The following is a 55859-nucleotide window of genomic DNA, read 5'->3' as shown; positions in this document are numbered from 1 at the left end:
TCATACAGCGCGCTTTCCACTTCGATGCTGTAGATGTTCTCGCCGCCGCGGATCAGCATGTCCTTCGCGCGGTCGACCAGATAGAGGAAGCCTTCCTCATCCAGGCGCGCAAGGTCACCCGTCACGACCCAGCCATCGCGGAATGTCTCAGCCGTGGCATCGGGGCGGTTCCAGTAACGCTTGCAGTTCGACGGGCTCTTGCACCACAGCTCACCGATCTCACCCACGGCCATTTCGTTGCCGTCCGGATCACAGATTTTGAGTTCAGCGGCAGCAGGTGGCGCGCCAGCACTGGTCGGTCGGTTCACATAGTCCTCACCGATGTTCAGCGTTACCGTCGCGCAGGTTTCCGTCATACCCCAGCCATTGCCGGGCGCCGCGTTCGGCAGGCGGCGCTTGATAGTAGACACGAGTTCCGGCGCAGACGGCGCGCCGCCATAGGAAACGACTTCAATCGAGGACAGGTCGAACTTGTCGCGATCCGGATGCTCCAGCACCTGCCAGGCAATCGTCGGCACGCCGCCAATGCTGGTAATGCGCTCACGCTCGATAATCGGCAGGGCTTCACCGGCATCCCATTTGTACATGGTCACGATCTTGTCGCCGCGCAGGGCCGTCGGGACGAGGATGGCGAAGGAACCGGTCGCGTGGAAGAACGGGATCGACATGAGGGTTGCGCGCGTCACCGTCGGATCGGGTTCCGGCACCGGTTCGCCCTTGCGCAGGTACATCCGGGCTGTGCAGGTCATGCCGTTGAACATGTTCGAGATCACGGCGCGGTGGGTCGCGAGTGCCCCCTTTGGTTTGCCGGTGGTGCCGGACGTATACATGATCGTCGCGTCGTCATCCGGACCGACTTCAACATCCGGCATGCCAATGTCGGGCAGGTCTGCCCAGGAGTTCGCCAGGCCAATCACATCTTCCATCGTGGAGACGCACGGATGGTTATGCTCGTCACCAGATTCGCGCGCGATGATGACATGCTTCAGGTCCGGCAGTTTTTCCATGTGCTCATGGATGCGCTCATAGATCTGCGGATCGACAACCGCGGCCTTAACCCCCGCGAAGGACAGGCCGTACTCCAGCTCCTCACCGGTCCACCACGAATTCATCGGTGTCGCAATCGCGCCGAGGCTGAGCGCGGCGTAGAAGGCGACCGGCCATTGTGGGTAGTTACGCATGATCACGGCCACGCGGTCGCCCTTGGTGATACCGTACTTGTCGCGCAGAGCAGCCGCGAAATGTTCCACGGCGCGCAGCATCGCCGTATAGGTTACCCGCTCATCCTGGTAGACGATGTAGTCCCGGTCCGGGTTGGTCATCGCGGCCAGGAACAGGATCGAGTGGATGGTCGGCGGAGCATTTGTATAGCCCTTGGACGGAATGCCATTGACGACCGTGTCTTCCACCTGAACCGGAGAACCGGGCGCCGCCAGTGCGGCGTTGGCCTCGGCGATGGACATGGCGGGCCAATTGGGGGGAAGCAGCTCTGATGACATGGGTTTCCTCGGGAAGGTTATGTGGTTCACGCCACACAACCACGCCGGGGCCCCGGTTTGAAGAGGCCGCCAGGCCGCGGATCAGGAAATCCACCACCTTCCCATACGGAAAGAGCTGCAGAAATATTCCTGAACCGCGATTGCGAACTACAATAAATACTGCAGTCTACGTTAGATTACTTCCCAAAATCGCAGAAGCGGAGCTCGTGGTAGGTGCCGTCCGGCTCGGTGACGTCATAGGGGCGGCCCGTCAAAGCATCGCCTTCGCACAGGTAACCGATCTGGTACATGGCCAGCAGGGCTTCATTGTCCGGTGTCAGGTCGTTGGCCAGCATCAGGTCGATGGCGTCGTCATGGCGGCCAAGTTCCATGAGAATGTTGAATTTCTGGGTCCGGGTCGTTTCCGGTTGGGCGAGAAGTGCGTTCAACGACGTCGCCTTGCCGCGGGCGCTGTCGAGCATCGAGGCTGCTGCCGTGCTCCACTCGGTGTCGCTGTAATCGGCGAGGATCTCCTCAAAGTCCTCAATCGCGCCCATCGTGTCATAGCCACGCTCGCCGAGGCGAAGCTCGCCGCGGCGGTAGAGCACTTCCGCCATCTGGTCACGGCTGAGCGACGGGTCACCGGACAGTTGGGTGAGCCGGTCGATCGCAGCCTGTGTGTTGCCGCCGGTCACAAGTTCCTCGACCGTCTGCATGGCCAGTTCGTAGGGCGACACGACAGTCGTCGTGGAAACGGCGGCCGCTGTTTCGGCTTCCGGTGCTGGCGTCGAACTACAGGCCGCCAGAACAAGAGCGGAAGCGGCGGCGGCAAGGCTGAGGCGAATCATGATCGGAAGCTCCGTACAGGCAGGTTAAGGCAATGACCCTGTTGATAGACGTGCAACACGTACGGCGGCAGGGCCGGATTGTGAATTTTGTGTGGTCTTTACGACCCGAGGTCTGCAGGTTCTGCCTCAGCTTCGACCTGATCGGGCAGCGGATTGCACCAGGCAAGATCGCTCAGCCAGTCACGCGGATCACCTGCGCCCTGAACCGGTCCGCCTGCCCCGTCCGGCCCGCAGATGAAACCCGCATCCTTCAGTTTCTGCGTTTGCGCTTCATTGGGACTGATCCCTGCCTTTTGGTACCGCCGCGCAGGCGCCTCACGCTCGCCCAGCGCCCATGAGACATCGAACCATTGGGGCAGGGTCAGCATGTAGGCGAGGCGCGGCTCCAGCGCCTCAAGATCGGAGCGGGCGAGGTCCAGTTCGATCTCTGCCTGCCCGGCACGGGGATGATCCGGCGCGAGCGCCAGCATGGCCTCGAAATCCGCAACTGCGCCGCGCCGGTCATCCCCTGCCAGACGGCGCAGGCTCGCGCGCTGGTAAAGCGCCTCAGCCCGCTCCTCCGTCTTCAGTTTTGGATCGGCCAGCAACTGCGTCAGCGCGGCATCTTCCTGATATGGGTTGCCGGTTGCCTTAGCCGCCGCGAGGCGCTCGGCAAAAGGAATGGCCGGCTCGGGCGCCGTGGCGCAAGCAGCCGCGGCGGCCAGCATCATGGCTGCCAGAAGGAAATGGTTAGCACGCATGACTGCACCTAATCGGGCTTCGCCCGGTCCCGCAAATTGCATTTCAGTTAGGCACAGAACCGGGCGAATTTCAGGCCATCGCTAGGCTGTGGCGAGGCGTTCGATTTCAGCCAGATCACCCCGGCCAAGGGCCTCGATCGCACGGGCCGCGATGTGCCGGGCGTTCAGGCCAGCAGCCTCATACATGTTGTAGGGTGTGTCCTGGTCCTGGAACTCGTCCGGCAGGGTCATCGGCCTGATCTTCAGTCCACTGTCGAGTCCGCCGCTGCGTGCCAGGTATTCCAGCACGAAGCTGCCGAAGCCGCCCGTGGCGCCTTCCTCAATGGTGATCAACACTTCATGCTCTTTGGCGAGGCGGTCCACCAGCCCGGTGTCCAGCGGTTTCGCGAACCGGGCATCCGCAACCGTTGCCGACAAGCCTTGCGCCGCAAGCATATCCGCGGCCTTCACGGCCTCGGCGAGACGCGTTCCGTAGGACAGGATCGCAACCGTCGTGCCTTCACGGATCACACGGCCCTTGCCTATTTCCAGCGGTTTGAGGATTTCCGGCATGTCGATGCCCACCCCTTCGCCGCGCGGATACCGGAAGGCGCTCGGCCGGTCGTCGATCTCCAGAGACGTCAACACCATACGGGCAAGCTCTGCCTCATCGCCTGCCGCCATGCAGACCATGCCCGGCAGCGCGCCGAGATAACCGATATCGAAACTGCCGGCATGGGTCGCCCCGTCGGCACCAACCAGGCCAGCCCGGTCGATAGCGAAGCGCACAGGCAGCTTCTGGATCGCGACGTCATGGACGACCTGGTCGTAACCACGCTGCAGGAAGGTCGAGTAGATCGCGCAGAACGGCTTCATGCCATCGGCCGCAAGGCCCGCTGCGAAGGTAACGGCGTGCTGTTCGGCGATACCGACGTCGAAATGCCGGTCCGGATATTTCGCTGCGAAGATATCGGTCGAGGTACCAGACGGCATGGCGGCGGTGATCGCGCAGATGCGGTCATCCTTCTCTGCCAGTTCGGTCAGCGTCTGGCCGAAAACTTTCTGGTAGGCAGGCGCCTTCGGTTTCGGCTTGGATTGTTCGCCCGTGACGACAGAAAATTTCGAGACGCCGTGATACTTGTCCGCAGAATTCTCCGCCGGGGCATAGCCTTTGCCCTTCTGCGTGACAGCGTGGATCAGGATCGGCCCGTCACGCATCGCCTTCACGTTTTCGAGGATCGGGATGAGCACATCGAGATCGTGCCCGTCGATCGGGCCGACATAATAGAAGCCGAGTTCCTCGAACAGCGTGCCTCCCATGGCAAAGCCGCGCAGGAATTCCTCGGCACGCCGGGCCGGGCTTTCGAGGCCCATCGGCGCAACCACTTTCTTGGCAATCCGGCGCAGGCCCCGGTACGGCCGCGAGGAGACGAGCTGCGAGAGGTGGTTGCTCATCGCACCGACCGGCGGGGCAATAGACATGTCGTTGTCGTTGAGGATGACGATCAGGCGCGACTTGTCCGCGCCCGCATTGTTCATCGCCTCATAGGCCATGCCCGCAGACATGGAGCCGTCGCCGATCACTGCGATGACGTTGGAGTTCTCGCCCTGAATGTCACGCGCCTTGGCAAAGCCGAGCCCGGCCGAGATGGAAGTCGAGGCGTGGGCGGCGCCGAACGGATCGTACTCGCTCTCGGAACGCTTTGTGAAACCGGAGAGCCCGCCCCCCTGGCGCAGCGTGCGCATGCGGTCACGGCGACCGGTCAGGATCTTGTGGGGATAGCACTGGTGGCCGACATCCCAGATCAGCTTGTCTTTCGGCGTATCGAAGATCGCATGGATTGCGACGGTCAGTTCGACCACGCCGAGGCCGGATCCGAGGTGTCCACCGGTTACCGAGACGACATCAATGACTTCCTCGCGCACCTCATTCGCGATCTGTTTCAACTCGGCACGCGAGCGACCTTTCAGGTCGTCGGGCGAGTTGATCGCGTCGAGCAGGCGGTTGGGTCGTGTGTCGGTCATCGTTCCATCGGACCTTCTGGGTGACGGCTTTCTGTCTGTCTAGTGTGTTCTATCAAGAACAAAATCGACTGATTGCAGCAGTATATTGGCCTTTTCGCGGAAAATAGCGAGGTGTTCCTTCGCCTGCTCCGCCAGAAGCTGCACGCGCTGACGTGCTCCATCGATACCAAGAATCGTAACAAAATTAGCCTTTCCGGCCTCTTCATCCTTGGCGAGCGCCTTGCCAACCGAGTCTTCATCCCCGGTGGCATCCAGCAGGTCGTCGGCAATCTGATAGGCGAGGCCCAGATCGTTCGAAAAGCCTGCAAGCGCACTACGTTCATGTTCGCGGGCGCCGCCAATGATACCTGCAGCTTCTGTTGCGTAGGAAATCAGCGCGCCGGTTTTCAGGCGTTGCATGCGGGTGATCGTGTTGAGGTCGCGTGGACTGTCGCTTTCCAGCATGTCGATCATCTGGCCACCGACCATTCCCCGCGCGCCGGAAGAATCGGCAAGCCGCTCGATCAGCAGCGCCCGCACTTCGGCATCCGGATGCGTTTCACGGGAGGCGAGGATCTTGAAGGCCAGTGTCAGCAAAGCGTCGCCGGCCAGTACGGCGGTCGCTTCGTTGAACGCCTTGTGCACGGTCGGCTGGCCACGGCGGAAATCATCATCGTCCATGCATGGCAGGTCGTCATGGACCAGCGAGTAGCAATGCACGCATTCCAGTGCCGCTGCCGTACGCAGGAGTGTTTTCTCCGGCGCTTCGAACATGGCGCCTGTTTCAAGCAGGAAGAAGGGCCGCATCCGCTTGCCATTGGCGAGCGCCGCATGGCGCATGGCACGCATCAGGTCCGCCTCCGGCCCGGAGGCTGGCGGGATCAGCTGGTCCAGCACCACGGTCACCTTGTCGGCAACTTCCTTCAGGCGTAGGTCGAAGTCGATCACCTCCCCCATGGCAGCGCTAGTCGAAGCTTGCGGGTTCGGTGGACGGGCCTCCGGCGCCTTGCACGATCTGCTCGACCTTCAGTTCCGCCGCCTTGAGGCGTGATTCGCAATGCGCCTTCAGCGCCGCGCCGCGTTCGTAGATGGCAATCGACTTTTCCAGCTCGACTTCACCGGCTTCCAGCTGGCGCACGATACCTTCCAGTTCCGCAAGCGCTTCTTCGAAGCTCATCTTGTCGACGGGTTTTTCCTTCGGGTCTGCCATGTCGCCTCACGTTTCGGATCGACCGGACACTAGAGCGGTGCCCGACCCATCACAACCTTTTCCAATTCGATTTCGAACCCGGATTTACCGGTATTCGTAGACGCGGAAACTCCAATAGGAATCTCCGCCGTCATGCACGCATTTCCAGCCGAGCTTCTTCAGCTCCGGTCTCAGCATGCGATTGAACCATCCATGCGCAGCCAGATAGACCTTCGTATCCACAGAGGCCTCGTGCAGCTTTTGTGCAGCTTCCATCGCCCGTAGACGGGCCTGCACCACGCTTTCGCCGTCCAGCGCATGGCCATTCATCCAGGCGGCGCGGGCGAGGATGTTCCATGTCTTCGGCAGGTAACGCACCCGCGGCAGCAAGGGCGGCGGCAGCGGCGCTTCATTGAAGACCGGGTCGTATTCCGCCTGCATGTGCGGCGCTGCGCGGGCAGCTGTCTCCTGCGCACGGATACGGCCGGAAGCGAAGACGCGGTCAGCATCCTTCACCGCTTCCATCAGGTCCGGCGGTGCAACCTGTCCATCGGCCAGCGGGCTCTCTTCGTACCGGGCCCACCAGTCCTTGTACTGGCGCCAGTCGAGCCGAGGCCCGGCCGTACGGTCCAGCGCCGGCTTGCCATGACGCGACACCACGATGGGTCCGCGCCGGTTTGCTGTCGATGTCGTTTCTGGCATCGCCATCCGGTCCGTTCAATCTAGTCCGATAGGGTCAAGATGCCCCGCGAACTTCCAGCCACTAGCGAGGTTGGCCGGAAGCGACAAGGCAGGAATCCCTGCTTTCGGTCGGCTAGAGCCCCTTCCACACCCGCTTCGGGCATTTCTCGCCGTCCATGAGCTTGCAGCGATAGAAGCTCATCAACACCGTATCTGCCCGTCCCATCAGGTGATCCATGGGAACGAAGCCAACTGAAGCCTCCTTCGGATCGACGGCCAGCGGGCAGCCGACGCGATCCACAACATTGCCCACTGGCGGGCAATGACCGGACAGGAAACGGCTATCGAGGGAGTTATCGCGGTTGTCCCCCATCATGAAGACATGGCCCTTGGGCACGATGAACAGCACCGTATTGTCGCCCCGGTCGCCTGCTTCCTGACGGTCGGTTATCCAGCTTTTTCCATCTTCTGCCGTCTCGCGCCATTCATAGGCAGTCGCCACCCAGTTGGTGCCGTGCGGGACGTAGCGGACAGAGCGGACATACTCGCTCGGCAGTGGTTCCCCGTTGATATAGACCTGCTCGTCGATCATCTGGACCTCGTCACCCGGCAGGCCTATGACGCGCTTGATCATGACTTTGCCGGCGTGCGGGTGCTCGAAAACGACGACATCGCCGCGCTTCGGATCGCGCGCAAAGATGCGCCCCTTCGGCAGCGGCAGGTAGCGCCCCATGCTGAACGGCAGCGAATAGCGGTCATAGCCATAGGCAAACTTGGCGACCGCCACACGGTCAGACACCTGCAGCGTCGGCACCATGCTTTCAGACGGGATGACGCGCTGTTCGTAGACAAGGCCAGAGAACAGCATGAACAGCGGAACGAACACCGCCAGCGTGGCGCCCCATTCCTTCAGTTCCTGCTTCACCTTGTCGGCAAGAGTGGTGGGCGTGTCGTCACTGCCCTGCGCGGCCTTTTCGCCATCTCGTGCCATCGAGGCCTCGCTATCGTCTTTCAACAGGGGCCTTTCTTAGACGAAAGCCCGGTCGATTGCGAAGCCGAAAACTGCCAAACGGCTGCAAATCAGCTCAATTGGCCAGACTGTAGAGCGTGACGCCGTCCGGGCCTGGTTGGGCTTTCACCTCACCGCGATAGATCAGGCAGTTCAGGTGGGCCAGCGCTTCGCCGGTCGCCATACCCTGCTCTTCCAGGTCTATTTTCCGCCCGAAAATGGCAACGAACGTGTCCAGCACCTTGCGCGGCTGCTCTGCCAGGCGCTGTTTCAGACGCGTCAGGGCAACCTCATGCCCGTCGATCAGGTGGCGCAGCCGCTTATGCGCCCCCCGGAACGGCTCGTTGTGCGCTGGCAGGGCCAGCACGTCTGCGGGCAGGCGCTCCAGAAGTTTCTCGCAGCTCGACATCCAGTCCAGCAGGGGGTTGGCCGCCGGTTCGGTCGGGTGCACCGACACATTGGAGGAAATGCGCGGCAGCAGCTGATCCCCGGAAATGACGATGTTTTCCGCCGGGCAGAACAGGCAGACATGTTCGGGAGAGTGACCGTTCCCGGTGATCACTTCCCAGGTCTCACCGCCCATTTCGAACGTGTCACCGTCGCTGAGACGGAAAAAGCTGTCTGGCATCTTCGAAACGCCGCGGCCGAAGCCGCCGAAGCGATCGCGGTAGTTTTGTAGCGCCGCCTCGTCCCAGCCGGCCTTGCGGTAGAAACTGATCCCCGCCTCAGGTGCTTCGCGGCCCGTGTCCGAGATCAGCATCCGGCAGGTCGTGTATTCCAACCGGCTCATCCACAGCTCCGCCCCGTACTTGTAACAGAGCCAGCCAGCGCAGCCGACATGATCCGGGTGCATGTGTGTGACGATCACGCGCTTCAGCGGTTTCTCCGCCGTGACGCGCGGTTCTAGGATCGCTTTCCAGGCGTCCCGCGTTTCATTCAGCGGCATACCCGTATCGACTATGGTCCAGCCATCGCCGTCATCGATCAGCCAGACATTGATGAAGTTCAGCGCAAATGGCAGCGCCATGCGAATCCACTGGATGCGCGGCGTGATCTCCATCATCTCGCCATGACCGGGCGCGGCTTCGCCGTGCAGATAGTCCAGTCCGGGGCGCTTGGGTGTCTTTGTTGTCAAACCGTCCATGACGCCAGAATAGGCCGGGCGCTCAATGCGCCAAGCCGTCACGCAAGGTCAGCTATTTGATCGGCGTGCGTTTGCGAGGCCCAAGCTTGGTGCGCTTGAACTTCGCGCCGCGCATTGGATTGACTGGCTTTTCTTCCCTGCTGTCCGGCTTGCGGTCGCCGCGCGGCGGTCCGCCTTTTCCGGCGGGTTTGCCGCCTGGCCTGCCAAAAGGCTTCTCACCCGGCTTGCCCGAACGCGGCGGGCGGTCGGGCCGCTCGCCCTGGGGCGGGCGTTCGCCACGCGGCGGCCTGTCCTGCGCAGCGCGCTGTGGACGCGCCCGTTCTTCCCGTGGCTTGCGAGGCCGGGGCGCCGCACCGCTTAGAAGCGCTTCCCGCTCCCTTGCGCTGATCGGGCGCCATTTGCCTTCCGGCAGGCCCGCCAGTTCCAGCGAGCCGATGCGCACGCGCATGAGGTCCACCACCCGCAGCTCCACCAGCTGGCACATGCGGCGGATCTGGCGGTTGCGGCCCTCATGCAGGATGAAGCGCAGCTCGTGCGCCTTCACCTGCTCCACCTCAGCCGGCTTCAGCTTGCGGCCGTCCAGCTCCAGCCCGTGCCGCAGCAGGGCCAGCTTCTCGGGCGTCACATCGCCCTTCACCTTGACCACGTATTCCTTGTCCACCGTGCTCTCAGGCCCGATCAGCGCCTTTGCCAGCACGCCGTCTTCCGACAGGACGAGCAGACCGCGGCTGTCCTTGTCGAGTCGGCCGAGCGGCGCGAGCTTGTTGTAACGGCCGGGGATCGCATGCGCCTTGCCGGAGAGCGTCTTCTCCGTGATCAGGCGTACCGCCGGGATCTCACCCGGTTCCGGCGTGCCGGAGACGATGCCTTCTGGCTTGTGGAAGATCAGCGACAGCTTGTTGTCGAGCTGGCGGGTCGCCTTCTGCAGCAGGGTCAGCGTCTGACCGGCTTCGATCTTCTGGCCGGCCACAGCAGCCTCGCCATCGACCTTGATCAGGCCCTTCAGGATCAGCGCATCGGCCTCGCGGCGCGAGCAGACGCCTTCCTCGGCCAGCCATTTATTGATGCGCAGCGGCTCGGCGCCTTCATAAGTCTTGGTCCAGGCCATGATGTGTCGGTTTCCTGCCGCTTCAGGCGCCCCTCTTATCGATCTCACCGCCTACCGGCAACCAGCGCACTCACTGTTGGATAAGTCCGCCTGCCGGACCATATAAAACACCATGTAAACACCGTGTATGGACCATATAAACGGCCAGATATGTGCCCCGTTCCGGCACCGGTGACCCAGTGTCTCAAATTCGCGGTCGACAGGAACCCGGCTTTCCCCGATAAGCCCGCCTCCATGAAAACCGCTGCCTCCCCCTCGCTTGCCTTTGCGCTGCTGCTTCTCGGCACGACCCTTGGCCTTGCGGGAACAGACCTTGTACTGCCCGCCGTGCCGGGCTTGCCAGAGGTGCTGGGCGGCAGCGCAGCGATGGCGCAGCTGGTGCTGGCGGCTTTCGTCGCGGGCGGCTGCGTGGGCCTGATCCTGTTCGGAGAACTGGGCGCCCGAGTGGACCAGCGCCGCCTCCTCATCGGCAGCCTGATCGCCTACGCACTTGTCTCGCTTGCCTGCGCGCTGGCGCCGTCCCTGCCCGCGCTGGTCGGCCTGCGCTTCCTGCACGGATTCTCGGGTGCAGCCGCCGCCGTGTTCGCGCCGGGCATGATCCGCGCCATGTTCAGCGAGGCTGGCGCCGTGCGCGCGCTGGGCGTGATGGGCAGCGTCGAGTCGCTCGTTCCGGCACTTGCCCCGGTGGCCGGAGTCTGGCTGCTGGCCGTGTGGGGTTGGACGAGTTCCTTCTTCATGATCGCCGCGCTCAGCCTGATCGTTGCGCTGCTTGTCCGGGCCCTCGGATCCAGCCTGCCCGTGCCGCCGCCGACCCGGGGCAAGGGCAGCTATATCCGCCTGCTGAGCAATGCCACCTACCTGCGCTACGCGCTCAGCCAGGCCTGCACGCTCGGCGGGCTGCTGATCTTCGTGTTCGGCGCCCCCGCAATGATGACCAAGGCGCTGGGCCTCAGCCTCAATGACTTCATTCTGATGCAGGTGACCGGCATTGCCTTCTTCATCCTGACGTCCAATCTGGCCGGACGCCTTGCAGACATGTTCGGGCCAGAGCGGATGATCCTGACCGGCTCCGCCACCTCGGCGTTCGGCCTGATCGGGCTGGCAATCTATGGTCTCAATGGCGGGATGAACGCGCTGGTCATTACCTTGCTGTTCGTGCCCGTGAACCTCGGCCTCGGCCTGCGCGGGCCGCCGGGCTTCTTCCGGGCCATCCTCGCTTCTGACGGGGATGACGCGCGCGGCGCCGCGCTGGTGATCCTGTTCATCCTCTCCACCACCGCGACCGGCACAGCCGCCGCTGCGCCCTTCGTGACGGCAGGGCTCGCCCCGCTGGCAAGTGTCGCGGCGGGCGCGTCCTGCCTGTCCGTGCTGCTGCTCCTGGTTTTGCCGAAGCTTCAAAGCAATCCTCAGATATTGAACGATAATTCATGAGCTGCGCGTCTTGCAGTAGCTGCTTCAGGTTTCACCACCCCACCACTTTTAGATGTCCGAACCTTCATCCTCGGGTTCATTGTTTCCGGAATGGAAGTGTGATTGCGTTTCGCCCGGTCGGGGACGCAGACCTCTGCGGCCGATGCCCCTGCATCCCGCAGGGCGATCTTTTGCTCCGACCAAGGAGGAAACAACATGAAGACGTGGAATCTCGCCGCCGGAATCTCCATTCTGGCAACCGCGGCCATGATGCTGCCCATGACAGCCTCGGCTGCACCGGACAAACCGATCAACGCGGCCACAACCGACAGCGGAACATCCTGTTGGGTTCACGAAGCCGACGGCGCCCCCTATGCCGTTGACGCCGAATGCAGCTGGCACTCGGTGTCCAAGCTGGACAAGGATGGAAATCCGGCATCCTTCACCTATCAGGACAAAGGCACTCTGCAGGACGGGCAGACGGCTCCGAGCGCCGCCGTAAAGATTGCCATTGAAGGCATGAGTGTATCCGGAATGCCCTGCACGGGCACCGAAGTCGTCACACCAAGTGGTCAGTACTCGTCTGACCTGAAGTGCAAATAGGCAATTCCTGCCACACAAGCATGCGCCGCCTCTGTCATGGAGGCGGCGCTGTTTTTTTGGGGGATGATTATCACCGATGGGTTGGCATGCCGGCTTCGAGCCAGGCGCGGGTGCCGCCGTCGATATAGCTGACCCGGGCAAAGCCCATTTTGGCGAACAGGTCCGCCGCCCGCGCCGCCGTCGGCCCGGCAAGGCAGGTCGTGATCACATGGATCGACCGGTCGTCAAAGGCAGGCGGCATCCTGCCGGCCTCAATATCTGCGAGCGAGATATTGCGGGCGCCGGGGATGATGCCCGTTGTTTCCGCGATCATCTCCGCCGGACGGAGGTCGACGAATTCCACACCGGCCCGGTTGTGGAAGTATGCAGCGTCCTTCGCGCTCAGGGCGACGACATCCGGACTGGTCTCGGCGACAAAGACTGTCATGCAGCTGGTCATGTCGGGTTCCTTTCTCTTTTTCCGTAGGCCGAACATCAGAAGCTCAACGTGGATGCGCCATCACGGATGAGGGCGTGCAGGGCGTTGGAGCCGACGATCTGGACGCCGTCGATCAGGTCTTCTTCCGCATAGCCGCGCACCTTGGCGCAGGGCGGGCACGCGAGGATGCGGCCGCCATTGTCCATGAAGGTCGAGATCAACTCGCCCATCGGCGGGTCGAACGGGTTCATGCGGACATGTTCAGCTGCACCCTTGCGGACCGTGTCGACGGCGGACGCGACGAGGAACATGGTCACCTGCTGGCCGGAATTCACGCCGGCATTGGCGATCGTCCAGGCGACGGTACCGCGTTCGTCGTCATGACCACGGGAGCTGACGATGGCGAGTTTCTGAGTGTTGGTTTGCATTCTGGGTCTCCATTGAATTCGAGTTTGGTTTTCAGTTCGAGAGTGTGGCCGCGGGGGCCGGTTTCGCTGGGTCCTGATATTCAGATTTCAGTACCAACTAGTTGGTATGTTTTGCAAACCATTTAGTCTGTCGTCAATGAAGAATCTTAATGACGGGGCAGAAAAATTAATAACTGCAATATATACAAAGCATTGAATTCAGGCGGATCGCTTGAAAAATGCCCCACCAAGACTAATATACGAACCAGTTGGTATGGAGTTAGCCGTGAAATCACGTGGAGAGTCGACCCGAGAACGCATTCTGGACGCCGCCAAGAAGCTGGTCATGGCGAACGGGTTTGCCGGCACATCCATCGATGAGGTGCTGAAGGAAACCGGCGTCACCAAGGGCGCCTTCTTCCACCACTTCAAGGGCAAGGCAGACCTCGCCCGCGAACTGGTGAAGCGCTACGCCGTCAACGATTTGAAGATGTTCCAGGACTTCGACGCCCAGTCACAGGCCCTCAGCGACGACCCGCTGGAGCAGGTGATCGTGTTCCTCAAACTGTTCGAGGCCTACATCTCCAATTCGGAAGACCCGGCGCCCGGCTGCATGTATGCCGTCTACACGTATGAAAGCCGCCAGTTCGATCCGGACGTGCTGGACTTCGTTTCGGACACGCTGCGCCAGTGGACGTCCATCTATGTCCGCAAGTTCCAGGAAGTGTTCGACAAATACGAACCGGCCCTGCCCGTCACGCCGCGCCAGCTGGCCGAGATGATCGTCTCCGTCATCGAAGGCGGCCTCGTCCTGCAGCGCGCCCACGGTGACACCGGCACGACGCGGCGCCAGTCTGAGCAATTCCGGAATTACCTGACCCTGCTGTTCCCGACAGCCACGGCCAACGCGGCTGCCTAGATCCCGAACAGGGCTTCGCTGCCTTCCAGGAAGGTCTGGCCGCCTTCGGTGATGCCGGGCACACGGCCGGGGGCTTCGGCGAGGGCCGTCTCGGCGAAGAAGCCGGCGAGCGCGAGGTTGCGGGCGCGGCTGGCGGGGTCCCTGGCGCGTGCGGCAACGGCTGCCTTTGTCAGGAAGTGGCCGCCGATCACGTCACCGGCGAGCGCGAGGTAAGCCGTTGCCCCGGCGAGCGCCTTGTCCTGATCGCGGTCTTTCATGGCGGTCAGCATCCAGTCCGTCGCTTCGCGCAGCGCGTCGGCCCCGGCGCGCAAACGATCTGCGATCTGGACCAGCTGCGGCTCGTTCGTGGCGCGGGCTTCGCGGATGGTCGCGTCGATGTCGCCGAGGATCAGCCGCATGGACTCGCCATTCGTGCCGGACAGTTTGCGGCCAACGAGATCGATTGCCTGAATGCCGTTCGTGCCTTCATAGATCGGCGCGATCCGGGCATCGCGGTAAAGCTGCGCCGCCAGCGTCTCGTTCATGAAGCCCATGCCGCCATGGATCTGCAGGCCAAGACTTGCGACCTCGACGCCCATGTCGGTGGACCAGGCCTTGGCAATCGGCGTCAGCAGGTCTTCGCGGAGTTTGGCCGCGTGGCGCGCCTGCTCGTCCGTCGCGGCGTCGGCAAGGTCTGCCGCGACGCCGCAGGCATAACAGATGGCGCGGGCCGCCGCGACGCGGGCGCGCATGGTCGTCAGGGTACGGCGCACATCGGCATGGTGCAGGATCGGGGCGGGGCCATCGACGCCCTGCACTTTTCCCTGCTTGCGCTCCTGCGCGTATTCGAAGGCCGCCTGATAAGCCGCCTCGCCCACGGCGACGCCTTCAAGGCCGACATTGAGGCGGGCTGAGTTCATCATCGTGAACATGCAGGCCAGGCCCTTGTTCGCCTCACCGATCAGCCAGCCCTTGGCGCCGTCATACTCCATCACGCAAGTGGGGGAGGCGTGGATGCCGATCTTCTTCTCAAGACCGATACATTTCAGGCTGTTACGCTCACCAAGGCTGCCATCCTCGCTGACAAAGAATTTCGGCACGATGAACAGTGACACACCACGCGATCCGGCCGGGGCATCCGGCAGGCGCGCGAGCACGAGGTGAATGATGTTCTCGGCGATGTCATGGTCGCCCCAGGTGATGAAGATCTTCTGTCCGCTGATGGCGTAGGAGCCGTCACCGTTCGGCACGGCTTTCGTCTTCAGCGCGCCGACATCGGAACCGGCTTGCGGCTCGGTCAAATTCATCGTGCCGGTCCAGTTCCCGGCGACGAGGTTCGGCAGGTAGGTCTGCTTCTGCGCATCGGTGCCATGGTGCAGCAGCGCCTCGATGGCGCCGAAGCTCAGCAGCGGGCAGAGACCGAACGCCATGTTGGCCGAGTGGATCATTTCCATCACGGCCAGCGCGACGGCCTTGGGCAGGCCCTGGCCACCCCATTCCTCCGGCGCCGACAGGCCCATCCAACCGCCGTCGCGGAACTGGGCGTAGGCCTCGGCAAAGCCCGGCGCGGCCTTCACGCCGTCTTCGGTCAGCACTGCACCCGTTGCATCACCGGATTGGTTCAGCGGCGCCAGCACATCACGGGCCAGCTTGCCCGCTTCTTCCAGGATCGGCGCAATCAGCTCGGCATCATAAGCCTCGAAGCCCGGCAGGCCTTCCAGCTTGGGCAGACCGGCAACGGACTGCAGCGAAAAGGCCATGTCATGGATCGGGGCTTCATAGGCCATCAATTTATCTCCGATTACGCATAAGTGATATTGGCCTCAGGCTTTAGCGTGCCTGTGGCGACTGTCCAGCGGTGCACTATACTGTGCGTCAACCTGACCAACAGAAGGCTCATCCACCTATGCGCACATTCCTCCTTTCCGTTTCTGCAATTGCCCTTGCCGGTTCCATGGCCGCCTGCGGCGCGCCATCAGCCACCGATTCTGCTCCGGCTACCCCGGAAACCACCGTCGCCGAAACAACAGCAGGCCCTGCAGATGCCCCGGCGCCGGAACTCGGCCCGGCCGGCACTTATGACCTCGACCCGACCCACGCGTCGCTGACCTGGACGGTCAACCATTTCGGCCTGTCCAACTATACCGCCCGCTTCACCGGCCTCTCCGGTACGCTGGTGTTCGACCCGGCAGACCTGTCAGCCAGCGTGCTGGACGTGACCATCGACCCGGCCTCTATCGAGACCGACTACCCGTTTGACTTCAAGGCCAGCCACCCGGACAGCCCGTTCGACACATTCGATCAGGAAATTTCCGAGAGCGACGCCTACTTCAACGCTCCGGCTTTCCCGGCCATCACGTTCAAATCCACCGACGTCACCGCGACCGGCGCAAATACCGGCACCGTCACCGGCGACCTGACCTTCCGGGGCGTGACCAAGCCGGTGACGCTGGACGTGACTTACAATGGCACCGCCAGCTTCCCGTGGGCGCCGGACCAGCCCAAGATCGGCTTCTCGGCCACCGGCACGCTGAAGCGCTCCGACTTCGGCATGGACATCCTCGTGCCGAATGTCAGCGACGAAGTGGGCTTGCTGATCGAAGTCGAATTCGCCAAGGCAGCAGAAGCCAGCGAATCTGAATAAGGCTCACCCCCATGCATGCTCCATCCTCAAACCGTTACACGGTCGTCGCGATCCTCCTGCACTGGGCAATCGCGGCCCTGATCCTGTTCATGATCTGGCTGGGATGGAACATGGAAGACAATGAAGCCCGCTTCCAGCTGCACAAATCGATCGGGATTGCGATCCTGTTCCTGAGTGTGGCGCGGGTGCTGTGGCGGTGGCGCAATCCGCCGCCGCCATTGCCCGATGACATGACACCGTGGGAGAAACGCCTCTCCCACGGCGTTCATATGGGCTTCTATTTCCTGATGATCGCCCTGCCGCTGCTTGGCTGGCTGCTCGTCTCCACTTCCAGATTCCAGGTGTCCACCGTCCTGTTCGGCACGGTCAGCTGGCCGCACCTTCCGTTTACAGAGGGCCTGCGGGGCGGGGTGGTTCACGAGGTGACCGAGTTCCTGCACTCCAAGGGCGCCTGGGTGCTGATCATCCTGCTGGGCTTGCACGTCGCGGGCGCGATCAAGCATGAAGTCGCCGCCGAACAAGGCGTGTTCAAGCGGATGATCCCCGGCCTCTTCGGCCGTCCGCATTCGCCGCCACCGGCCCAGGGCTACGCCATCGCCTTCGGCGGCGCTGTGCTCCTGTTTGCAATCATCGCGGCAGTTCCGCTGATGAAGTCCGCACCGCCTGCACCGAACGGCCCCGGCGCAACAGGCGCCGTTTCGGAAGAAGCGGGCAATTGGGACATCGACACAGAGACATCCGAAATCGCATTCTCCGGCACATATCAGGGAAAGCCGTTCTCTGGCACATTCGGGCGCTGGGACGCGACGGTCCTGTTCGACCCCGAAGACCTTGAAGGCTCCACCGTTGCGGTCGAAGTCCAGCCGGGCTCGGCCAGCACGGGCACCAAGCTCTATGATGACACGCTGCAAAGCGGGGAATGGTTCGATACGAATACGTTTCCGGTGGTGAAGGTCAGCCTGATCAATTTCGAGGCCTCACCCGAAGGCGGCTACACGGCGAAAGCCTCGCTGCTGGTGAAGGAGCAGGCCGTCAATGTTCCATTTGATTTCAGCCTGATCATAGACAGCGACACCGCGACCTTCGAGGGCACCACAACACTCTCCCGCGCGGCCATGAACCTTGGCCAGCAGTCCGACCCCGGCGGAGACTGGGTCGCAGACGAGGTCACCGTCACCGTCAAAGGCACTGCCACCCGCAAGGAATGATGCACCAGCGGCTTCCTGCCGGGCGGGACGGGTGCTAAGGCGCGCCTCATGACAGCGATTGTGCCCATCCAGCCCGGAACGCTCAGCCTTGCCGCCATGCATCTGCGCGGCGGCGGCCTTGTCGCCATGCCGACCGAGACCGTCTACGGCCTCGCCTGCAATGCCGCGAACCCGGATGCCGTGGTGCGCCTCTACGAGGCCAAGGGCCGCCCGCGCTTCAATCCGCTGATTGCCCATGTCGCGAACATGGAGATGGCGGAGCAGGAGGCTGTCTTCTCGGATCAGGCGCGCGAGATCGCCGCGAAGTTCTGGCCGGGGCCGCTGACCATGGTCCTGCCCGTCGCACCGACCGGCACCGTCAGCGACATTGCCCGCGCGGGTCTCGATACGATCGCCCTGCGCATGCCTGCCCATCCCGGCGCGCGTGCGCTGATCGAGACGTTCGGCAAGCCGCTGGTTGCGCCCTCCGCCAACCGGTCCGGCCATGTCAGCCCGACGACGGCGCAGCATGTGAAGGAAGACCTGGACGGGAAGGTCGACCTGATCCTCGATGGCGGCCCCTGCGAGCGCGGCATAGAGTCGACCATCGTCAGTTTCGTTGGCGAGCGCCCTGTCCTGCTCCGCGCTGGCGCGCTCGAAACCTCCGCACTTGAGGCAGCGCTCGGCCAGCCGCTGATCGCCCGCGAGGAAGCTGACGGAATCTCCGCCCCCGGACAGCTGAAGAGCCACTACGCCCCAAACGCCCGCGTGCGCCTCAATGCCGACGCGCCGGATCCGGGTGAGGGGTGGCTCGGCTTTGGTGACACTCCCTACTCCGGTCTTAATCTTTCGGAGGCCGGCGACCTGCGCGAAGCCGCGAAGAACCTATTCGCCGCCCTGCGCACGCTCGACACGCAGTTCGACTGCATCGCCGTCGCCCGCATCCCGGACGAAGGCCTCGGCGAAGCCATCAATGACCGTCTCGCCCGCGCGGCCCACCGGGATTAGGATCAGGCCATGCACCCTGCCCGCCGTTTCCACGTCACAGACCCTGCCGTCCTCCGCCAGCGTATCCTCGATCATCCGTTCGCGGTGATCAGTGCGGTGAGCGATGGCCAGCCAGTTGCCGCGCACGCCCCTGCTCTCCCCTGCGGGGAAGGGGAGGCCCTGTCCCTGCGCTTCCACCTGTCGGTCGCCAATCCGGTGACCAAGGCCCTGTTGGCCGGCAGTCCGGCGCTCGTCGTCTTCACCGGACCGCACGCCTATGTCTCCCCGGACTGGTACGGCATCGACGATCAGGTTCCGACCTGGAACTATATCTCCGTCGAGGCGGCTGGCCCGGTTACCCGGCTGGACGATCAGGCCATGCGCCAGCTGATCGACGACATCTCCGACCATTTCGAAGCAGGCCTCGCACCGAAGCCGGTCTGGAAGACGGCCAAGATGACGCCCGCCCGGCTGGAGGCGCTCTATCGCGGCCTCGTGGCGTTTGAACTGCGCCCGGAACGCTTCGAAGGCATCGCCAAGCTGAACCAGGACAAACTGGCCAGCGCCCGCGCCGGAGTGATCGACGCGCTGGACGCGACAGAAAGCGGCTTCGCGCTCGCCGCGGAAATGCGTAAACTGGAGCCATGACCCAGACGCTGCCCCCAGATTTCCTCGCCGCCCTCAAGGACACGCTCGGACCGCAAGGCTGGAGCGAAGACCCGGACGTCCTGTCCGAACACGCGCAGGCCTGGCGTGGTTTCCTGCAGGGCGAAACGCCTATCGTGGCAAAGCCGGCCAGTACGGAAGAAGCCGCTGCGCTGGTGAAGCTGTGCAGCCAGCACGGCGTCGCGATCTGTCCGCAGGGCGGCAATACCGGCCTTGTCGATGCGGGCGTGCCGCATGGCGAGATCTGCGTCTCGATGCGCCGCATGAACAAGATGCGCAGCGTCGATGTGTTCAACAATTCCATGGTGGTCGAGGCGGGCGCCCCGCTGGTGACGGCGCAGCAGGCCGCAGAAGACGTGAACCGGCTGTTCCCGCTGTCGCTTGGCTCCGAAGGAACGGCCACGATTGGCGGCCTGATCTCCACCAATGCCGGCGGCGTCGCCGTGCTGCGCTATGGCATGATGCGTGACCTGCTGCTGGGCATGGAAGTCGTGCTGCCGTCCGGCGAGATCTGGAATGGCCTGTCTGGCTTGCGCAAGAACAATACGGGGTACGACCTGAAGCACCTCTTCGCAGGCGCCGAAGGCACGTTGGGCCTCGTCACCGCTGCGACACTCAAAATGTTCCCGAAGGTGCAGCGCGCCACGGCTTGGGTGACCGTGGAGTCCACGCAGGACGTGATCGCGCTGCTCGCCCATGTCCGCGAGATGGCGGGCGACACAGTTACCAGTTTCGAGATGATCCCGGCCAATGCGGTCGAGATGGTGCTGGCCGACATCGAAGGCACACGCGACCCGCTGCCGTCAAACCTCGCCTGGCGGGTGCTGATGGAAGTGTCCTTCTCGGACGAGGCGATGGCGCGCAAGACGCTGGAGACGGCGCTGGAAACAGCCTTCGAAAAAGGCCTGATCCAGGACGCGGCCCTCGCCGAGAGCCTTGCCCAGGCAAAGGCCATGTGGATGGTGCGCGAGACGATCCCGCTGTCGAAGCGCGCCTATGGCAATTCGCTGAACCAGGACATTTCCGTGCCGGTCAGCAAGATCCCCGCCTTCATGGACACCTGCAATGCCCGCATCGTGGACAAGCTGCCATCGGCGGACTTCGTCATCTTCGGTCATGTCGGCGACGGCAATTTGCATTACTCCGTGATCGAAGCTCCGGGGAAGACCGGCCTGAAGGAAAACTTCGAGGCGCTGACGCGGATCATCTATGACACGGTGATGGAGTTCGATGGTTCGATCTCCGCCGAACATGGTGTCGGCCGCCTGAAGCGGGATGAGCTGGCGAAATTGCGCCCGCAGGCCGCGACGGATACGATGCGCGCCATCAAGAAGGCGCTGGACCCCAAAGGCATCATGAACCCGAACCGCGTCGTCAGCGTCTGAGGCGCAGCAGCGTTTCATCCAGGTCCGCAAGGCGCGGCACGCCAAGCAGGCCGAGGCCGCGCTCGACATCATCCTTCAGGATCCGGATGGCGCGGGCCACACCTGCTTCGCCGCCCGCGGCCAGCCCGTAGAGATAGGCCCGCCCGACGGCCACGCTGGTCGCGCCGCGCGCAATCAGTTTCAGCGCATGGCTGCCCCGGCGCACACCGCCATCGGCGATCAGTTCGATCTTCGGATCGATCGCTTCACGCACTTCGGGGATGAGATCGATCACCGGCACAGACGTGTCGATCTGGCGCCCGCCATGGTTCGACAACCAGACAGCGCTGGCGCCATGCTCCACCGCGCGCACCGCGTCTTCGGCCGTCGAGATGCCTTTAACAGCGAACGGACCGCCCCATTCATTGGCCATCCATTCGGCGTCTTTCCAGGCCATGCTGCGATCGAAAAGATTGTTGATCGTACCCATGACATCGCCGCCGCCTTTCTGCTGCGCGAAGTTGGCCGGGCCGATCCTTGAACTGGAGAGCATGTCCCAGAGATAACCGGGCTTGGCCAGCGCCTGCGTCGCGGTCTTTGAATTGATTTTCGGCGGGATGGAAAACCCGTTGCGTGGGTCACGCTCCCGATAACCCGCCACCGCCGCATCGACCGTCAGCACACAGCCGACAAAGCCCGCCGCCTTTGCGCGCGCCATGAACTCCTTCACGACGCCCCGGTCTCTCCAGACATAGATCTGGATGATCTTCGGCACGTCCGGCGCGGCGGCGGCGATGTCTTCCAGCGTCTGGCTGGCGAGCGTGGAGGCGGAATAGGCGATGCCGGCCTTCTGCGCCGCGCGAGCGACGGCGAGTTCGCCTACCTTCGGATAGAACAGGCGAGACGCCGCCGTTGGCGAAATGAAGAACGGCATCGGGTTCTTCTGGCCGAACAGCGTAGTGGACGGGTCCAGCTTTGTGACATCGACCAGAGAATTCCACTGCCATTCATAATCGGCATACCGATCAACCGCCCGGCGCAGCGTGATCTCGTCTTCCGCCCCACCGTCGATATAGTCAAACACCATGCGCGGCAGGCGTTTTTTCGCCAACGTTCTCAAGTCGTCGATATTGATTGCGGATGCAACGCCAGCCACGGCACACTCTCCCTTGTCCGAAACCCATTGATTTCGTTTTACGGCCCGCCTCATCAGGGATAGGCTCATTGAAAACAGGTAAGCTCAGGGGGCCACCATGCGCAAGCTTCTGCCACTCGCTATTTCCGCGCTCATTGTCGCGGCATGCACACCCGCCGCACCGCCGGAAAGCCCACCCACCGGGCCTGCGGAGACCGCAACGCCCGCAGCTGACACGCCGGAAACGGCGCCGGAGGAAGCGGGCGTCCGGATGATCCCGATCTCCACATCCAAGGGCGATTTCAAGGTCTGGACCAAACAGGTCGGTGATAATCCGCGCATCAAGGTCCTGCTGCTGCATGGCGGCCCGGGCGGGACGTATGAGTTCTTCAAGCCTTTCGAGGACTACTTCCCGGAGGCCGGGATCGAGTTTTTCTATTACGACCAACTCGACTCCTATCATTCCGACCAGCCGAACGACCCGGACCTCTGGACCATCGAAGCCGCCGTCAGCGAAGTCGACCAGGTGCGCGAAGCCCTCGGCCTCGATGCGGACAATTTCTATCTCTACGGCCAGTCATGGGGCGGCATGCTCGCCATGGAATATGCATTGGCGCATCAGGATCACCTGAAGGGCGTGATCATCTCGAACATGATGGCCAGCATCCCGGCCTATAACGAGTATTCGAAAAACGTCCTGCAGCCGCGGATGGACCCAGCGGTGCTGGAAGAAATCCTCGGCTATGAAGCCGCCGGAGACTTCCACAATCCGCGCTACATGGAATTGCTGATGAACCACTATTACACCGAGCACATCCTGCGGCGGCCGGTGGAGGAGTGGCCCCCTGAAGTGATCGGCTCGTTCGAGCACATGAACGGAGAAAAGTACCTGGCCATGCAGGGCCCCAGCGAAATGGGCGCAGGCGGCTCGCTCGTGAACTGGGACCGGCTGGCCGACCTGCACGAGATCACCGTGCCGACGCTGGTCACCGGCGGGCAGGAAGACACGATGGATCCGGCGTATATGGCGAAGATGGCAGACGAGATTCCAAATGCGGAACTGGCGATCTGCCCCGATGCCGGGCATCTGACCCAGTACGACAATCCGGATTGCTACTTCACCGCCATGATCGACTTCATCGAAAGCGTTGACCAGGGAGAGACCGAATGACGAAGCGCACCCTCGCCGGCCTGGCCTTTCTCGGCACCCTTTCCGCCTGTGGCCCGATTGGCCCCGGCCCGATCACCGGCGGCCCTTGCAGCTACGAGACGTCAATCGTCACAGGCACGGTCACGGAAGTCGATGAAGACGGTGCTCTTCTGACGGGGGAAGAGGGGGAGTTCTGGGTCCAGGCCAGCTATCTCGGTACGCTGCCGGAAGTGGGCGACACGCTGACTCTTCAGCGTGAACGCATCACCGAGGGCACCTGCACGCCGGAAATCTATTCCCCGGTCAGGCCGGACAACTAACCGCTCAGCGCAGCAGAAATCTCCTGATGCGAGGCAAACACATCGTGCGCACCGGCATGTGCGAGCCGACTGGCCAGTCCCGCATCTGCATGGCCGCCGCCGGTAAAGCCCCAGGCCGTCATGCCTGCGGCCCGCGCCGCCTTCACGCCGTTCACGCTGTCTTCGATGACAAGGCAGTTTTCGGGGCGCGCACCGATACGGTCTGCTGCCAGCAGGAACAGGTCCGGCGCAGGCTTTCCATTTGCGACGAGGTCTGACGAATAGACATGTGGGGCGAAGGTCTCATGCAGGCCGGTCAGTTGCAGCTTGCGCACCAGCTTTTCAGCTTCGGAAGATGACCCGACAGCGATCTTGCCGGAGAATGCCGCGACCACGTCCATGACGCCTTCAATGGCGGTCAGGTCGGTTTCATAGCGCTTCCAGTTATTGGCGTGCAACGCCGTCCCGAAATCATCAGGCAGGGTCAGGCCAGCCGCTTTGGCATCGGCGGCCAGGGCGATGTGGAAGTCACGATTGTGCAGACCGACGAAGCGCTGGACGAACGCCTCGAACTCATACTCCAGCCCCCATTGCGCAAGCATCTCCCGCTCGCACTGGATGGCGATGACTTCGGAGTCGACCAGTACGCCATCGCAGTCGAAAATCAGGGCTTCGAAAGCAGGCATGTCTCAGCGGCGTCCGAACAGCTTTTCGATGTCGGCGAGCTTCAGCTCCACATAGGTCGGACGGCCGTGATTGCACTGGCCGGAATGGGGCGTCGCCTCCATCTGGCGGAGCAGCGCGTTCATTTCCTCGCCATTCAGGCGCCGGCCGGAACGGACAGAGCCGCGACAGGCCATGTTACCCATGACCTCTTCGAACCGCTCCTTCAGGGCGAGGCCCGCATCGTATTCGGCGAAGTCGTCGGCAAGGTCGCGGATCAGGCCAGCCGCATCCATCTCCCCGAAAAGGGCGGGGGTCGCGCGCACACAGACAGCACCGGAACCGAAGGGTTCGATTTCGAGGCCGAGCTCTGCCAGTTCCTCCGCACGCTCCACCACGCGAGCGGCCTCATCCTCGGTGAGCTCCACAATGTCCGGGATCAGCAGCGCCTGCCGCTTTACACCACCGGCTGCCATCTGGCGCTTCATGTCCTCATAGACGAGGCGCTCATGAGCGGCGTGCTGGTCGACAATGACGATGCCGTCGCGCGTCTGGGTGATGACATAGGTCTCGTGCAATTGCGCGCGGGCAACGCCAAGAGGGAAGTCGTCCGTGGCCGGTGTTTCCGGCTCGACACGTGCGCTCGGCGCCACATCGCGCTCATGTGCATCTGGCGTGTAAGGCGCTGCGGACTCCGCCCAGCCACCCGGCGGTGGCGCGGGCTCATAGCTCGATGGCGGGCGAACCGGCGAAATACTGGCGGGGTTGTAGGCAGGCCGCGAAGCGAACAGCGCGCCCGTCGGCGCACCTTCCGGACGCGCCTTGCCGAGGGCATAGCCAGCCACCGTGGTCGATGCGCGGTGTCCGGCGTCCGCCAGCGAGTGCCGCAGCGCGCCAATCATCAGGCCACGCACATTCCCGGCATCCCGGAAGCGGACTTCCGTCTTGGCCGGGTGCACGTTCACGTCCACGTATTCAGGATCCAGCTCCACGAACAGCGCCGCCAACGGGTGGCGGTCGCGTGCCAGGAAATCCTGATAGGCCGCTCGGATGACGCCATTCAGCATCCGGTCCTTCACCGGACGGCCATTGACGAACAGGAACTGCATCTGCGCATTGCCGCGGTTCAGCGTCGGCAGGCCGGCAAACCCCTTCAGCGTCACGCCTTCGCGTTCCGCCTCGATCGGCACGGCATTTTCGCGGAAGTCCCGCCCCATGATGGCGCCGAGACGGGCAAGGCGCCCGGCTTCACCCTCGGCCTCCGCTGCATAGCGCAGCAGATTGCGGCCATTGCTTTCCAGGCTGAAGGAAACGTGGGGATTGGCCATGGCGAGACGTTTGACGACATCCGTCACGGCCATGGTCTCCGACCGCTCACCCTTCATGAATTTGAGGCGGGCGGGCGTTGCGTGAAACAGGTCGCGCACTTCGATCCGCGTGCCGGTCTCGCCGCGCCCGGTAAAGGCGGCGGGCCGGGGGCCCTCGATGCGGCCCGCCTCGATGAAGACTTCCGCCGCCTCTTCGCCCGCCGCGCGCGACGTGATCGTCATGCGGCTGACCGAGGCGATGGACGGCAATGCTTCGCCGCGAAAGCCCATCGTGTGAATGTTCAGAAGGTCCACTCGGCCATCATTGCCGGGCGTCAGTTTGGAGGTGGCGTGACGGTCCAGCGCGAGCAGCAGATCGTCCGCGCTCATGCCGCAGCCGTCGTCTTCAATCGTGATCCGCTTCAGGCCGCCCGCCTCGATGGCGACGGCGATGCGCGTGGCGCCCGCGTCGAGCGCATTCTCGGCAAGTTCCTTCACGGCCGCCGCAGGGCGTTCAACCACTTCACCGGCTGCAATCCGGTTCACGACATCGGGCGGCAGCTTGCGGATCTGGGGACGGGGGCGCACGGAATCAGGCATGCTGCAGCTTACCGTGCCGGGCCGGTTTTGTCCCCCGGCACGCGGCAGGTGCGCGCCCTGCCCATCCCTGCGGCAATAAGCCAAAAACTGTATGAAATCAGTGCGGTGACGAGGGATTTTCCCCACGAATACGGCCTTCCGCAGGACCGTTCAACTGTTGTTACGCTCTGTTTTCAAACACTTTTTCGGACATTTCACCCCCCTGTTGTCCTCGTTTGCATTGTCAGGCGAGAAGGACCAGTATGCGCATGAATTCACAGTCTGGGGCCTTGATTCTATGCGACTTTCTCTCGTTTCCGCTTCTCTCATCGTTCTCGCCGGCATGACCGCAGCCTGCGGCGGCTCTGGTGACAGTTCCGCACCTGCGGCGCCTGCCGCTGAAACACCGGCCGCAACGCCGGCGCCGGAAGCTGCCCCTGAGGCCACTCCGGAAGCCGAAGCACCAGCCGCCGAAACGCCTGTCGAGCCGGCCGCCGCGCCAGCCGCAGACGCCTCCGCAAGCGAAGGCTCGCCGGAGTTCGCAAGCCTCCCTGCGCCTTACAACACCGCAGACTATGCACGCGGCCGCCGTACGTTCAAACTCTGCCAGTCCTGCCACACCACGGCTGAAGGCGCCGGCGCCCTGGTCGGCCCGAACCTCTACGGCATTTTTGGCCGAGAGGCCGGCACGTCCGAAGGCTTTGCGTATTCGCCAGCCCTGCAGGAAGCCGACTTCATCTGGACGCCTGACAAGGTCGACCACTGGCTGGAAAATCCGCAGACCTTCCTGAAAGGCAACCGGATGACCTTTGCCGGTGTCCGCCGCCCCGACGACCGCACGGCTGTCATCGCCTACCTGATGACCGAAACGGGCTATACGGGCGAGTAAGCCTTCCGGCGATCAGCGGCGAATGGTTACGGCGAGCAGCACAGCCTGCTCGTCGAACTCGCCGCCGAGCTCCTCCCGGTACCCTACCGACACATCCGCAGCAGGGAAGTGGTAGCCGATCTGGGTCTCGGTCTTGATCGAGTCCGCTGACTGGCGGCCGTATTCCAGCCAAAGCTGCTGTGTGGTGAAGAAGTTCGCGCCAAGGTCTGATCCGTAACCGAACTCGAACCGCTGCCGGTCGCAGCCGCCTTCCTGATGGATCCAAGCGGCATCCGCGAAGACATAATAGTTCTGGCCCTTGAAGACGCCGCTGCGCCCGGCGGAGAGACGCGCCTCACCTCCAAGACCTTCACAACCGAATACCCCGGCCAGCGTCGCGCCTTGCAGCACCGCGCCCTCCGCACCGATCGCCCAACCCTTGTCATTTGCCCAGAGCTGGCGCCGCGCAGAGATGCGGTAGGCGTCCTTGTCCTGCGTACCGCCATCATAGCGCACGCTTTCCGCCTTGGCCGTGACCATCCATCCACCGCCGAGACCATATTCGCCGTAGAGATCACCGCGCCACCCGTTCTCGCCGTCCAGCCTTTCGGTGGAAACGTTGGCGCGCGCATAGATGTCACCGTGCAACTGCGCCCATGGCCCGGCTTCCGCCGAGCCAGCCATGATGAGCGCGCAGGCGCATATTCCCCTCAATCCCCGCATGACACTCGTCTAACGGGGATTGAGGGGAGCGCCCAGCAGAATCTCCTGAGGGTTGACGCGCTATAAGTCCCAGGAGGCGTTCTGCAGGACGATCCGGTATCCGTCCGGGTCTTCGAAGGTCACGCCCTTGTCGTCCCAATAGGGATTGAAGGCCGGCACCGGCTCGAACCCGGTCGCGCGCAGGCGACGGTAGACCGCGTCGAACCGGTTGCGCTGTGGCAGGTAGAAGACAAGGAGATTGTCCTCGGTCGGCGCGCGGCCCGCAATGTGGCCATGCGCGACCGTAAACTCCAGATGGTAGGGCGCCTCCGGATGGCCGAGCATCACGCCATCGAAGTCCGGATCGCGGAAAGAGCCGAGTTCGTGGAACCCCAGCCCATCACGATAGAAGGGCATCAGTGCATCCAGATTGTCCGTAGGCCGCGCGATACGGATGATTGCCTGCTCGAGGGTCATGGCAGTGTTTCCCTGTGAATGTCAGGGCCGCCTTGTCGGACCTCAACCTAGGTTCAGGTCAAGAAGAATTCTGCATCTCCCAAAAACAAAAACCCCCGCACGAGGCGGGGGCTTTCTCCCAGGGGTATTTACCGGACCGCTTCTTAGAGGCGGAAACGGATCTGGTCGGACCAGAAGCGCTCAAGGCGCGTGATGGTCTTGTTCAGCTGCGAGAGGTCGTCAGGACGCACGCTGGCCGTCGGCTCAAGTGCATTGGCCTGCTTTTCGAAAAGCTTGGCAACGCGGGCACGGACTTTCATGCCACGTTCGGTCAGGCGAAGCGTCACGGTGCGCTTGTCGTCTTCCGAACGCGTCTGGATGAGATAACCGCCTTCCTGCAGCTTCTTGACGTTGTAGGACAGGCTGGTGCCGGCAAAAGCGCCGCGAGCACGCAGGACCGAAGCCGGAGCTTCCCCTTCGCCAATTTCGTAGATCAGAAGCGCCTGGACACCCGTCAGCGAACGCTCGCCGCCACGTTCCAGATCGTCTTTGACAACATCGTGAAGACGACGGTGCGCTTGTTCAAGAAGAGAGAGAGACTTCAGGAAAGACTCGCCCAGGCTCAGTTCTGCAGTTTCCTGCATTTCAGCAATCATCATTTCAACCACCACTCAACTTTTGTTGTAGTTTGAACAGAACTACACGAGCTATCCTAATAAACTGATAAGCATGTTGGTATTGAGCAAGTCGTTAGTTAATATTCGCCGGTTTTGATTAACCGTTACTTTTACGAAACAATTTTACTTCTGATTCACGAATTCCTCCCGCGCAGGCTATGTGCGCGTGCATTCGTCTTTTCAGTCTGGCTCAGTTGAAGGCTGAAGCGGCCGGGTCGTATTTCGGGCTCGGTCCGTGGACATTCGACTCCGGACGAGAGTCGATCAGCATAAAGACAAAGATCACCAGCCAGCCGATATAGGGCACCCAGGTGATCAGGTAGAGCCAGCCGGAAAGGTCCTGGTCATGCAGCCGCCGCACCGTCACCGCAATGGACGGGATGATCTGGAACAGGAACCAGAGCAGCGTGAGCAAGGGAATGAAGTCACCGCCGCCATAGATGATGGCGCTCAGAATGATGTCCAGAATGAACACCGCGATATAGGCCAGTACGTTGAAAAGCGTATAGCCCCAGTATTCCTGACGCCGGGCGCGGCCGGTGAACTTGAAATAGTTCTTCGTGATGCTGCGGATGAAATAGGTCCAGACGCCATCGCCCGGCACGGCGGGCGGCTTGCTGCCATAGGCCTGCCGTGGCGCCTGAACTTGAGGATATGGCGGCTGGATCGTCTCCACAGGCGCTGCAGCGACGGATGGCATAGGCGCTGGCGCTGGTGCAGCGGCCTGCGGCGCGGGGCCGAGCGCATAGATGTCCCGTGCTTCATCGCCGAGGCCGATGAAATCCACCTTCTGACCGGAGGCCAGGGAACTGCCGCCCCGCACCTGCGCCTGTTCATAATTATAGCGGACACCATCGTCGCCAAGGATAAGCCCTGGCCCGTCTGCGCCATCTGCTTTCAGAACCTGTCCACGCATTTGCCCTGCCCCAAATATTGTGCCCCGAAGACTATCGGGAATACTTGACCGGTTTGTCCAGTGCTTTGGCGAGGACTCAGAACGTCAGTTCGTCCTCACCCAGCGGCTCAAAATACTTGCCGACCATTTCAGACGTGACGCCTTCTATCGTCTCAGGTGACCATGCGGGCGCATTGTCCTTGTCGATGATCACCGCTCGCACGCCTTCCTGGAAGTCGTGGCTCTGCACCTTCCGCCAGCCGATCCGGTATTCCATCTGCATGTTCTCGCGGAAGGTCTTGCAGCGTCTGCCTTCACGCAACTGGCGCAAGGCAACCTTGATCGTTTCGGGAGACTTCGACCGCAGCGTCTTCACTTGGGCGAGCGCCCAATCGCTGCCATCGGCCTCCAGCGCCGCGACGATCTCTTCCGCGGTGTCGAAGGCAAAGCATGTGTCGATGACAGTGCGGTGCTCTTCAAAACTGCCGGCCGGGATGGAATGGGTCAGCGTGCGCAGGATCTCGTTCAGCATCTCTGCCGCGCCGACCGAGAAGTCCGCCGAGGCGATCTGCTTCATCAGGTTGGGCACGAGTTCGGACGGAAGGAAATGCGTCGCCACACGCGCCGCCGCCACGTCCACGCCCTTCAGACGGTCCCCCGTGAGGGCGAGCCATGTGCCGAGTTCCCCGGCAAGACGCGGCAGGAACCAGCCGCCGCCCACATCCGGGAACAGGCCAATGCCCGTCTCCGGCATGGCGAACAGCGTCCGCTCCGTCGCAATCCGGTGGGAGCCGTGCACCGAGAGCCCCACACCGCCGCCCATGGTCACGCCGTCCATGATGGCCAGCACGGGCTTCGGGAACTCATCCAGCGCAACATTCATCCGGTATTCGACGGCGAAGAACGCCCGCGCCTCGGCCGCATCGCCTGCCCCGCTTTCGGCGAGCATGCGGATATCGCCGCCCGCGCAGAAGCCGCGCGTGCCTTCCTGGTGATCGATCACCACAAGATTTACGGCATCATCCCCTGCCCACGCCTTCAGGGCGTCGAGGATCGCCGCACACATCGGCGTGTTCAGCGCATGCAGCGCGGATGGCCGGGTCAGCGTGATACGGCCTACGCCGCCTTCGACCCGGATGGAAACGTCTTCAGTCATCAAAACCCCTCACTCAACCCTGAAATTTTACAAATAAAACGCGCGCGCTGTTAACCCGATTCTGGCATCTAAGTGGCGTTTCGCACAGAGGGGGAGTCTGGCGAATGTATGCGTTTGAGGTGGAAGCCCTCGATCGCAGGGAAGTCCGTTGCCAGGTAGAGGCAGTCGGACGTCTCCGCATCGGGTGGCGAAAATGGGTGACTTGCGAGATCCGCGATATCTCGTGCGGCGGTGCGCGCATCGCTGTGGCCGAAGGTGTGGACCTTCCGGAGCAATTCGTGCTGACCTCCTGTCTGTTCGAAGGCGAGCGGGTCTGCCTGCGCCGCTGGGAGTGCGGCAGCGAGACCGGCGTCGAGTTCATCTGACCGGCCTCACCGCAAGCCTTCAGTTCAGGGCACAGCCTTCCAGCGTGATGCGGTGCATGATGCGCCTGTGACCGTGATAATCATTCAAGGCCCAATGCCAGGTGGAGCGATTGTCCCAGAACGCGACCGAGCCCGGCCGCCACTCGAAGCGATAGGCGTGCGCCTTGTCCATGGCATGGGCGTATAGGCGAGAGAGCAAGGCCTGAGATTGCTCGTCCGTCTTGCCCACGATCTTCACAGTGAAGGAAGGATTCACATAAAGCGCCTTCTTGCCGCTCAACGGGTGCGTGATCACGACCGGATGGGTCACGTCCACCAGCAAGTCGGCAACGGCGGAATTGCCGATCCGGTTCCCGCCCGCATCGGTCGTATTGTAGTAGGTGTCCCCACTGGAACCGAAGATGTGCTTGGCAGAGTGGACGGCCTGCAGGCCTTCGATTTCCTTCTTCGTCGCGTCATCCAGCGTTTCATAGGCGCGGTACATGGAAGCGAACATCGTGTCGCCTCCGCGTTCCGGCAGCTCCCGCGCGACGAGGATGGAGCCCATGGCCGGTTCCTGGTCATAGGAATGGTCCGTATGCCAACCGCCGCCGATATTGTCCTTCTGGTCCTTTTCCTTGGCGACCATGGCGATCTGCGGATAGTCCGGATGCGCGGCGAAGAAGCGGTTCACATTGATCGGCGCCCAGCGTTCGGCGAAGGCGATGTGGTCGTCTTCGCTCAGGTCCTGGTCGCGGAAGAAGATGACGCCGTGCTCGGCATAGGCCTGCCGGATGGCGTCAAACTCCGCATCCGTCAGGTTCTTCAGGTCAATTCCGATGATTTCCGCGCCCACGCCGGGCAAGGTCTCGATCTGCATGGCTTCCTCCCAATGTGCCTTTTTCAGGCATCTTGGGTGCCACTATACCGCCTGCGGACGCGCCGGAAAACGTTTTCCTTGGCTGATCAATATCATACCGCCGGTATGTCCAGATGCCGCTTGCTTATTGCGCGAACACCAGATCGTCGAACCAGCCGGTTTCGCCTGCTCCGGCGCCGATGGGGCTGCCGGGCGGAACATCGACTTCCGTCATGCCGGGGGCGATGGCTGGAGCCGGACGCTCAAGGTGCGCGGCGATGCGGCGCTGCAGGTCTTCGCGGGCGGCGGCATCGACAGGGTCTGTCCGGCGCGCGGACTTAAGGCGCTGGCTTATCCCTTTCAGGAACGCATCGGCCCGCAAGGTGACACCTGGTGACGTTGCCGGGTCGCTGGCGAGCGCGATCAGGGAAGAAACAAAACGCGCCTGCTGGCGGCGCCGGATCTCTGCCTGACGCCGGGTCTGCGCGGGCGTGAAGACTTCCCGCTCCAGCTCGGCCAGCACTTCTTCGAAGGACAATGCCACCGGATCGCGCCGACTGGTCTCGACGAGTCGCGCCGCGCGGGCCGGGTGCAGCAACGCATCAATGGTCGTCTGCGTCGCCGTATCGGCAGCAGCCAGCAGATCGAACATCGGGCCGGTATCACCGGGGAAATACTCCGCCCCGCCCGTATTGTAGGAGAAGGCCGCGAGCGGCGGAGTGAGCTGGTTCAGCACGCTGTCAGGCAAGTCGAGCGCAGTCGGCTCCAGCGTAACGAGCAGCGCTTCAAGCGCCGCGCGCTGGCGCTGCGGCGCAACCGCATGCGCCATGCCGTCGCCATCACCCCGGCGGGAATAGTAGAACTCATACCCGCCGACAGATTTTGCCGCCGCGGCCACCTGATAGCGGTGGTAGAGATAGACCGGCACCAGTGTCTGGCGCAGGCGGGACGTGTCCGCGCCCGGCTCGATCACGTCGAGGCCGAAGCGATCCAAAGCAATCTTCCGTACCCGTAGCGTATTGTAGAGTTCGGCAATGGCATCCTCGCCATTGTCCCACACACTGCCATAGGGATGCGCTGTACCGGTGCCACGCGCTTCCGGATCGTCAACGAAGCGAAGGCCGCTGCCATAGGCAGCGCGCAGCAGCTTGTCGCCTTCGGCATCCTCATCGGCGCCTGCCGGATATTGTGCGTAGAGCCAGGTCGCGGAGACTTTGTCCCATTCGCCGATGCCGACATCGTAGGCTTCCGAAAAGTCGAGCTGGCCATTTTCGCTGACCTTCACCCAAGGTGCGGGATAATCCATCACCGAGGCGCGGTCGTTCGTGGAGGCCGCGAAATTATGTGCAAAGCCCAGCGTATGCCCCACTTCGTGTGCAGCAAGCTGGCGAATACGCGAGAGAGCCACCTGCACCGGATCGTCCACTTCGCCCGTGCCTGTTTTCGAGGCGCCGGCGAGCCCTTCGAAGATCATGCGGTCCTGACGCACGCGCTGGCTGCCGAGGATGACATTCGCTTTCAGCATTTCACCCGTACGCGGATCATAGACACCCCCGCCATAGGACCAGCCTCGCGTCTGCCTGTGCACCCACTGGATCACATTGTAACGGATATCGAGTGGATGAACGCCTTCCGGCAGGACTTCCACACGGTAGGAGTCCGGGAAACCAGCTGCCGCAAATGCGTCGGCCCACCAGGATGCTCCTTCAATCAGCGCATCGCGGATCTCGGGCGGCGCGCCGGAGTCGACATAGAAGACAATGGGTTCCTTCGCCGGGCTGGACGCGGCTGTGGGGTCCTGCTTCTCCAGCCGGAACCGGCGGGCGTAGGATTTGCGCACCTGCCCCTCCAGCGGCGCGGAGAAGTCATAATAAGGCACATCGATCGTCCCGCTACGCACATCGAAGGCGCGCGGCGTGTAACCATCGTCCGGCAGGCGCACGAGCGAGACGTGCTGGACCAGCGTAATCGCGCGCCCATCTGCGGCGGTGGCCAGAACTTCGGCTTTCGGATCGTCGCTTGTCAGGGTCAGGTAGGCGTCAAACTCGACATTGTCCGGAAAGGCAAGCGCAGCAGAAGCATCCGGCATAGACCGGTCCGCCGCGATCGAGAACGCCCCGCCCTTCGGATTGTTTTTCAGCGCGCCTTTCACATCCAGCGCATCGCGCGTGAGATAACCGGACATGTCGACCAGAAGCTCGCCGCTCTTGCTCTCTGCGATCACGTCACCTGACCAGAGGAAAGAGCTGGCAAAGGATTGGCGCACGGCCTTCTTCTCCAGCGGATTGTCGGCGCTGGCGATGTAACTCCAGTTCTCCTGCTCCACGATGAGCTTCTTGCCCACGCGGCGAAAAGCGACCAGCGATCCGCCATCGAACAGGCCCCTGTCGAGGCCGATGGGATTGGAACCAAGCCCGGCCGTCAGCCCCGTCGACTGGATCGCGCGCAGCGAGACGCCGTCCTCATCCGGCTTCGGGAAGGCCGCGAGGATGCGACCGCCCTTGGCATCGGCATAGATCGGCAGGAAACCGTCGGCGCGTGTCAGGCCGCTCGTCGCCTCGCTCCAGCTCTTGGCGCCGTCAGCTGCTGCCGCCCCCGCCCAGACCAATGCCAGAACCGAAAACAGGAAAGCCGCCAAACCGCGCATACCGAAACTCCATTCGCCCGAAACTGGCCGCACGGTGCCGCATAAGGGACGTGGGTTCAATGCCTGGCGGAAGGAGACGACGCCAACGGCTCCGGGGTGGAGAAAAGCACTGGACATTTTATTGATATTCGATATTACGCCGAGCCCGCCCACTCATCGGGCAAACCAAGTTGGATGATTCATGAAACCAGATGCCCCCGGTTCCCGCTGTGTCCTCTCGCCGCTGGTCATTCTGTGGGCGATGACGCTGACGGCTCAGCTGCTGGGGCTCGCATATGGGGTCGCCCAATCTGGCGGGAGCGTGGCATCCGTGATCCTGCCCAGCGCATTGGTCCTGTCGCTCGTGACGCTTCCCCTTGCATGGTCGGGCCTGGTCCTCGGACAACGCACCGGCCTCGGGGCACCCCTGCTGATGGACCTGCTGGACAAGGTGCCCGGTGCCGGATCGCGTTTCATCAAAAGTGCACTGCTCGCCTGTATTCTCGGCCTGCTGCTTGGTGCCGCGATGGTGGGGCTTAAGCTGGCGCTGCAGCCCTATTCTCCGCCGGAAATGCCCGTACTGGGCTTTCGCGGTCCTGTGGGCGGCCTGCTGGTCTCGATAGCGGCAGCCGTCGGAGAAGAAGTCTGGTTCAGATTGGGCCTGATGACTCTTCTTGTCTGGGGCATATCCCGTTTGCTGGGGCAGGCCGATCCCCACCCGGCCATGATGTGGTCCATCATCATTCTGACGGCTGTGGCCTTCGGCATGGCTCACCTGCCCCAGCTCGCGTCCTTTGATGCCGCAACACCGTTTTCCATCTGGGGAACGATCCTCGGGAACTGTGCCGTCGGCAGCCTCTATGGCTGGTGTTACTGGCGGCACGGATTGCTTGCGGCGATGGTGGCCCACTTTTCGGTAGACCTCGTCATTCACGTCCTGCCCGCCTTTTTCCGCTGAGCACCTACCAGACGCAATCGCGCCATTGACGGGAATTTTGATTTCCTGCTGATCCGGCGGTTTATGAAAGACGCAGCATGTTTCATGGTGCACATGATGATCGGGGCGCCTGCCTGGGAGTTACGTTATGAGTCTTGTGCGGTTCAGTGCGATTGCTGCGACAGCTACCTTTTGCTTCGCGCTTCTGACACCGTCGGCATGCGCAGAGACCGATGTGACCGAACGGTATCTTGAGCATTACCTGTCCGGCGACATCGCCGGGCTGGCGCCTTACATGAGCGAGACCATACATTTTCACGACTCCGTCAGCTGGTTTGACGGAAAGGAAGCTGTGCTCGAAGGCCTGACCCAGGTCTTTGCGGATATACCGGACATTTCATTTGAAGAATCGACGCGGTATCGATCCGGCCATGACACGCTGGTTGATGGCATATTGATCTTTGACAATGCCGGCCGCGCCCTGGGTGTTCCCGGACGCGTCTTTCATTTCGAGATGCCTTTTGCCGTATCCCTGCGTGAGGTGGATGGAAAGATCGTTTCCCATGTCGACTTCGTCGATGGCCCAACCTTCATGACACAATTTGAAGCCCAGCTTGAGGCGGAACATTAGATTTCTCTACGCCTGGCACGATGGGGCAGCACCACCTCAGCAAACGACACAGACCGAGAAATCAGCTCCCGTTGCAGGTCTGCGTATTTTTCTGGATGCCGATCTGGCTGACCTTGCCGGTGTCGTTGTCGACCTCGAAGTAGACGTCTTTGTAATCGTAGACGGTGATGTCACCGCGCGTGACGACGCATCTAGGTGTGCCGTATACGCTGCGCGTAAAAATCTGCTCACTGCCTAATGTCACGCCAGCCGGCGTGCGGTAGCGGGCATCGCGCGCGATGATCCAGTAGACCTTGTCGTCGGCGCCGACAGTCAGCCCGGGATAATTGTAGCTGGTCGCCTCCGTTCCCGCGATGGGGATCGTCTTGTGCGGCGTGCCCTTCACCGCGAACAGGTCCGCGAGCGACATGCCGAGCTCTATATTTCCGACACGTTCGCCGGGAATGATCATGTCATCGTTGAGATTAGGCGGGGCACTGGCGCACGCGCCGAATGCCAGGAACGAAAGGGTTGCGAGAGTTGCGCGGACAACCGACATGACGGATCCCTCAAGGCTTGCGTGGACACTGCACTGACGATCAGAGCAGCGCTCCCCCAGCCACGACAATGAAACTACGGCAAAAACAGTAACCTGCGCCACTCAGGCAGGCCACAATTTTTTGTAATGTTCAGTTCGCGAATACGGGGCCGCTCTAACTCTTCAGCATGTCCCGGCTGATGATGACGCGCATGATCTCGTTCGTGCCTTCGAGGATCTGGTGCACTCTCAGGTCACGGACGATGCGCTCCACGCCATAATCGGCGAGATAGCCATAGCCGCCATGGATCTGCAGCGCGTCGTTCGCCACCTTGAAGGCCGTGTCCGTCACGAACCGCTTCGCCATGGCGCACCAGCGGGTGGCGGCCGGGTCTTTCCGGTCGAGCCGTCCGGCAGCTTCGTAGAGCATCACGCGGGCGGCCTGAAGTTCGGTCTCCATGTCGGCCAGCTTGAACTGGGTGGCCTGGAAATCCGCAATCGCCTTGCCGAACTGGGAGCGCTCCTTCGCATAGGCGAGCGCCTTGTCGAGTGCGAGCTGTGCCCCGCCGAGCGCTGAGGCCGCGATGTTCAGGCGTCCGCCATCGAGCCCCGCCATGGCGAATTTGAAGCCGTGGCCTTCTTCGCCCACGCGGTTCGCCGCCGGAACGCGCACGCCGTCGAGGATGACCTGCCGCGTCGGCTGGCTCTTCCAGCCCATCTTGCGCTCATTGGCGCCGAAGCTGAGACCCGGCGCATCCTTCGGAATGATAAAAGTCGACACGCCCCTGGCGCCATCGTCGGAGGTCCGCGCCATCAGGACATAAATGTCCGACGTTCCCGCGCCAGAGATGAATTGTTTCGATCCGGAAATGACGTATTCGTCGCCCTCGCGGACAGCCTTCGTCTTGAGGCTGGCGGCGTCCGATCCGGCGCCCGGCTCGGTCAGGCAGTAGGAGGCGATCAGCTCCATGCTGGTCAGGCGCGGCAGCCATTCCTGGCGCTGCGCGTCGGAGCCGAATGTGTCGATCATCCAGCTCGCCATGTTGTGGATGGAGATGAAAGCCGCCGTGGAAACGTCGCCATAGGCCAGCTGCTCGAAGATCAGGGCCGCGTCGGTGCGCGTCAGGCCGGCGCCGCCGACATCTTCCTTCACATAGATGCTGGCGAATCCAAGCTCCGCCGCCTTGCGAATGACGTCGACGGGAAAGTGGCTGTTCTGGTCCCATTCCTCGGAATTCGGCAGCAATTCCTCTTCCGCGAACTTCCGCGCCATATCGCGAATCATCAATTGTTCGTCGGAAAACAACGCACTCATGGGTTCCACCTTTTGATTATCTCAAGTAATGAGTCGGGAATTCCTCTTGTAACCGGTATTGTCAATGCAGCGGACCCAATCAGCATACGACATCGCGCCAGCGCTGCTGGACGATATCGCACGCCTGATCGAGGTGGACCTGGCCGCTGGCCAGCTGTTCGCGCCGACGGGCCTGTTGTCCGATGAAGCGCTGCAGGATCATGTGCCGGAAACCGTGATGGTGCAGGCAGTCGAGGCGGGTGACCTGCTGAAAATCTGCAATGGAGGCGATTTGCCTGCGGGCTTTGCGCTCGTCTCCCACCGCGGCGGAACACTTTATCTCGACCAGATCAGCGTGCATCCCGATCATGGCCGCCGCGGGCTGGGCGGAGAACTTGTGCGGCACGTGCTGCAGGTCGCAAAACAGCGGCGCCTGAAGCAGGTCACCCTTTCTACCTTTCGGGACGTTCCGTGGAATGCGCCGTTCTATGGCAAGCTGGGTTTCCGCGAGATTCCGCGCAAGGACATGGCCGACTGGATGCTGGACCTGGAGAAGATCCAGGCAGAGAGTCTCGACGTCTCGCGGCGTTGTTTCATGGTGCGTAAGATTGGCTGGTTGTAAGCCGCCGCGTTTTGGCGCACTCACTGGGCCATGAAAAACTTTCCCCAATCCTTCCCGAACACCCGCATGCGGCGCCTGCGCCAGACGCCCTGGGTCCGCAGCCTCGTCGCAGAGAACACGCTGACCCCGGCAGACCTTGTCTGGGCCGTCTTCATCCATGATGGCGAAGGCCGCGTACCGGTGGGCAGCCTGCCGGGCATTGACCGGCTGAGCGTCGAGGAAGCGGCGAAGACGGCGAAGCGGGCGGAAAGCCTCGGCATCCCGGCCATCGCGCTCTTCCCCTATATCGGCCCGGAGGGCAAAGACGAGGAAGGCACCGGTGCGCTCGATCCGGACGGTCTCGTGCCTCGGGCTCTCCGCGCCATGAAGGATGCCGCCCCCGGGGTCGGCCTGATTACCGATGTCGCACTCGACGCTTACACCAGCCACGGCCATGACGGCCTGCTGGACCCGGACGGCACCATCCCGAACGATGCGACGGTGGAGCGGCTCGTGAAACAGGCGCTCGCCCACGCGCAGGCTGGCGCAGACGTCGTCGCTCCGTCGGACATGATGGACGGCCGCATCGGCGCCATCCGCGAGGCCTTCGACGAGGAGGGCTTCACCAATATGATGATCCTGTCCTACGCCGCGAAATATGCCTCCGGCTTCTATGGTCCGTACCGCGATGCCATCGGCTCGGCCCAGGCCCTCTCGGGCGACAAGAAGACCTACCAGCAGGACCCGGCCAATTCAGATGAAGCCCTGCGCGAGGTCGCGCTCGACCTCGCCGAGGGCGCCGACATGGTGATGGTGAAACCGGGTCTTCCGTATCTGGACATTGTGCAGCGCGTCTCGTCCACCTTCGGCGTGCCGACGCTCGCCTACCAGGTGTCCGGCGAATACGCCCAGATCATGGCCGCCGCCCAGAACGGCTGGATCGACGGCGACCGCGTGATCATGGAAAGCCTGATGTGCTTCAAACGCGCGGGTGCGAGCGGGATCATCACGTACTTCGCGGAGAAGGCGGCGGAAGTGCTGAACGGGTAATTCCGAGAACTCCATCGCCGCGATTAAGCCAAACACAAACAATTACCGGTAGTCTCACTCGGATTGATGCGTGAGGCTGCACTGTGATTTATGATGAATCGTTCGACGAGGATGCCGAGCGGGCAGAAGAGGCTCGTCTTGACGCTCTTGCGAACTGGCTGAATCCCCAGCCGCAGGACGTCTGGCTGATGTTCGTGAAACAGATGAACCATGACTTCACCACGTCAGTGGTGAGGTCCGTCATGCTGGACAATCCGGATTGCGACTTTGCCATCGTCGCCCGTTTTTTCTGGGAACTGGATCCGGGCTATTGGGTCGAAAGCCGGGAAGACTGGGCGGCTGGATCCGACCTCATCCAGCTGATCCTGTCCAATCTGGACAAGGGCTATTATCAGGCGTCGGAGCTTTGTTTTAGCCGCGTCGAAATCGTCTTGGAAGTTCAGGCTTTTGCGCTGGCACTCGAAAGGCGGGCGAAGAAGGGCTTCGCACCGCTCTCGGATTTCCCCCGCAGGCTGGTCGGCCCTTTTTCGGGGCGATTGCCGGACATGTCATGCATTCCGGCAAACGAGCTGGCCGAAGTCAACGCACTGCTCGGCCAGTTGGGCGGTGGAGAGATGCACCCTTCCAACCGGGCATGGCAGGAAGCCTTCGAAAGCAATCACTGGATTCGCCACTACCTGAAATTACCCGCCATCGAAACCGCCACAGATCCAGCGTTGCGAGACAAAAGCCTCAGCGATCATATCGCGGCCGTCTACGCCTCTCCCGCAGCATTCAACAAGGCACGCAAGCGCCTTTCCGCCGACCTGCCTCATCTCGGCCGGAGGCCCCGCCGGTCGTTACTCAGCAAGCTGCGCTGGGCAACCCGCAACCAGCGAGGAGATGAGCAGTTCTTCGAGGGGTACTAATCACCCCACCAGCCGCTGAAAATTCGCGAGCAGCATCTGGAGCGTCAGCTCCCGTGCCCGCCCTTCCGGCTTGCCGATCAGTTTGCCGAGTGACGGGCCGAACAGGCCGACGCCGAGCGCCAGCGTGACGCTGAGCAGGATCATGTCTTCGGCGACGTCTTCGGGCACACCGGCCTGCGAGATCTTTTTCTGAGCGACTTCACGAACTGCTTCGCGCACGACGGTCAGGCGGCTCGTCTCGTCCGTCAGTTCCAGCCACGCGGCAAGGCGTGCCGCGCCCGGCGTTTCCAGCGCATCGAACAGCGTCTTCAAGCCGACGGCACGCGCTTCGGTCGGGGCATCGGCCGGGATGTCGATGGCCAGGATGCTGTCGACAAGCTCGCCGATCATCCGTTCCATCAGCGCCTGCTGGACCGCGTCGATCGACCCGAAATGGTGCAGAACAGTGGCATTGGCGACGCCTGCCGCCTTGGCCACGTCCGCCAGCCGCAGCGATTGCGGCCCCTTTTCCACGAGCAACATCTCCGCCGCCGCCAGGATGTTGGCGCGGGACTCTTCCGGACTGCGCCGGATTCTCGGGGTGTCGTTACTCTTTATTGACATTTTTGTCAGTAGTGTTATTTATCAGCATAAGACTGTTGTCCAGATATTTCCCCAGGGTTCCTAGCACCATGACGACCAAGCGTACGCCTGAAGATGTAACGATTCTGCCCCGCGACCTGCATTTTGACATGGCCGCCGCCGATAATGGCCCGTGGCTGGACGGCGATCCGGTCGCCACGGCCGTGTTCAACGCCATGTCGCTGACCTTCCCGGATGGCGAGCGCATGTTCATCGACGCGGTGAAGGCCTACAAGGACGAGGTCTCCGGCAAGCTGGCGCAGGATGTGAAAGACTTCATCCGCCAGGAAGCCATTCACTCGCGCGAGCATCACCTGCTGAACAACAAGATCGACCGCACGAAATACCCGGTCGATGCCATCGAGGCGAAGATCCGCGAGAAAGTGAAGTTCGCCTATGATGGCGGCCGGTTCCGTATGCTGATCGCCACGATCTGCCTCGAACACTTCACCGCCATGATGGCGGACCTGATGATGGACCTCGAAACCGATTACGGCCAGCTGTTCAGCAAGACCGACCCGGCGCTGGAACGGCTGTGGCGCTGGCATGCCATGGAAGAGACCGAGCACAAGGCGGTTGCCTATGACGTGTTCCTCGAAGCGACGAAAGACCTGTCACCGATCAAGCGCTACTATCGCCGCTGCATGTCCATGCTGATCATCACCAGCAATTTCACGGGCAATATTGCGGGCTACGCAGCAGACCTACTGATGGCCGATGGCTACACGCAGGAAGACGCCGACCGCGCCGTGAAGGCCTTCCTCTGGAAGAAGCCGTCCCTGTTCGGCAAGGGCTGGAAAACCTGGCTGTCCTGGTTCAAGCCGGGCTTCCACCCGTGGGACCACGACAACCGCAAGGAAATGACGGCCTGGAAAGAAGAGTTCACGGCCGTTCCTGCGGAATAAACATCCGAAAACAACACAAAAAAGGGGGGGAGAACGGATATCCGTTCTCCCCCTTTTTCATTTGGCAGAATTCGCCTCAGGCGGCCGGTTTGATTTCGACCAGTTCGATGGCGAAAGTCAGGTCCTGTCCGGCCAGCGGGTGGTTTGCGTCCAGCGTGATCGTGGTTTCATTGGCGTCGACCACGACAACCGGGATGACCTGGCCATTCTGGGCCTGCATCTGGAGGCGCGTGCCGACTTCGGTCGGGATCTCGGCCGGAATCTCCGTGCGCTGAATTTGCTGGCGCATATCCGGATTGACCGGGCCATAGGCCTGGTCGCATGGCACGTTGACGGTTTTCTTGTCGCCGACCGCCATGCCCGGGATGGCCGAATCGAGGCCCGGAATGATTTGTCCGGAACCGACCTGGAACGCCAGCGGATCACGCCCTTCAGAGCTGTCGAAGGTCGTGCCGTCGTTCAGCGTCCCTTTATAGTGAATGCTGACGGTGTCGCCGTTTTTGACCTGCGTCATAATAAATCCAATCTTTTCGGTGGGGTATGGGTCATCAAAGGCCGCGTCGCTCTCGCGGGTGCTTTGGGGGTCTCGCCCCCAACCTAGAAGGTCAGGCCCGGATGTAAACCCGCCCGCCCCGACCGCTTACAGCGGCTTGCGCATGTGGATTACGGTGTTGCGCTCGCCATTCGCGCCAGTGTGGTGCTCGGTGAAGAAAGCTTCATAGCCGCGCGCCTCGTAGAGCGGACGCCCCGGCACGGTGGAGCCGAGTTCGATTGTCCGGAATCCCGCATCCCGCGCGGCGCCTTCGCCAAGCTCCAGCAGCATCGTGCCGAGGCCCAGACGGATCCAGTCCGGATGGGTGTACATGGCGCGAATCCGTGCCGCGTCGGTTGCCGGGTCGGACAGGCGGTCGTCCCGCCCCGGCGAATGATCGCCGCCATACAGCGTGCGCCGCTTGCCCCAGCCGCCACAGGCCACCATGACCGTTTCACCCCCCTCATCGGCCTCGATCACGAAATAGGTCCGGTCGGCGATCAGACTGCGGTCGACGCCCATCGTCTCCTGCGCGGCCTTGATCTCCGGTTCGGACAGGAAGGCCCGCATGTTGACCGCAATGGAGGCGCGCATCAGTTCGATGATCGCAGGGATATCGTCTTCCGTTGCAATCCGTGAGCGGAATCGGGTCGTGTCAGTCATGGAGTCTCTGCCGGTGTCTGTTCCGGATTACCCGATCGATACTTTGTTGCCGAGATCAAGATAAAGTATCAGCGCAATGGAGACGACCAGCACAAAGCCCGACAAAAGGGCATTCAATAGCACCGCCCTGTTCGCATGCTTCTGCTCGATCCAGGAACGCGGCCGGATGCGGCGCAAGCGGAACACGATCAGGGCCGACAGGATCAGCGCCGCGACGTTCAGGGCCAGCAGCAGGCAGGCACGAAGGGCCAGTGGCCATTCCCCCGCCCCCATGAACAGGCCCACCGCTGCGCCGGGCGGCAGGAGGGCTGCGGCCACCATCACACCCACCAGCGTCGATGTCTGGCTTCGCGTCAGAGACAGGGCCGCCGCCCCGCCCGCCGCCATGGCGAGTGCCAGGCCATCGAGGCGAACCTCGGCGCGCGACATCAACTCATGGCTCTGCAGGTCTATCGGCAGGACGAAGGACAAGAGCAGTGAGCAGACGAGCGCCGTACCGATGCCTGCCGCCAGTGTGACGGATGCCCGCTTCAACAGATCGAAGTCACCCAGCGCGGCCCCCATCGAGAAACCGAGCACCGGGCCCAGCAACGGCGCGATCACCATGGCCCCGATCACGGCGGCTACACCGTTCGAATTCAGGCCGATGGCCGCCACAATGGTGGAGAGGACGACCATGACGAAAAAGTTCCGGTCAAATCGCGCACCGCTTGCCACGTCGGAATAGATTTCCTCCCGCATCGCCTGTGTGGATTTCGCCTGTTTGCCGGGCTTCGGTTCTTCCAGTTTCGGCGCCGTCGCCTCGATCGGCAGGATGGAAATACGCCAGTCCTTCGCGCCCTCCAGTGCAGTCTGGACATTGTCCATCAGCGTCTGCTCCATGCCTTCACGAATGAAGACGGAGATCAACTTCCGGTCCTTCTGCTCTGTATCGAGGATATAATAGTCAACCGGCTCTGAAGCCTTGATGGCACGCTGGACAATGTCCAGACGTTCGTCTGCCCTCATATGAATGTCGAGACGCCGCAAGCCCCCGGCCTCAGCGCTTCAGGCGGGCGAGCAGGCTGGACGTATCCCAGCGGCTGCCGCCCATCGCCTGAACGTCGGCATAGTACTGATCGACCAGAGCGGTCACCGGCAGCGTCGCGCCATTGTCACGGGCCGCCTCCAGCGTGATGCGGAGGTCCTTGCGCATCCAGTCGACAGCGAAACCGTGCGTGTAATGATCTTCGACCATTGTCTTCCAGCGGTTTTCCATCTGCCAGCTCTGCGCCGCGCCGCCGCTGATCGCCTCGATCACGGCCGCTGTGTCCAGACCGGCTTTCTCGGCAAAGTGCAGGCCTTCGGCGAGGCCCTGAACGATCCCGGCGATGCAGATCTGGTTGACGGACTTGGCCAGCTGGCCGGAGCCTGCGCAGCCGATATGGGTCATTCGCTTGCCATAGGCTGCCATGATGGGCTGGGCCTGTTCGAAGGTCGGGTCATCACCGCCGCACATGATGGTCAGGGCGCCATTGCGCGCACCGGCTTCTCCGCCGGAGATCGGCGCGTCTAGGAAATGCGCGCCTTTCGCCTTGCAGCGGGCGTAGAGATCACGCGCCAGATCTGCCGAGGCGGTCGTGTGGTCCACGATGACCATGCCCGCGGCCACGCTCGGCTCCATGGCGGCAAAGACTTCGGCCACGTCCGGGTCATCCCCCAAGCATAGCAGGACATATTCGGCACCGAAAGCGGCAGAGGCCGGGTCCCTGGCCACTTCGCCCTTGTGCTGGCTCGCCCAGTTTTCGGCTTTGGCATGGGTGCGGTTCCACACCACGACCTCATGCCCCTTGGCGGCGAGATGGCCCGCCATGTGAAACCCCATCACCCCGAGGCCAAGAAATGCCGTGCGTGCCATGTCGATTCTCCAATTTTTCGTAGCAGACGCCCCCACCTAAAGATGGACAAGGCGGGAGCGTTGCGTCACCAGTAGCGCCATAACTAAAGGGGTGCGGTGGTAATGTGGAGTACCATAACTGAAGGTCCGGGCGGATTTTGCGACGCTTTGACAAATATTGGCGTCAACTGTTCGCAAAATGTGCTTCAGATAAATGTGTGGCATTTGATCGTCGGCGTGATTTTCGCCGTTCTGGTTTCAGCCATTTCGAGCGTGATCTTTCGGTACAAGAGGCTGGACACGCATTTTGTCACTTACAACCTGACCGCTCCGCACCGGGCTATCGACGACGCAAAGACCATCAAGCTGCATCCCAACCGGATGGTGGAACTACTTGATCAGAAGGATCTCAAAAATTTGGGTCCGACAGCAGCAACGGAAAAACTCAATGAGCGTTTCGCGAAACGCTACTTTATTGTGGAGTTCCGGGAAGCTGGGCGCAAAGTCTATCGGGGCGAAGCCAGGCTCGTCCCCGTTTGGCAAAAAACCCAACCCAACGAAATCCGCCTGGATCCCGAAACGATGGCGGCTCTCAAAAAAGGAAGCGCCAGTGATCAGGACGACAACACTGATAATTCAGTCGGCGTCGATGGCGTCTTCGACCTCTTCGCGCGAAAGATCAGATGGTGGGATATTCGTCACTGGATATTCCATCCGGACCGGGAAGTTCGGATCGGACTTAGGGTGGCTGGGTTTATTGCGTTGCTCGAATATTCCAGCGACATCTGGAAAGCGCTGAAAGCGATCCTCGCAGCCCCATTCTGATCCCCGGTAATTTCGATCGAATTTCATCGAAATCCCACCGTCTGGCGTGACCTGACCTTCACCAAGGCCTGCTAATACAGGCAGACCACTCAGAAGGAGAGGGTTCGAGCGAGCAGATGGCTTATGCCACTTACTCTTCACAAGGCGCGGGCAGAATGCCCGTCGCGCCCGCCCGAAAGGCAGGCACCTGGAAGATGGCCTATGCCGACTTCCTGACCGCGCTCATGGCGTTTTTCCTCCTGATGTGGCTGATCAGCGGCGTGTCCGCCGATGACCGTGCCGAGATCGCCGACTATTTCCATAACCGGACACCCGACGCCGCCACCGCCGTCGCGGTGCAATCCGGCCCCTCGGCAGCCGACCGCATCTTCAGCGCGCTCAGCGAGAACCCGGCCCTTGTCGCCGCCGGTTCCAGCGTCGTGCTGGCAAAAGAAGCAGACGGCATCCGCATTGATCTTGTCGACACCGCCGAACGCCCCCTGTTCGACCGCGCCGATGGCCGCTTCACCGAAACCGGCCTTGCCCTTGCCCGCGAAACTGCGGCCGTGCTGGCCGGTACGGAGGGTACACTTACGCTCGAAGGCCATACCGATGCTTTCCCGAGCCTCACCCCCGGCTACTCCAACTGGGAGCTGTCTTCGGACCGTGCCAATGAGGCCCGCCGCGTCTTCGAGGCCACAGGTGTCGCGGCGGACCGTATTCGCGGCGTCGCCGGTCTGGCCGATACACAGCCCCTAATCTCCGCTCAGCCCCACTTGCCCGTTAACCGGCGGGTCAGCATACTGGTCCAAGTAGAGGGTTAACGCCCTCCGGTTTCCGGGGGCTACACCAGAAAGTCCCGGAGCCCTGATGCTCGCAGAATTCCTGACACATTGGCCTATGTGGGCGAGCCTCGGCGTCGTCATTGCAGCCATTTGCTTTTACATGCTCGACCGCTGGTCGATGGAGCTGGTCTCCGTCTGCGTGATCGCCGCGCTGCTGGTCCTGTTCACCCTGCCCGGCGCGCATGGGGAGGACGGCACGCCGATCAGCGCGCAGGACCTCCTCTCCGGATTCGGCAATCCGGCCCTGATCACCATCATGGCCTTGCTGGTTGTCGGACAGGGCCTGTTCCAGACCGGTGCCCTCGAAGGCCCGACCAAGGCGCTGCTGTCGGGCTATGACCGGCGTCCGCGGATGACGCTGCTGCTTGCCTTCCTCGCCGTCTTCGCGATCAGCGCCTTCGTCAACAATACGCCGATCGTCATCATGTTCCTGCCGGTGATGAGCGCCATCGCCCACCGGATGAAATCCTCGGCGTCGAAGCTGATGATGCCGCTCAGCTTCATTTCCATCTTCGCCGGCATGACGACGCTGATCGGTACCTCGACCAACCTGCTGGCGGCTGAGGCGTTTGACCGGATCGAGGGCCGCCAGCTCGGCTTCTTCGACCAGTCGCCGATGGGCCTCATCCTGGCTGGTGCCGGCATGATCTACCTGCTGGTCTTTTCGCGCTTCCTGTTGCCGGTGCGCGAAGGCCTGACCGAGGACATCGCCTCGACCTCATCCAAGCAGTTCCTCGCCCAGATCGAAGTCACCCCAGGCCACTTCCTGGAAGGCAAAAAACCCGTCGCTGGCATGTTCCTCGACCTGCCCGACATGACTGTGCGCATGATCCAGCGCGGCGAACGCGCTGTCCTGCCTCCCTATGAAGACATCAAGCTGCGCCCCGGAGACCTCGTCATTGTGGCGGCCACGCGCGCGGCCATCCAGAACGTCCTCGCCCGCCAGCCGGATTTCCTGCAGCAGGTCTGGCAGTCTGCCGGCGGTGACATGGACGATAGCGGCCGCCCGCGCCGCCTGTCGCTGACCGAGGCGGTCATTGCCCCTGGCTCGCGGATGGTCGGCCGCACGGTCGAGATGCTGGGCTTCCGCCGTCTCACCCGCGCCGTTACGCTCGGCATCCAGCGCCGCAGCCGCATGATCCGCACCAAGCTCGGCGAGATCCGCCTCGAATCGGGCGACACGCTGCTGCTGTGCGGCCCGCCGGACGCCTTCCTGGAACTGCGCCAGAGCCGCGACCTGATCCTGCTGGAATGGTCGCAGACCGAAATCCCGCTGACCACCAAGGCGCTGGCCGCGCGGGTGATCTCGCTGGCCCTCGTCATCAGCGCGGCTTCCGGCCTGCTGTCGATCCTTCACGCATCGGTGCTGAGCGCCGTGGCCATGCTGCTCACGGGCTGCCTGAACTACCGCCAGGCCAGCCGTTCGCTGGATTTGCGCATCTTCCTCGTCATCGGCGCCGCCCTCGCCATGGGCCTGGCACTGGAGAAGACCGGCGCGGCATCCTTCATTGCGCATGCCGTCGTCAATGTCGCCTCACCCTTCGGCACGCTGGCTGTCCTGTCGGCGCTGTTCCTGGCGGTCGCCATCCTGACCAACCTGCTCTCGAATGCCGCCACGGCCATCCTGTTTTCGCCGATTGCGCTTTCCGCGGCACATGAGCTGAATGTATCAGACCCGCTGCCTTTCCTGCTGGCCGTGATTTACGGTGCCAATTGCAGTTTCGCGACGCCGATCGCCTATCAGACGAATATGCTGGTCATGGGGCCCGGACATTACCGCTTCGGGGACTTTGTCCGCTTCGGTGGACCGCTCGTTTTTGTGCTTTGGTGCGTGTTTACGCTCTTCGCCCCTTGGCGGTTCGATCTGTAAGTGTAGTGTCTGAGGCATGAAATTTACGGACTCGAAGAGCCTGCCCCCCGGTCTGGAGCGTTCGCTGCGTTTTTACGTAACGAATCCGAGCCCTTGTCCGTATCTTCCGGGCCGTAAAGAGCGCAAGGCGTTCACGAATCTCTCGATCACCGAATCGGATCTGGTTCACAATCTGCTCAGCCAGTCGGGTTTCCGGCGCAGCCAGACCATCGCTTACCGCCCGGCCTGCCCGCGCTGTAATGCCTGCCGCAGCGTCCGGGTGCCGACACGGGATTTCATCCCCTCCCGCAATGACCGCCGCGCCATGCAGCGCAATGGCGATCTTGTGCGCCGCGAGGTCGATGCCGAGCCGACACGCGAACAATACGCTTTGCTGAAAGCTTACGTTCAGACCCGTCACGAAGGCGGCGGCATGTCGGATATGTCCTATCGCGATTATGCCGCCATGGTCGGCGGCAGCCCGGTGAAAAGCCATATCTTCGAATACCGCGACGGGCCGGAGGAAGACGCCCGGCTAGTCGCCTGCTCGATCACCGATGTGCTGCGCGACGGCTTCTCGATGGTCTACACCTTCTTCGACCCGGATCTGGAGAGCCGCGGGCTCGGTCACTACATGATCCTGGACCATATCCGGCTCGCGCAGGACCTTGGCCTGCCGCACATCTATCTGGGCTACTGGGTCAAGGGCAGCCCGAAAATGGATTACAAGCGCCGTTACAAACCGCTCGAAGTACTCGACGGAGACCGCTGGAGGCTGCTCCGCGACGACGAATAGGTCCGTGAAGAGACCGGGTCCGGGGCACCCTGACGGGTAATGGGGAAGGAAACGCATGATCAACAGACGTAACCTCGTTGGCGCGGGCGTGCTCGGCCTTGGCGGCGCAGCAGCTGCCTTTGCCAATCCCAGCACCACGCCGCTCGCCGGCACCCCGGCGATCAGCCGCAACCGGCGCAAGCTGAACATGGTCACGACCTGGCCGAAGGGCCTGCCGGGCCTCGGCGAAGCGGCAGAGCGCGTCGCCCGCCGCATAATGGCCGAGACCGACGGCGTCATCGAGGTGAAAGTCTTTGCCGCGGGCGAACTGGTCCCGGCGTTCGAATGTTTCGACGCGGTCGCGAACGGTTCGGCCGACATGTACCATGGCGCCGAATATTACTGGACGGCCAAATCCCCGGCCTATCCCTTCTTCACCGCCGTGCCTTTCGGCATGTCGGCTCAGGAGATCATGGGCTGGATCGATTTCGGCGGCGGACAGGAACTCTGGGACGAGCTGTCCGGCCAGTTCGGCGTGAAGTCTTTCCAGGCGGCGAACTCCGGCCACCAGATGGGCGGCTGGTTCCGCAAAGAGATCAACAGCCTGGACGACCTCGTCGGCCTGAAAATGCGTATTCCGGGTCAGGGCGGCGATGTGCTGCGCGCGCTCGGCGGCTCGTCCATCTCCATTCCGGGCGGCGAGATCTATCAGTCGCTGCAGACCGGCGCCATCGACGCGACCGAATGGGTCGGCCCGTGGAACGACTATTATCTCGGCTTCTACCGTGAGGCGCCCTACTATTACGGCCCCGGTTTCCACGAGCCGGGCTCCAGCCTCGCCTGCGGCATCAACCGCCGCGTCTGGGACAGTTTCTCGCCCGGCGAACAAGCCGTCATCAAGGCCGCCTGCGAAAGCGTGAACCACACGTCGCTCGGCGAATTCACCTACCAGAACTCGGTTCACCTCGACCTGCTGGTCAACGAGCATGGCGTGCAGCTGCGCAGCTTCCCGCCGGAAGTCGTCAGCGCGATGGCCGAAGCGGCGTGGGACGTACGTGCCGCCTCCGGCAAGGACGGCCTCGAGAAGCGCATCTATGAGAGTTTCGAGAAATCCCTGAAGCTGATGCGCGGCTGGTCGACCATTTCGGACGGCGCCTATTACGCCGCCCGCGACGCGAACAAATAGCCGGTCGCCCCGCCATGGATCCGGCCTTTTTCCTTCACCTCGGCACAATCCTGAAATGGGTGGGCATCGCGCTCCTGCCCGTTTTCCTGCTGCCGCTCGTCACCCTCGTCCTGCCGAACCTGGTCGAAGGTATCTCGAAGCGCGTCAGCGCGATCATCGATGCCATCAGCGGTGTGGCCCTCGGCGGGGCAATCGCCAGCGCGCTGCTGCTGGTCATGTTCCAGCTCACCGTCGTCGTGCTGAGATACACCTATGGCATCAGCTTCACATGGCTGAATGAGCTCGTGATCTACGCCTTCGCCGCCATGTTCATGCTCGGCGCCGCCGCAACCCTGCGCGATGACGGGCATGTGCGCGTCGATATCCTGCGCCCCCGCTTCGGCGCCGACGGCCGCAACTGGATCGAACTGGCGGGCATCTACTTCTTCCTCTTCCCGATCTGCATCCGTATCCTGACGACCGGCGAACAGGGCCTCGCCCGCGCCTGGTCGCTGTTCGAAGGCTCCAGCGAGTCCGATGGCCTGCCCTTCCTCTACCTGTTCAAGACGCTGGTGCCGGCCTTTGCCGTGCTGATGCTGGCGCAGGGCCTGTCCGAAGCGCTGAAGGCGGCGCTGCGCCTCACCGGCAAGCTGGAGAATGAAGTTCCGGCCACCTCCGAGACGGAGAGCGCTCATGGAGCTTGAGATCATCCTCGCCTTGCTCATGTTCGCCAGCGCCATCGGCGCGCTGCTGATGGGCTATTCCGTGGCGCTGACGCTTGGCGGCGTCGCGCTGATCTATGCCCTGATCGGTATCGGCCTCGGCGTGTTCCCGGAGCCGCTGCTGCGCTCCCTGCCTAGCCGCATCCAGGGCGGCTCGATCATGCAGAACACGACACTGATCGCCGTGCCCCTGTTCGTTTTGATGGGGGTCATCCTCGAACGCTCCCGCGTGGCCGAGGACCTGCTGCACATCGCCAGCCGCCTGCTGGGCAAGCTGAATGGCGGGCTCGGCTATGCCGTGGTTCTCGTCGGCGCGCTGCTGGCCGCATCGACCGGTATTGTTGGCGCGACCGTCATCACCATGTCGCTGATCGCCCTGCCGTCGATGCTGAAGCAGGGCTACGACCCGCGTCTCGCCTCTGGCACCATCGCCGCCTCCGGCACGCTTGGCCAGATCATCCCGCCGTCCATCGTGCTGATCCTGCTGGCCGATGCGGTCTCCAACGCGGCCAGCCAGGCCAGCCTTTCCAGTGGCGGCAAGTCGCTGGTTGTCTCCGTCGGTGACCTCTTCGCGGGCGCGCTGATCCCCGGTCTCCTGCTGGTCGGGCTCTACCTCGCATGGATCGCCTTCAACGCCGTGATGCGCCCGGCCCGCTGCCCGGCCGTGACGCTCGACGAAGACACTGCGCCGCTCACCTTCAAGGAAGTCGCGTTCGGCTTCGGCGCGCCGCTGGCGCTGATCTTCGCCGTGCTCGGCGCGATCCTTGGCGGCGTCGCCCCACCGACGGAAGCTGCCGCCATCGGCGCGTCGGGCGCGGTGCTCCTTGCGGGCCTGCGTCTTGCCCGCGAAGCGAACAGCCGCCTCGCCCCCGTCATCATGGCGGGCCTTGCCAGCCTGATCCTTGTCCTCGTCGTGCGCAACACGATGGACCTTCGCCTCGGCGTCGAACAGATGAGCACCGCCAGCATGGCCGGCATCGCCGTTACGCTGCTGGCCATCCTGGTCTTCTTTGCCGCCATCGGCGCGGGCCTGCTGGTGCTGCGCCGCATGCGCCAGCTGATGCCGGCGCTGAAGTCTGCCACGCACATCACGAGCATGGTGTTCCTCATCCTGATCGGTGCTTCGCTGTTCAGCCTCGTCTTCCGCGGCTTTGGCGGCGACGACATTGTGAAGGATGTGCTGCACGCCATGCCGGGCGGCCGCTGGGGCGCGCTGCTGATGACGATGATCGTGATGTTCGTGCTGGGCTTCTTCCTCGACTTCATCGAGATCGTGTTCGTGGTCGTGCCGCTCGTCGCCCCGCCGCTGATCCTGCTGGGCTTCGACCCGGTCTGGCTGGCCATCCTGATGGCGCTGAACCTGCAGACCAGCTTCCTGACGCCGCCCTTCGGCTTCGCGCTGTTCTACCTGCGTGGCGCGGCACCGCCGGAGGTGACGACGATGCAGATCTGGCGCGGCGCGATCCCGTTCATCATGCTGCAGCTGGTGTTGATCGCGCTGGTCGCCACCCTGCCCGGCCTCGCCACCTGGCTCCCGTCTCTCGTCGCCAAGTAATTCGCCGCAAAGTTATTCTCCCATGGGACAAGACATCGATCCGTTCCGCGCCATCACGATTTCCAAGCGCGCGCATGAACTGAAGGAACAGGGCCGCAGCATCCTGCATATGGAATTCGGCCAGCCCTCGACGCCTGCGCCGAAGGCCGCCATCGCGCGCAGCCATAAGGTGCTGGACAGTGACCCGATGGGCTATTGGGAAAGCCAGCCGCTGAAGGCCCGCATCTGCCAGCACTACAAGGACATGTACGGCGTCGACATCACGCCTGGCCGCCTGGCCATCACGAACGGCGCCTCGCCCGCGCTGGTGCTGGCACTCGCCACGGCCTTCTCGCCGGGCGACCGGATCGCCTTTGCCCGGCCCGGCTATGTCGCCTACCGCAACACGGTCCGTGCCCTGAACTTTGAAGGGGTCGAGATCCCCTGCGGTGAAGACACGCGCTACCAGATCTCCGCCGCCGCGCTGGATGCGCTGGACCCGGCGCCCCAAGGCGTCATCATCGCCAGCCCCGCCAACCCGACCGGCACGATCATCCCGGCTTCGGAACTCACCGCCATCGCAGACGTCGCCAAAGCCAAAGGCATCCGCATCATTTCCGACGAGATCTATCACGGCCTGTCCTTCGGGCCGGAGATCCATTCCATGCTGGAATATGCGCCGGACGCCTACATTGTGAACTCTTTCTCGAAATACTTCTCCATGGCGCCGTGGCGCCTCGGCTGGCTGGTTTCCCCGCCGGACATGGCGCTGCGCACCGGCGCCTATATCGGCAATCTTTTCCTCACCGCTCCATCGCTGTCCCAACATGCCGGCCTCGCCGCCATGGATGCGCGCGAGGAACTGGAAGGCCATGTCGAGGTCTACCGCCGCAACCGGGAGCTGATGCTGGAAGCGCTCCCGAAGCTCGGCCTCGAAAAGATCGCGCCGCCGGACGGTGCCTTCTATATCTATGCCGATGTCTCGCGCTACACCGACGACAGCCTCGCCTTCTGCCTGAAGCTGCTGGAAGACACCGGCGTCGCCACCGCACCCGGCGTCGACTTCGACCCCGTCGACGGCAGCCACTTCATGCGCTTCTCCTTCGCGCTTTCAACGCCGCAGATCGAGGAAGCGATAGAGCGGCTGGTGCCGTGGTTCGCCGCGCTCTGACACGACTTGTTGTAAAAGGAAGTCCGCACGCGAAATACGTGGCGCGGTTATTGACCGAACGCTTTTGATACGATCTCCTTGAAAGTAGAATTGTTGTTCCGATATCAATGACAGGCAATGGACATGCAAACAAAGCGCCTGATTTCACTACTTGTCGCTTTCTCTGTTGCACCGTTGATCGCGCAGGCACAGCCCGCTTGCCCAACGGGTGAAGCGCTTAAGAGCCAGGCTGAACAAGCCGACGGCAACTATTCGCGTGCCGATTTCAATGTACAGGCAGGATATGCCTCCAGCCCGCTGAGCAGAAAATCGAGAGCGCTTGCATATCTCATGTATGCGAACACCTCCTCGGATGCGGACTATGAAAAGCTGCCGATCATGATGGCGCCGGGCATGCCCTGCCATGCGGATGACTGTCCTTCAGGGATCGCTCTGTCGCCTGAGGAAAGAAAGGCCTACAAGGCCGTCTCGTCGAGCATCGTCAACGCCTATGTGAAAGGCACGCCCAAGCTGTCATGGGCGCCGGTGCTGAAAAAGATTCCGACGGCAGACAGGCTTGAATGGGCCAGGAAACAACTTGGATGCCAGGCCTCCGTGACCGGCGGCAACACGACAAGCACCGCCATTTACAGCGCCCCAATGGTCTCGTCGCCTGCCCCGGCACCCCAGCCGTCCAGACGCGTCGAGCGCGTATATGGCGACTGGGCTTACGGTCAGGGTTACTACTGCCGAAATAACGAATTCCAGACCGATGGCTATGCCATGGCGAACGCACGCAAGGCTTGTCGGGATCTCGGCGGCTCCGACGGAGGCACCGTTGTTTCGCAGGGCGGTTACAACGCCTACAAAGCCAATGCGGAGCAATGCTATCAGGCAAGAGCCTACACAGATTGTGTCTTCGATTGATCACGCCCTGTGATTAGCCCTGGTCCATTATAGTCCGGTATAGTCATGACTGGTCATGCATGATCATGGCGCAGTCAGATTTCGTACCGCGCCAGTCATGCTTCGGCGCCCCCAAACACGCGTCACGCCCGATGGCCAACGGCCATCTGGGCGCCCATCTCTGAAAGATGTGGCAAGCACGTCATGACATGACGTGTCTGAGGCGATGTTCAGAGATGGATCCCCAGACCGCTGCGCGGTCGGGGATGACGCAGGTGGGGAGTTATCCACCAACTGAACCGTCCAATCCTGCCGCAGGCATTGCCGCGCAAACAATCTTGTCCGACACCTCCGTGGCCTGACGTATAGTCCGGCACATGTCGCTCTTCCGTCTTCCCGAAGGTTTCCCGCCGCAGCTCGCCTTTCTCTGGCCCGTGATCTGGGTCCAGGTGCTGATGCTGCGCGCTGAGATTCGGGCGACCTACGGGCGGGGCGTACGGTATCACTGGAGCGTGACGCCAAACCTGCGCGTCTATCTCGTCAGCATCGACTGGATGCCGGGGCAGAAATCCGAACGCGCGTGGCTGAAACCTTCAGAACATTTCAACGACCGTCTCGCCGCCGCCTGTGACGGACGGGCAGCTATGCCCGCTTTTACTGCGCAGTTCGACGAATTTCATGATGCCGGTATGGCGCCCGCCATCCGCTGCATCGCGATGCCTGGCGCGCTGAACCTGCCCCTGCCGGAAACCTGACGCGCAATCCCGTCCCTGAAAAATCAGCTCACCCGCAAAGCGCCTTCACGGGCGTTGTGGGCGCTTGCCTCAGGGCAGGTTCAGCTGCCAGCTGACGCCGAATTTGTCAGCGACCCAGCCAAAGCGCTGGCTGAAGCCGTAATTGTCGACCGGCATCATCACCGATCCGCCCTCCGAGAGTTTCGCGAATGCGGCATCCAGCGATGCAGCATCCTCGAAATCGACGAACAGCGAGGTCGACGGCGTGAAGGTGAAATCGTGTACCGGCGGGCTGTCCACCAGCATGACGTCATGCCCGGCCAACCGCCAGTCGGCCATGTAGACCGGGCCGTCACGGAC

At 62.5% G+C, this 55859-nt stretch carries 59 protein-coding genes (2 of these 59 running past the window's edge); 28 read left to right on the top strand and 31 right to left on the bottom strand.

The features are described from left to right. The 10 genes from R3C98_RS14860 to R3C98_RS14815 all read right to left on the bottom strand — a co-directional run. Positions 1–1499 carry the 5' portion of a class I adenylate-forming enzyme family protein gene (locus R3C98_RS14860; RefSeq protein ID WP_371314851.1) on the bottom strand. It extends 253 nt beyond the left edge of the window, so 1499 of the gene's 1752 nt are visible here — the first part of the coding sequence; it begins with the start codon at positions 1497–1499; its stop codon lies beyond the left edge, outside the window. A gap of 176 nt (positions 1500–1675) precedes the next feature. Beyond that, on the bottom strand, positions 1676–2326 hold the full coding sequence (locus tag R3C98_RS14855; RefSeq protein WP_371314850.1) for a tol-pal system YbgF family protein: 651 nt from the start codon (positions 2324–2326) through the stop codon (positions 1676–1678). A 98-nt stretch (positions 2327–2424) separates the two neighbouring features. After that, positions 2425–3066 (bottom strand): hypothetical protein, encoded by a 642-nt coding sequence (locus R3C98_RS14850; RefSeq protein WP_371314849.1) that lies wholly within the window; start codon positions 3064–3066, stop codon positions 2425–2427. Positions 3067–3147: 81 nt separating this feature from the next. Further along, positions 3148–5070, bottom strand: coding sequence for a 1-deoxy-D-xylulose-5-phosphate synthase (gene dxs, locus R3C98_RS14845; RefSeq protein WP_371314848.1), 1923 nt, complete (start codon positions 5068–5070; stop codon positions 3148–3150). A 39-nt stretch (positions 5071–5109) separates the two neighbouring features. Then, complete coding sequence (locus R3C98_RS14840; RefSeq protein WP_371314847.1) at positions 5110–6006, bottom strand: polyprenyl synthetase family protein; 897 nt, start codon at positions 6004–6006, stop codon at positions 5110–5112. 7 nt (positions 6007–6013) lie between these two features. Beyond that, positions 6014–6259 carry an exodeoxyribonuclease VII small subunit gene (locus R3C98_RS14835; RefSeq protein WP_371314846.1) on the bottom strand — a complete coding sequence of 82 codons (246 nt, stop codon included), beginning with the start codon at positions 6257–6259 and terminating at the stop codon, positions 6014–6016. A gap of 84 nt (positions 6260–6343) precedes the next feature. Then, positions 6344–6940 (bottom strand): histidine phosphatase family protein, encoded by a 597-nt coding sequence (locus R3C98_RS14830; RefSeq protein ID WP_371314845.1) that lies wholly within the window; start codon positions 6938–6940, stop codon positions 6344–6346. 112 nt (positions 6941–7052) lie between these two features. Further along, a complete protein-coding gene (gene lepB / locus R3C98_RS14825) occupies positions 7053–7934 on the bottom strand; it encodes a signal peptidase I (protein ID WP_371314844.1) in 882 nt (293 codons plus the stop codon). 70 nt (positions 7935–8004) lie between these two features. After that, positions 8005–9114 (bottom strand): MBL fold metallo-hydrolase, encoded by a 1110-nt coding sequence (locus R3C98_RS14820; RefSeq protein WP_371314843.1) that lies wholly within the window; start codon positions 9112–9114, stop codon positions 8005–8007. A 10-nt stretch (positions 9115–9124) separates the two neighbouring features. Further along, positions 9125–10180, bottom strand: coding sequence for a pseudouridine synthase (locus tag R3C98_RS14815; RefSeq protein WP_371314842.1), 1056 nt, complete (start codon positions 10178–10180; stop codon positions 9125–9127). Between the two features lie 234 nt (positions 10181–10414). Between R3C98_RS14815 and R3C98_RS14810 the strand changes: the two genes are divergently transcribed. Both R3C98_RS14810 and R3C98_RS14805 read left to right on the top strand, forming a co-directional pair. Then, entirely contained in the window at positions 10415–11611 is a 1197-nt protein-coding gene (locus R3C98_RS14810) for an MFS transporter (RefSeq protein ID WP_371314841.1), read from the top strand. A gap of 195 nt (positions 11612–11806) precedes the next feature. After that, on the top strand, positions 11807–12193 hold the full coding sequence (locus R3C98_RS14805; protein ID WP_371314840.1) for a hypothetical protein: 387 nt from the start codon (positions 11807–11809) through the stop codon (positions 12191–12193). Positions 12194–12263: 70 nt separating this feature from the next. Here R3C98_RS14805 and R3C98_RS14800 read toward each other — a convergent pair whose 3' ends face one another. Together R3C98_RS14800 and R3C98_RS14795 are read right to left on the bottom strand one after the other, a co-directional pair. Beyond that, on the bottom strand, positions 12264–12632 hold the full coding sequence (locus tag R3C98_RS14800) for a rhodanese-like domain-containing protein (RefSeq protein ID WP_371314839.1): 369 nt from the start codon (positions 12630–12632) through the stop codon (positions 12264–12266). A 35-nt stretch (positions 12633–12667) separates the two neighbouring features. Beyond that, on the bottom strand, positions 12668–13039 hold the full coding sequence (locus tag R3C98_RS14795) for a DsrE family protein (RefSeq protein ID WP_371314838.1): 372 nt from the start codon (positions 13037–13039) through the stop codon (positions 12668–12670). A 265-nt stretch (positions 13040–13304) separates the two neighbouring features. Between R3C98_RS14795 and R3C98_RS14790 the strand changes: the two genes are divergently transcribed. Next, positions 13305–13937: a TetR/AcrR family transcriptional regulator gene (locus tag R3C98_RS14790; protein WP_371314837.1), complete on the top strand. Its 633-nt coding sequence runs from the start codon at positions 13305–13307 to the stop codon at positions 13935–13937. Here the strand turns inward: R3C98_RS14790 and R3C98_RS14785 are convergent. Continuing rightward, positions 13934–15703, bottom strand: a complete 1770-nt coding sequence (locus R3C98_RS14785; protein ID WP_371314836.1) for an acyl-CoA dehydrogenase — start codon at positions 15701–15703, stop codon at positions 13934–13936. The two genes, R3C98_RS14790 and R3C98_RS14785, sit on opposite strands and share 4 nt — an antisense overlap. Positions 15704–15822: 119 nt before the next feature. On the opposite strand from R3C98_RS14785, the gene R3C98_RS14780 reads away from it, so the two are divergent. Genes R3C98_RS14780 through R3C98_RS14760 form a run of 5 tightly spaced genes read left to right on the top strand, consistent with a single transcriptional unit; the run spans position 15823 to position 20785 of the window. Then, positions 15823–16560 carry a YceI family protein gene (locus tag R3C98_RS14780; RefSeq protein ID WP_371314835.1) on the top strand — a complete coding sequence of 246 codons (738 nt, stop codon included), beginning with the start codon at positions 15823–15825 and terminating at the stop codon, positions 16558–16560. An 11-nt stretch (positions 16561–16571) separates the two neighbouring features. Further along, positions 16572–17768 carry a cytochrome b/b6 domain-containing protein gene (locus tag R3C98_RS14775; protein ID WP_371314834.1) on the top strand — a complete coding sequence of 399 codons (1197 nt, stop codon included), beginning with the start codon at positions 16572–16574 and terminating at the stop codon, positions 17766–17768. A 48-nt stretch (positions 17769–17816) separates the two neighbouring features. Beyond that, the gene (locus tag R3C98_RS14770; RefSeq protein WP_371314833.1) at positions 17817–18755 is read left to right on the top strand and encodes an L-threonylcarbamoyladenylate synthase; all 939 of its coding nucleotides are present in this window, start codon (positions 17817–17819) and stop codon (positions 18753–18755) included. Between the two features lie 9 nt (positions 18756–18764). After that, positions 18765–19382 carry an FMN-binding negative transcriptional regulator gene (locus R3C98_RS14765; RefSeq protein ID WP_371314832.1) on the top strand — a complete coding sequence of 206 codons (618 nt, stop codon included), beginning with the start codon at positions 18765–18767 and terminating at the stop codon, positions 19380–19382. Then, positions 19379–20785 carry an FAD-binding oxidoreductase gene (locus tag R3C98_RS14760; protein ID WP_371314831.1) on the top strand — a complete coding sequence of 469 codons (1407 nt, stop codon included), beginning with the start codon at positions 19379–19381 and terminating at the stop codon, positions 20783–20785. The genes R3C98_RS14765 and R3C98_RS14760 overlap by 4 nt, the downstream gene beginning before the upstream one ends. On the opposite strand, the gene R3C98_RS14755 is transcribed toward R3C98_RS14760, so the two are convergent. Then, the gene (locus tag R3C98_RS14755; RefSeq protein WP_371314830.1) at positions 20775–21920 is read right to left on the bottom strand and encodes an alpha-hydroxy acid oxidase; all 1146 of its coding nucleotides are present in this window, start codon (positions 21918–21920) and stop codon (positions 20775–20777) included. The two genes, R3C98_RS14760 and R3C98_RS14755, sit on opposite strands and share 11 nt — an antisense overlap. A 97-nt stretch (positions 21921–22017) precedes the next feature. Between R3C98_RS14755 and R3C98_RS14750 the strand changes: the two genes are divergently transcribed. Together R3C98_RS14750 and R3C98_RS14745 are read left to right on the top strand one after the other, a co-directional pair. Next, on the top strand, positions 22018–23070 hold the full coding sequence (locus R3C98_RS14750; RefSeq protein ID WP_371314829.1) for a proline iminopeptidase-family hydrolase: 1053 nt from the start codon (positions 22018–22020) through the stop codon (positions 23068–23070). After that, positions 23067–23369: a hypothetical protein gene (locus tag R3C98_RS14745; RefSeq protein WP_371314828.1), complete on the top strand. Its 303-nt coding sequence runs from the start codon at positions 23067–23069 to the stop codon at positions 23367–23369. Before R3C98_RS14750 ends, R3C98_RS14745 begins: the two co-directional genes overlap by 4 nt. On the opposite strand, the gene R3C98_RS14740 is transcribed toward R3C98_RS14745, so the two are convergent. Both R3C98_RS14740 and mutL read right to left on the bottom strand, forming a co-directional pair. Continuing rightward, entirely contained in the window at positions 23366–24034 is a 669-nt protein-coding gene (locus R3C98_RS14740; RefSeq protein WP_371314827.1) for an HAD family hydrolase, read from the bottom strand. The genes R3C98_RS14745 and R3C98_RS14740 overlap by 4 nt on opposite strands. Before the next feature lie 3 nt (positions 24035–24037). Then, positions 24038–25918, bottom strand: a complete 1881-nt coding sequence (gene mutL, locus R3C98_RS14735) for a DNA mismatch repair endonuclease MutL (RefSeq protein WP_371314826.1) — start codon at positions 25916–25918, stop codon at positions 24038–24040. 277 nt (positions 25919–26195) lie between these two features. Between mutL and R3C98_RS14730 the strand changes: the two genes are divergently transcribed. Next, a complete protein-coding gene (locus tag R3C98_RS14730; RefSeq protein WP_371314825.1) occupies positions 26196–26786 on the top strand; it encodes a cytochrome c family protein in 591 nt (196 codons plus the stop codon). A gap of 12 nt (positions 26787–26798) precedes the next feature. On the opposite strand, the gene R3C98_RS14725 is transcribed toward R3C98_RS14730, so the two are convergent. The 5 genes from R3C98_RS14725 to R3C98_RS14705 form a co-directional block, all read right to left on the bottom strand. Further along, on the bottom strand, positions 26799–27449 hold the full coding sequence (locus R3C98_RS14725; RefSeq protein ID WP_371314824.1) for a hypothetical protein: 651 nt from the start codon (positions 27447–27449) through the stop codon (positions 26799–26801). A 99-nt stretch (positions 27450–27548) separates the two neighbouring features. Beyond that, positions 27549–27944, bottom strand: a complete 396-nt coding sequence (locus R3C98_RS14720; protein ID WP_371314823.1) for a VOC family protein — start codon at positions 27942–27944, stop codon at positions 27549–27551. Between the two features lie 143 nt (positions 27945–28087). Further along, entirely contained in the window at positions 28088–28582 is a 495-nt protein-coding gene (locus R3C98_RS14715) for a MarR family winged helix-turn-helix transcriptional regulator (protein ID WP_371314822.1), read from the bottom strand. A 208-nt stretch (positions 28583–28790) separates the two neighbouring features. After that, positions 28791–29516: a DUF805 domain-containing protein gene (locus R3C98_RS14710; RefSeq protein WP_371314821.1), complete on the bottom strand. Its 726-nt coding sequence runs from the start codon at positions 29514–29516 to the stop codon at positions 28791–28793. Between the two features lie 76 nt (positions 29517–29592). Next, on the bottom strand, positions 29593–30651 hold the full coding sequence (locus tag R3C98_RS14705) for an enoyl-CoA hydratase/isomerase family protein (RefSeq protein WP_371314820.1): 1059 nt from the start codon (positions 30649–30651) through the stop codon (positions 29593–29595). Positions 30652–30755: 104 nt separating this feature from the next. On the opposite strand from R3C98_RS14705, the gene R3C98_RS14700 reads away from it, so the two are divergent. Further along, positions 30756–31016: a PilZ domain-containing protein gene (locus R3C98_RS14700; protein WP_371314819.1), complete on the top strand. Its 261-nt coding sequence runs from the start codon at positions 30756–30758 to the stop codon at positions 31014–31016. A 19-nt stretch (positions 31017–31035) separates the two neighbouring features. Here R3C98_RS14700 and R3C98_RS14695 read toward each other — a convergent pair whose 3' ends face one another. Both R3C98_RS14695 and R3C98_RS14690 read right to left on the bottom strand, forming a co-directional pair. Continuing rightward, the gene (locus tag R3C98_RS14695) at positions 31036–31875 is read right to left on the bottom strand and encodes a TauD/TfdA dioxygenase family protein (protein ID WP_371314818.1); all 840 of its coding nucleotides are present in this window, start codon (positions 31873–31875) and stop codon (positions 31036–31038) included. 124 nt (positions 31876–31999) lie between these two features. Next, positions 32000–34501, bottom strand: coding sequence for a zinc-dependent metalloprotease (locus R3C98_RS14690; RefSeq protein WP_371314817.1), 2502 nt, complete (start codon positions 34499–34501; stop codon positions 32000–32002). A 181-nt stretch (positions 34502–34682) separates the two neighbouring features. Between R3C98_RS14690 and R3C98_RS14685 the strand changes: the two genes are divergently transcribed. Next, complete coding sequence (locus tag R3C98_RS14685; RefSeq protein ID WP_371314816.1) at positions 34683–35438, top strand: CPBP family intramembrane glutamic endopeptidase; 756 nt, start codon at positions 34683–34685, stop codon at positions 35436–35438. A 127-nt stretch (positions 35439–35565) separates the two neighbouring features. Further along, positions 35566–36048: a nuclear transport factor 2 family protein gene (locus R3C98_RS14680; RefSeq protein WP_371314815.1), complete on the top strand. Its 483-nt coding sequence runs from the start codon at positions 35566–35568 to the stop codon at positions 36046–36048. A gap of 61 nt (positions 36049–36109) precedes the next feature. On the opposite strand, the gene R3C98_RS14675 is transcribed toward R3C98_RS14680, so the two are convergent. After that, a complete protein-coding gene (locus R3C98_RS14675; protein ID WP_371314813.1) occupies positions 36110–36586 on the bottom strand; it encodes a hypothetical protein in 477 nt (158 codons plus the stop codon). 154 nt (positions 36587–36740) lie between these two features. Continuing rightward, positions 36741–37880 (bottom strand): isobutyryl-CoA dehydrogenase, encoded by a 1140-nt coding sequence (locus tag R3C98_RS14670; RefSeq protein ID WP_371314812.1) that lies wholly within the window; start codon positions 37878–37880, stop codon positions 36741–36743. 64 nt (positions 37881–37944) lie between these two features. Between R3C98_RS14670 and R3C98_RS14665 the strand changes: the two genes are divergently transcribed. The 3 genes from R3C98_RS14665 (at position 37945) to R3C98_RS14655 (ending at position 40418) form a co-directional block, all read left to right on the top strand. Beyond that, a complete protein-coding gene (locus tag R3C98_RS14665) occupies positions 37945–38481 on the top strand; it encodes a GNAT family N-acetyltransferase (RefSeq protein WP_371314811.1) in 537 nt (178 codons plus the stop codon). A gap of 30 nt (positions 38482–38511) precedes the next feature. Further along, a complete protein-coding gene (gene hemB, locus R3C98_RS14660) occupies positions 38512–39510 on the top strand; it encodes a porphobilinogen synthase (protein ID WP_371314810.1) in 999 nt (332 codons plus the stop codon). 83 nt (positions 39511–39593) lie between these two features. Beyond that, positions 39594–40418: a DUF4274 domain-containing protein gene (locus R3C98_RS14655; RefSeq protein WP_371314809.1), complete on the top strand. Its 825-nt coding sequence runs from the start codon at positions 39594–39596 to the stop codon at positions 40416–40418. Here the strand turns inward: R3C98_RS14655 and R3C98_RS14650 are convergent, their stop codons facing one another. Then, positions 40419–41021 (bottom strand): TetR/AcrR family transcriptional regulator, encoded by a 603-nt coding sequence (locus R3C98_RS14650; protein WP_371314808.1) that lies wholly within the window; start codon positions 41019–41021, stop codon positions 40419–40421. It abuts the gene before it with no gap. A 68-nt stretch (positions 41022–41089) separates the two neighbouring features. On the opposite strand from R3C98_RS14650, the gene R3C98_RS14645 reads away from it, so the two are divergent. Continuing rightward, on the top strand, positions 41090–41944 hold the full coding sequence (locus R3C98_RS14645) for a metal-dependent hydrolase (protein WP_371314807.1): 855 nt from the start codon (positions 41090–41092) through the stop codon (positions 41942–41944). A gap of 76 nt (positions 41945–42020) precedes the next feature. Here R3C98_RS14645 and R3C98_RS14640 read toward each other — a convergent pair whose 3' ends face one another. From R3C98_RS14640 to R3C98_RS14625, 4 genes are all read right to left on the bottom strand, one after another. After that, positions 42021–42458 carry a peptidylprolyl isomerase gene (locus R3C98_RS14640; protein WP_371314806.1) on the bottom strand — a complete coding sequence of 146 codons (438 nt, stop codon included), beginning with the start codon at positions 42456–42458 and terminating at the stop codon, positions 42021–42023. Positions 42459–42584: 126 nt separating this feature from the next. After that, positions 42585–43139, bottom strand: coding sequence for a GNAT family N-acetyltransferase (locus R3C98_RS14635; RefSeq protein WP_371314805.1), 555 nt, complete (start codon positions 43137–43139; stop codon positions 42585–42587). A gap of 27 nt (positions 43140–43166) precedes the next feature. Further along, positions 43167–44147, bottom strand: coding sequence for a TIGR00341 family protein (locus R3C98_RS14630; protein ID WP_371314804.1), 981 nt, complete (start codon positions 44145–44147; stop codon positions 43167–43169). Positions 44148–44178: 31 nt separating this feature from the next. Further along, entirely contained in the window at positions 44179–45036 is an 858-nt protein-coding gene (locus R3C98_RS14625; protein ID WP_371314803.1) for an NAD(P)-dependent oxidoreductase, read from the bottom strand. A gap of 102 nt (positions 45037–45138) precedes the next feature. Here R3C98_RS14625 and R3C98_RS14620 point away from each other — a divergent pair, with 102 nt between their 5' ends. From R3C98_RS14620 to R3C98_RS14575, 10 genes are all read left to right on the top strand, one after another. After that, positions 45139–45840 (top strand): hypothetical protein, encoded by a 702-nt coding sequence (locus tag R3C98_RS14620; RefSeq protein ID WP_371314802.1) that lies wholly within the window; start codon positions 45139–45141, stop codon positions 45838–45840. Between the two features lie 155 nt (positions 45841–45995). After that, the gene (locus R3C98_RS14615; protein WP_371314801.1) at positions 45996–46643 is read left to right on the top strand and encodes a flagellar motor protein MotB; all 648 of its coding nucleotides are present in this window, start codon (positions 45996–45998) and stop codon (positions 46641–46643) included. 46 nt (positions 46644–46689) lie between these two features. Then, the gene (locus tag R3C98_RS14610; RefSeq protein WP_371314800.1) at positions 46690–48534 is read left to right on the top strand and encodes an SLC13 family permease; all 1845 of its coding nucleotides are present in this window, start codon (positions 46690–46692) and stop codon (positions 48532–48534) included. Between the two features lie 16 nt (positions 48535–48550). After that, positions 48551–49309 carry an arginyltransferase gene (locus tag R3C98_RS14605; RefSeq protein WP_371314799.1) on the top strand — a complete coding sequence of 253 codons (759 nt, stop codon included), beginning with the start codon at positions 48551–48553 and terminating at the stop codon, positions 49307–49309. A gap of 55 nt (positions 49310–49364) precedes the next feature. Continuing rightward, positions 49365–50474 carry a TRAP transporter substrate-binding protein gene (locus R3C98_RS14600; protein WP_371314798.1) on the top strand — a complete coding sequence of 370 codons (1110 nt, stop codon included), beginning with the start codon at positions 49365–49367 and terminating at the stop codon, positions 50472–50474. Positions 50475–50488: 14 nt separating this feature from the next. Continuing rightward, entirely contained in the window at positions 50489–51157 is a 669-nt protein-coding gene (locus tag R3C98_RS14595; protein ID WP_371314797.1) for a TRAP transporter small permease subunit, read from the top strand. Next, entirely contained in the window at positions 51147–52730 is a 1584-nt protein-coding gene (locus tag R3C98_RS14590; protein ID WP_371314796.1) for a TRAP transporter large permease subunit, read from the top strand. The genes R3C98_RS14595 and R3C98_RS14590 overlap by 11 nt, the downstream gene beginning before the upstream one ends. A 22-nt stretch (positions 52731–52752) precedes the next feature. After that, complete coding sequence (locus R3C98_RS14585) at positions 52753–53880, top strand: pyridoxal phosphate-dependent aminotransferase (protein WP_371314795.1); 1128 nt, start codon at positions 52753–52755, stop codon at positions 53878–53880. Positions 53881–54003: 123 nt separating this feature from the next. Further along, positions 54004–54786, top strand: a complete 783-nt coding sequence (locus tag R3C98_RS14580; protein ID WP_371314794.1) for a hypothetical protein — start codon at positions 54004–54006, stop codon at positions 54784–54786. A gap of 356 nt (positions 54787–55142) precedes the next feature. After that, positions 55143–55520: a hypothetical protein gene (locus tag R3C98_RS14575; protein ID WP_371314793.1), complete on the top strand. Its 378-nt coding sequence runs from the start codon at positions 55143–55145 to the stop codon at positions 55518–55520. Positions 55521–55589: 69 nt separating this feature from the next. Here the strand turns inward: R3C98_RS14575 and R3C98_RS14570 are convergent, their stop codons facing one another. Further along, positions 55590–55859, bottom strand: partial view of a VOC family protein gene (locus R3C98_RS14570; RefSeq protein ID WP_371314792.1) — the 3' portion only. Its footprint extends 96 nt past the window's final position; 270 of the gene's 366 nt are visible here — the last part of the coding sequence; its start codon lies off the right edge, out of view; it ends in the stop codon at positions 55590–55592.

Source organism: Hyphomonas sp. (genome assembly GCF_041398465.1).
Taxonomy (GTDB): Bacteria; Pseudomonadota; Alphaproteobacteria; order Caulobacterales; family Hyphomonadaceae; genus Hyphomonas.
Note: the sequence above shows the minus strand (reverse complement) of the source record. Positions and strands in the feature narration are given on the sequence as shown.

Coding starts and splice junctions, on each gene's coding strand:
- R3C98_RS14590 (WP_371314796.1), top strand. CDS start 51,147: ATGGAGCTTGAGATCATCCTCGCCTTGCTCATGTTCGCCAGCGCCATC.
- R3C98_RS14750 (WP_371314829.1), top strand. CDS start 22,018: ATGCGCAAGCTTCTGCCACTCGCTATTTCCGCGCTCATTGTCGCGGCA.
- mutL (WP_371314826.1), bottom strand. CDS start 25,918: ATGCCTGATTCCGTGCGCCCCCGTCCCCAGATCCGCAAGCTGCCGCCC.
- R3C98_RS14760 (WP_371314831.1), top strand. CDS start 19,379: ATGACCCAGACGCTGCCCCCAGATTTCCTCGCCGCCCTCAAGGACACG.
- R3C98_RS14775 (WP_371314834.1), top strand. CDS start 16,572: ATGCATGCTCCATCCTCAAACCGTTACACGGTCGTCGCGATCCTCCTG.
- R3C98_RS14675 (WP_371314813.1), bottom strand. CDS start 36,586: ATGTCGGTTGTCCGCGCAACTCTCGCAACCCTTTCGTTCCTGGCATTC.
- R3C98_RS14720 (WP_371314823.1), bottom strand. CDS start 27,944: ATGACCCTCGAGCAGGCAATCATCCGTATCGCGCGGCCTACGGACAAT.
- R3C98_RS14585 (WP_371314795.1), top strand. CDS start 52,753: ATGGGACAAGACATCGATCCGTTCCGCGCCATCACGATTTCCAAGCGC.
- R3C98_RS14795 (WP_371314838.1), bottom strand. CDS start 13,039: ATGCAAACCAACACTCAGAAACTCGCCATCGTCAGCTCCCGTGGTCAT.
- R3C98_RS14595 (WP_371314797.1), top strand. CDS start 50,489: ATGGATCCGGCCTTTTTCCTTCACCTCGGCACAATCCTGAAATGGGTG.
- R3C98_RS14665 (WP_371314811.1), top strand. CDS start 37,945: ATGCAGCGGACCCAATCAGCATACGACATCGCGCCAGCGCTGCTGGAC.
- R3C98_RS14835 (WP_371314846.1), bottom strand. CDS start 6,259: ATGGCAGACCCGAAGGAAAAACCCGTCGACAAGATGAGCTTCGAAGAA.
- R3C98_RS14615 (WP_371314801.1), top strand. CDS start 45,996: ATGCCCGTCGCGCCCGCCCGAAAGGCAGGCACCTGGAAGATGGCCTAT.
- R3C98_RS14850 (WP_371314849.1), bottom strand. CDS start 3,066: ATGCGTGCTAACCATTTCCTTCTGGCAGCCATGATGCTGGCCGCCGCG.
- R3C98_RS14830 (WP_371314845.1), bottom strand. CDS start 6,940: ATGCCAGAAACGACATCGACAGCAAACCGGCGCGGACCCATCGTGGTG.
- R3C98_RS14815 (WP_371314842.1), bottom strand. CDS start 10,180: ATGGCCTGGACCAAGACTTATGAAGGCGCCGAGCCGCTGCGCATCAAT.
- R3C98_RS14730 (WP_371314825.1), top strand. CDS start 26,196: ATGCGACTTTCTCTCGTTTCCGCTTCTCTCATCGTTCTCGCCGGCATG.
- R3C98_RS14610 (WP_371314800.1), top strand. CDS start 46,690: ATGCTCGCAGAATTCCTGACACATTGGCCTATGTGGGCGAGCCTCGGC.
- R3C98_RS14680 (WP_371314815.1), top strand. CDS start 35,566: ATGAGTCTTGTGCGGTTCAGTGCGATTGCTGCGACAGCTACCTTTTGC.
- dxs (WP_371314848.1), bottom strand. CDS start 5,070: ATGACCGACACACGACCCAACCGCCTGCTCGACGCGATCAACTCGCCC.
- hemB (WP_371314810.1), top strand. CDS start 38,512: ATGAAAAACTTTCCCCAATCCTTCCCGAACACCCGCATGCGGCGCCTG.
- R3C98_RS14600 (WP_371314798.1), top strand. CDS start 49,365: ATGATCAACAGACGTAACCTCGTTGGCGCGGGCGTGCTCGGCCTTGGC.
- R3C98_RS14855 (WP_371314850.1), bottom strand. CDS start 2,326: ATGATTCGCCTCAGCCTTGCCGCCGCCGCTTCCGCTCTTGTTCTGGCG.
- R3C98_RS14780 (WP_371314835.1), top strand. CDS start 15,823: ATGCGCACATTCCTCCTTTCCGTTTCTGCAATTGCCCTTGCCGGTTCC.
- R3C98_RS14710 (WP_371314821.1), bottom strand. CDS start 29,516: ATGCGTGGACAGGTTCTGAAAGCAGATGGCGCAGACGGGCCAGGGCTT.
- R3C98_RS14670 (WP_371314812.1), bottom strand. CDS start 37,880: ATGAGTGCGTTGTTTTCCGACGAACAATTGATGATTCGCGATATGGCG.
- R3C98_RS14785 (WP_371314836.1), bottom strand. CDS start 15,703: ATGGCCTATGAAGCCCCGATCCATGACATGGCCTTTTCGCTGCAGTCC.
- R3C98_RS14705 (WP_371314820.1), bottom strand. CDS start 30,651: ATGACTGAAGACGTTTCCATCCGGGTCGAAGGCGGCGTAGGCCGTATC.
- R3C98_RS14650 (WP_371314808.1), bottom strand. CDS start 41,021: ATGTCAATAAAGAGTAACGACACCCCGAGAATCCGGCGCAGTCCGGAA.
- R3C98_RS14645 (WP_371314807.1), top strand. CDS start 41,090: ATGACGACCAAGCGTACGCCTGAAGATGTAACGATTCTGCCCCGCGAC.
- R3C98_RS14770 (WP_371314833.1), top strand. CDS start 17,817: ATGACAGCGATTGTGCCCATCCAGCCCGGAACGCTCAGCCTTGCCGCC.
- R3C98_RS14805 (WP_371314840.1), top strand. CDS start 11,807: ATGAAGACGTGGAATCTCGCCGCCGGAATCTCCATTCTGGCAACCGCG.
- R3C98_RS14620 (WP_371314802.1), top strand. CDS start 45,139: ATGTGGAGTACCATAACTGAAGGTCCGGGCGGATTTTGCGACGCTTTG.
- R3C98_RS14765 (WP_371314832.1), top strand. CDS start 18,765: ATGCACCCTGCCCGCCGTTTCCACGTCACAGACCCTGCCGTCCTCCGC.
- R3C98_RS14740 (WP_371314827.1), bottom strand. CDS start 24,034: ATGCCTGCTTTCGAAGCCCTGATTTTCGACTGCGATGGCGTACTGGTC.
- R3C98_RS14630 (WP_371314804.1), bottom strand. CDS start 44,147: ATGAGGGCAGACGAACGTCTGGACATTGTCCAGCGTGCCATCAAGGCT.
- R3C98_RS14695 (WP_371314818.1), bottom strand. CDS start 31,875: ATGCAGATCGAGACCTTGCCCGGCGTGGGCGCGGAAATCATCGGAATT.
- R3C98_RS14690 (WP_371314817.1), bottom strand. CDS start 34,501: ATGCGCGGTTTGGCGGCTTTCCTGTTTTCGGTTCTGGCATTGGTCTGG.
- R3C98_RS14810 (WP_371314841.1), top strand. CDS start 10,415: ATGAAAACCGCTGCCTCCCCCTCGCTTGCCTTTGCGCTGCTGCTTCTC.
- R3C98_RS14575 (WP_371314793.1), top strand. CDS start 55,143: ATGTCGCTCTTCCGTCTTCCCGAAGGTTTCCCGCCGCAGCTCGCCTTT.
- R3C98_RS14605 (WP_371314799.1), top strand. CDS start 48,551: ATGAAATTTACGGACTCGAAGAGCCTGCCCCCCGGTCTGGAGCGTTCG.
- R3C98_RS14580 (WP_371314794.1), top strand. CDS start 54,004: ATGCAAACAAAGCGCCTGATTTCACTACTTGTCGCTTTCTCTGTTGCA.
- R3C98_RS14840 (WP_371314847.1), bottom strand. CDS start 6,006: ATGGGGGAGGTGATCGACTTCGACCTACGCCTGAAGGAAGTTGCCGAC.
- R3C98_RS14640 (WP_371314806.1), bottom strand. CDS start 42,458: ATGACGCAGGTCAAAAACGGCGACACCGTCAGCATTCACTATAAAGGG.
- R3C98_RS14715 (WP_371314822.1), bottom strand. CDS start 28,582: ATGATGATTGCTGAAATGCAGGAAACTGCAGAACTGAGCCTGGGCGAG.
- R3C98_RS14685 (WP_371314816.1), top strand. CDS start 34,683: ATGAAACCAGATGCCCCCGGTTCCCGCTGTGTCCTCTCGCCGCTGGTC.
- R3C98_RS14725 (WP_371314824.1), bottom strand. CDS start 27,449: ATGGCTGGCTCGGCGGAAGCCGGGCCATGGGCGCAGTTGCACGGTGAC.
- R3C98_RS14625 (WP_371314803.1), bottom strand. CDS start 45,036: ATGGCACGCACGGCATTTCTTGGCCTCGGGGTGATGGGGTTTCACATG.
- R3C98_RS14700 (WP_371314819.1), top strand. CDS start 30,756: ATGTATGCGTTTGAGGTGGAAGCCCTCGATCGCAGGGAAGTCCGTTGC.
- R3C98_RS14800 (WP_371314839.1), bottom strand. CDS start 12,632: ATGACCAGCTGCATGACAGTCTTTGTCGCCGAGACCAGTCCGGATGTC.
- R3C98_RS14635 (WP_371314805.1), bottom strand. CDS start 43,139: ATGACTGACACGACCCGATTCCGCTCACGGATTGCAACGGAAGACGAT.
- R3C98_RS14745 (WP_371314828.1), top strand. CDS start 23,067: ATGACGAAGCGCACCCTCGCCGGCCTGGCCTTTCTCGGCACCCTTTCC.